This is a genomic window from Jeotgalibaca sp. A122, from assembly GCF_052266715.1.
GTDB lineage: Bacteria > Bacillota > Bacilli > Lactobacillales > Aerococcaceae > Jeotgalibaca.
On the sequence record NZ_JBQPRB010000003.1, the window covers coordinates 115,343 to 173,013 of the forward strand.

47 protein-coding genes (2 of these 47 running past the window's edge) are annotated in these 57,671 nt (G+C 42.7%); 44 read left to right on the forward strand and 3 right to left on the reverse strand.

The genetic code is table 11. The features are described 5' to 3' along the window. The 21 genes from ACTU7M_RS04780 to rluF form a co-directional block, all read left to right on the forward strand. Positions 1-1,045, forward strand: the 3' portion of a protein-coding gene (locus tag ACTU7M_RS04780; protein ID WP_443473237.1) for a sensor histidine kinase. 1,616 nt of this gene lie to the left of the window's left edge; the window shows 1,045 of its 2,661 coding nt (coding positions 1,617-2,661); the start codon falls outside the window, past its left edge; its stop codon occupies positions 1,043-1,045. Positions 1,046-1,528: 483 nt separating this feature from the next. Then, on the forward strand, positions 1,529-3,187 hold the full coding sequence (locus ACTU7M_RS04785; protein ID WP_443473238.1) for a glycoside hydrolase domain-containing protein: 1,659 nt from the start codon (positions 1,529-1,531) through the stop codon (positions 3,185-3,187). Then, the gene (locus ACTU7M_RS04790) at positions 3,187-4,308 is read left to right on the forward strand and encodes a sialidase family protein (protein WP_443473239.1); all 1,122 of its coding nucleotides are present in this window, start codon (positions 3,187-3,189) and stop codon (positions 4,306-4,308) included. The genes ACTU7M_RS04785 and ACTU7M_RS04790 overlap by 1 nt, the downstream gene beginning before the upstream one ends. Continuing rightward, positions 4,301-6,046: a beta-galactosidase gene (locus ACTU7M_RS04795; protein WP_443473240.1), complete on the forward strand. Its 1,746-nt coding sequence runs from the start codon at positions 4,301-4,303 to the stop codon at positions 6,044-6,046. The genes ACTU7M_RS04790 and ACTU7M_RS04795 overlap by 8 nt, the downstream gene beginning before the upstream one ends. A 15-nt stretch (positions 6,047-6,061) precedes the next feature. Then, positions 6,062-7,168: a Gfo/Idh/MocA family protein gene (locus tag ACTU7M_RS04800; protein ID WP_443473241.1), complete on the forward strand. Its 1,107-nt coding sequence runs from the start codon at positions 6,062-6,064 to the stop codon at positions 7,166-7,168. Between the two features lie 154 nt (positions 7,169-7,322). Then, positions 7,323-8,054, forward strand: a complete 732-nt coding sequence (locus ACTU7M_RS04805; RefSeq protein ID WP_443473242.1) for a GntR family transcriptional regulator — start codon at positions 7,323-7,325, stop codon at positions 8,052-8,054. Between the two features lie 20 nt (positions 8,055-8,074). Next, positions 8,075-9,247: an SIS domain-containing protein gene (locus ACTU7M_RS04810; RefSeq protein WP_443473243.1), complete on the forward strand. Its 1,173-nt coding sequence runs from the start codon at positions 8,075-8,077 to the stop codon at positions 9,245-9,247. Between the two features lie 12 nt (positions 9,248-9,259). After that, positions 9,260-10,159: an ROK family protein gene (locus ACTU7M_RS04815; protein ID WP_443473244.1), complete on the forward strand. Its 900-nt coding sequence runs from the start codon at positions 9,260-9,262 to the stop codon at positions 10,157-10,159. 18 nt (positions 10,160-10,177) lie between these two features. After that, the gene (locus tag ACTU7M_RS04820; protein WP_443473245.1) at positions 10,178-11,107 is read left to right on the forward strand and encodes a hexose kinase; all 930 of its coding nucleotides are present in this window, start codon (positions 10,178-10,180) and stop codon (positions 11,105-11,107) included. 8 nt (positions 11,108-11,115) lie between these two features. After that, complete coding sequence (lacD, locus tag ACTU7M_RS04825) at positions 11,116-12,117, forward strand: tagatose-bisphosphate aldolase (RefSeq protein ID WP_443473246.1); 1,002 nt, start codon at positions 11,116-11,118, stop codon at positions 12,115-12,117. A 281-nt stretch (positions 12,118-12,398) separates the two neighbouring features. Continuing rightward, on the forward strand, positions 12,399-13,715 hold the full coding sequence (locus ACTU7M_RS04830) for an ABC transporter substrate-binding protein (RefSeq protein WP_443473247.1): 1,317 nt from the start codon (positions 12,399-12,401) through the stop codon (positions 13,713-13,715). A 71-nt stretch (positions 13,716-13,786) separates the two neighbouring features. Beyond that, the gene (locus ACTU7M_RS04835; RefSeq protein ID WP_443473248.1) at positions 13,787-14,698 is read left to right on the forward strand and encodes a carbohydrate ABC transporter permease; all 912 of its coding nucleotides are present in this window, start codon (positions 13,787-13,789) and stop codon (positions 14,696-14,698) included. Positions 14,699-14,703: 5 nt separating this feature from the next. After that, entirely contained in the window at positions 14,704-15,558 is an 855-nt protein-coding gene (locus ACTU7M_RS04840; RefSeq protein WP_443473249.1) for a carbohydrate ABC transporter permease, read from the forward strand. A gap of 7 nt (positions 15,559-15,565) precedes the next feature. After that, positions 15,566-17,728 (forward strand): alpha-L-rhamnosidase-related protein, encoded by a 2,163-nt coding sequence (locus tag ACTU7M_RS04845; protein WP_443473250.1) that lies wholly within the window; start codon positions 15,566-15,568, stop codon positions 17,726-17,728. Between the two features lie 3 nt (positions 17,729-17,731). Then, entirely contained in the window at positions 17,732-18,307 is a 576-nt protein-coding gene (locus ACTU7M_RS04850; RefSeq protein WP_443473251.1) for a DUF624 domain-containing protein, read from the forward strand. 33 nt (positions 18,308-18,340) lie between these two features. After that, on the forward strand, positions 18,341-20,665 hold the full coding sequence (locus ACTU7M_RS04855; RefSeq protein ID WP_443473252.1) for a glycoside hydrolase family 65 protein: 2,325 nt from the start codon (positions 18,341-18,343) through the stop codon (positions 20,663-20,665). Between the two features lie 120 nt (positions 20,666-20,785). Continuing rightward, the gene (gene agaB, locus ACTU7M_RS04860) at positions 20,786-21,250 is read left to right on the forward strand and encodes a PTS galactosamine transporter subunit IIB (RefSeq protein WP_443473253.1); all 465 of its coding nucleotides are present in this window, start codon (positions 20,786-20,788) and stop codon (positions 21,248-21,250) included. A gap of 15 nt (positions 21,251-21,265) precedes the next feature. Further along, positions 21,266-22,069: a PTS galactosamine transporter subunit IIC gene (gene agaC, locus ACTU7M_RS04865; RefSeq protein WP_443473254.1), complete on the forward strand. Its 804-nt coding sequence runs from the start codon at positions 21,266-21,268 to the stop codon at positions 22,067-22,069. Then, the gene (gene agaD / locus ACTU7M_RS04870) at positions 22,059-22,877 is read left to right on the forward strand and encodes a PTS galactosamine transporter subunit IID (RefSeq protein WP_443473255.1); all 819 of its coding nucleotides are present in this window, start codon (positions 22,059-22,061) and stop codon (positions 22,875-22,877) included. Before agaC ends, agaD begins: the two co-directional genes overlap by 11 nt. A 2-nt stretch (positions 22,878-22,879) precedes the next feature. Further along, positions 22,880-23,305, forward strand: a complete 426-nt coding sequence (locus ACTU7M_RS04875; RefSeq protein ID WP_443473256.1) for a PTS sugar transporter — start codon at positions 22,880-22,882, stop codon at positions 23,303-23,305. Positions 23,306-23,503: 198 nt separating this feature from the next. Further along, positions 23,504-24,232 (forward strand): 23S rRNA pseudouridine(2604) synthase RluF, encoded by a 729-nt coding sequence (gene rluF / locus ACTU7M_RS04880; protein WP_443473257.1) that lies wholly within the window; start codon positions 23,504-23,506, stop codon positions 24,230-24,232. Positions 24,233-24,596: 364 nt separating this feature from the next. On the opposite strand, the gene ACTU7M_RS04885 is transcribed toward rluF, so the two are convergent. Both ACTU7M_RS04885 and ACTU7M_RS04890 read right to left on the reverse strand, forming a co-directional pair. Next, entirely contained in the window at positions 24,597-24,977 is a 381-nt protein-coding gene (locus ACTU7M_RS04885) for a hypothetical protein (protein WP_443473258.1), read from the reverse strand. 41 nt (positions 24,978-25,018) lie between these two features. Further along, entirely contained in the window at positions 25,019-25,777 is a 759-nt protein-coding gene (locus ACTU7M_RS04890; RefSeq protein ID WP_443473259.1) for a DeoR/GlpR family DNA-binding transcription regulator, read from the reverse strand. Positions 25,778-26,053: 276 nt separating this feature from the next. Here ACTU7M_RS04890 and ACTU7M_RS04895 point away from each other — a divergent pair, with 276 nt between their 5' ends. From ACTU7M_RS04895 to ACTU7M_RS05000, 22 genes are all read left to right on the forward strand, one after another. Next, positions 26,054-27,538 (forward strand): rhamnulokinase, encoded by a 1,485-nt coding sequence (locus ACTU7M_RS04895; RefSeq protein ID WP_443473260.1) that lies wholly within the window; start codon positions 26,054-26,056, stop codon positions 27,536-27,538. Further along, entirely contained in the window at positions 27,528-28,679 is a 1,152-nt protein-coding gene (fucO, locus tag ACTU7M_RS04900; RefSeq protein WP_443473261.1) for a lactaldehyde reductase, read from the forward strand. The genes ACTU7M_RS04895 and fucO overlap by 11 nt, the downstream gene beginning before the upstream one ends. 20 nt (positions 28,680-28,699) lie before the next feature. Continuing rightward, entirely contained in the window at positions 28,700-30,481 is a 1,782-nt protein-coding gene (locus ACTU7M_RS04905) for an L-fucose isomerase (protein WP_443473262.1), read from the forward strand. A 19-nt stretch (positions 30,482-30,500) separates the two neighbouring features. After that, positions 30,501-30,926: an L-fucose mutarotase gene (fucU, locus tag ACTU7M_RS04910; protein ID WP_443473263.1), complete on the forward strand. Its 426-nt coding sequence runs from the start codon at positions 30,501-30,503 to the stop codon at positions 30,924-30,926. A gap of 13 nt (positions 30,927-30,939) precedes the next feature. Continuing rightward, on the forward strand, positions 30,940-32,469 hold the full coding sequence (locus tag ACTU7M_RS04915; protein WP_443473264.1) for a sugar ABC transporter ATP-binding protein: 1,530 nt from the start codon (positions 30,940-30,942) through the stop codon (positions 32,467-32,469). Next, on the forward strand, positions 32,447-33,442 hold the full coding sequence (locus ACTU7M_RS04920; protein WP_443473265.1) for an ABC transporter permease: 996 nt from the start codon (positions 32,447-32,449) through the stop codon (positions 33,440-33,442). Before ACTU7M_RS04915 ends, ACTU7M_RS04920 begins: the two co-directional genes overlap by 23 nt. Before the next feature lie 13 nt (positions 33,443-33,455). Beyond that, the gene (locus ACTU7M_RS04925) at positions 33,456-34,571 is read left to right on the forward strand and encodes an ABC transporter substrate-binding protein (RefSeq protein WP_443473266.1); all 1,116 of its coding nucleotides are present in this window, start codon (positions 33,456-33,458) and stop codon (positions 34,569-34,571) included. A gap of 24 nt (positions 34,572-34,595) precedes the next feature. Further along, a complete protein-coding gene (locus ACTU7M_RS04930; RefSeq protein WP_443473390.1) occupies positions 34,596-35,249 on the forward strand; it encodes an L-fuculose-phosphate aldolase in 654 nt (217 codons plus the stop codon). A gap of 68 nt (positions 35,250-35,317) precedes the next feature. Next, complete coding sequence (locus ACTU7M_RS04935; protein ID WP_443473267.1) at positions 35,318-36,985, forward strand: ribulokinase; 1,668 nt, start codon at positions 35,318-35,320, stop codon at positions 36,983-36,985. Beyond that, a complete protein-coding gene (dhaL, locus tag ACTU7M_RS04940; RefSeq protein WP_443473268.1) occupies positions 36,972-37,646 on the forward strand; it encodes a dihydroxyacetone kinase subunit DhaL in 675 nt (224 codons plus the stop codon). The genes ACTU7M_RS04935 and dhaL overlap by 14 nt, the downstream gene beginning before the upstream one ends. 525 nt (positions 37,647-38,171) lie before the next feature. Beyond that, on the forward strand, positions 38,172-40,472 hold the full coding sequence (locus ACTU7M_RS04945) for a helix-turn-helix domain-containing protein (RefSeq protein WP_443473269.1): 2,301 nt from the start codon (positions 38,172-38,174) through the stop codon (positions 40,470-40,472). A gap of 193 nt (positions 40,473-40,665) precedes the next feature. Next, positions 40,666-41,655, forward strand: coding sequence for an ABC transporter permease (locus ACTU7M_RS04950; RefSeq protein ID WP_443473270.1), 990 nt, complete (start codon positions 40,666-40,668; stop codon positions 41,653-41,655). A gap of 15 nt (positions 41,656-41,670) precedes the next feature. Beyond that, a complete protein-coding gene (locus ACTU7M_RS04955; protein ID WP_443473271.1) occupies positions 41,671-42,570 on the forward strand; it encodes a carbohydrate ABC transporter permease in 900 nt (299 codons plus the stop codon). Positions 42,571-42,620: 50 nt separating this feature from the next. Then, positions 42,621-44,270: a hypothetical protein gene (locus tag ACTU7M_RS04960; protein WP_443473272.1), complete on the forward strand. Its 1,650-nt coding sequence runs from the start codon at positions 42,621-42,623 to the stop codon at positions 44,268-44,270. A gap of 90 nt (positions 44,271-44,360) precedes the next feature. Next, the gene (locus tag ACTU7M_RS04965) at positions 44,361-45,482 is read left to right on the forward strand and encodes a Gfo/Idh/MocA family protein (protein ID WP_443473391.1); all 1,122 of its coding nucleotides are present in this window, start codon (positions 44,361-44,363) and stop codon (positions 45,480-45,482) included. 21 nt (positions 45,483-45,503) lie between these two features. Then, positions 45,504-46,112, forward strand: a complete 609-nt coding sequence (locus ACTU7M_RS04970; RefSeq protein ID WP_443473273.1) for a YesL family protein — start codon at positions 45,504-45,506, stop codon at positions 46,110-46,112. A gap of 23 nt (positions 46,113-46,135) precedes the next feature. Beyond that, positions 46,136-47,776, forward strand: a complete 1,641-nt coding sequence (locus ACTU7M_RS04975; RefSeq protein WP_443473274.1) for an alpha-L-fucosidase — start codon at positions 46,136-46,138, stop codon at positions 47,774-47,776. A 149-nt stretch (positions 47,777-47,925) separates the two neighbouring features. Further along, complete coding sequence (locus ACTU7M_RS04980) at positions 47,926-50,310, forward strand: glycoside hydrolase family 95 protein (RefSeq protein WP_443473275.1); 2,385 nt, start codon at positions 47,926-47,928, stop codon at positions 50,308-50,310. Then, entirely contained in the window at positions 50,307-52,181 is a 1,875-nt protein-coding gene (locus ACTU7M_RS04985; protein WP_443473276.1) for a right-handed parallel beta-helix repeat-containing protein, read from the forward strand. The genes ACTU7M_RS04980 and ACTU7M_RS04985 overlap by 4 nt, the downstream gene beginning before the upstream one ends. Positions 52,182-52,248: 67 nt before the next feature. After that, complete coding sequence (locus ACTU7M_RS04990) at positions 52,249-52,572, forward strand: hypothetical protein (RefSeq protein ID WP_443473277.1); 324 nt, start codon at positions 52,249-52,251, stop codon at positions 52,570-52,572. Between the two features lie 462 nt (positions 52,573-53,034). Next, complete coding sequence (locus ACTU7M_RS04995; protein WP_443473278.1) at positions 53,035-53,715, forward strand: nuclease-related domain-containing protein; 681 nt, start codon at positions 53,035-53,037, stop codon at positions 53,713-53,715. Positions 53,716-53,740: 25 nt separating this feature from the next. Further along, positions 53,741-54,460, forward strand: coding sequence for a plasmid pRiA4b ORF-3 family protein (locus ACTU7M_RS05000; protein WP_443473279.1), 720 nt, complete (start codon positions 53,741-53,743; stop codon positions 54,458-54,460). A gap of 644 nt (positions 54,461-55,104) precedes the next feature. On the opposite strand, the gene ACTU7M_RS05005 is transcribed toward ACTU7M_RS05000, so the two are convergent. Further along, positions 55,105-56,514 (reverse strand): YfcC family protein, encoded by a 1,410-nt coding sequence (locus ACTU7M_RS05005; RefSeq protein ID WP_443473280.1) that lies wholly within the window; start codon positions 56,512-56,514, stop codon positions 55,105-55,107. A gap of 299 nt (positions 56,515-56,813) precedes the next feature. Here ACTU7M_RS05005 and ACTU7M_RS05010 point away from each other — a divergent pair, with 299 nt between their 5' ends. Beyond that, on the forward strand, positions 56,814-57,671 hold the 5' portion of the coding sequence (locus ACTU7M_RS05010) for a hypothetical protein (protein ID WP_443473281.1). It continues 1,575 nt past the right edge of the window; 858 of the gene's 2,433 nt are visible here — the first part of the coding sequence; the start codon lies at positions 56,814-56,816; the stop codon falls past the right edge of the window.

Consider the following 57,671-nt stretch of genomic DNA (forward strand, 5'->3'; position numbering starts at 1 on the left):
ACAAACGATTCAGCTGTTGAATGACGATACACGCGAAAGCCTGTTGGATATGACCGGACCAAGCTCAAAGATTTCATTTGGAGACTGGCAATACGGATCGCAATTGAACCAACAGAGTCTTCGGGAAGATATCCAAAATATATTTATCCGTAATTCCTACCTTTATTTTATTTTAATCCTGATATTACTTGCCATAACCAATCTTTTGACAAGAAGGGTCATCAAGCCCTTTAATGCTTTGTTGATCAACTTCCAACAGGATCCGGAGAATTGGGAACAGGCACAGTTGGCTGAAAAAGTGATCGGGATTGATGAAGTAGAAAAACTACGTCAAAATTTCACCCGCGGGCTTGAACGCTTGAATGCCCTGGTCGATGAGAAACAGGAGCTTCAGGAACATTATCTCAACGAGCGCTACAAAAAACGGGAGATTCAATTATTCGCCCTACAGGATCAAGTCAATCCACATTTTCTCTACAACGCTTTGGAGAACTTGTTGTACTTGGTGGAAGCAGAGGAAACCGACCGTGCATTGGCGATGGTCAGTTCGTTAAGCCGCTTTTTCCAATTTGTCACTAATCGCAAGGAATTGATGATTCCTGTATCCAAAGAAATTGCATTTACCAAGAACTATCTGGAAATCATGCAGGAACGGTTCAATAATTTTAGCGTAAGCTGGGACATCGAGGATACGGTTGTGGATGAGAAAGTTATGAAACTCATCTTGCAGCCACTGGTAGAAAATGTCATCCATCATAACGTCAGCCTGACCGATAGCTTGGTCCAAATCACGATTTCCATCAAAAAACAGGATGGAATGATTTGTTTTACCGTTATGGATGATGGCATTGGCATTGAAGAAAGCAAATTGCAGGAAATCAAGGCTGAGCTATTGGCTTCATCCTACAACAAATCTGGTCTTTATAATGTCCACGATCGTATCAACTTGTATTACGGATCGCAAAGTAACTTTTCCATTGACAGTAAGGTCCACGAAGGAACGACCGTCACAATCTGTATCCCTGCGAAAAATAAACAGCCGTAGTTTTTGCACAATCGAATCGCAATGATGAATGACCGGCCTAACTAGTCGGGAAGGCAACCAAGACATTCGTCACCAGTGGACGGATGTCTTTTTTTAGGGTAAATAAAACGCTGTTTCGTGAAGGAAAACAGGGTTAGGAGAAAAAAGTGGCGATTAGCTCGGGAGATATTCTGGAACGCCGCACTTGCGCGGAAAAAGCGGCGATTAGCTCAGGAAATATTCCGTAACGCCGCACTTGCGCGGAAAAAGCGGCGATTAGCTCAGGAAATATTCGGGAACGCCGCACTTACGCAGAAAAAGCGGCGATTAGCCCGGGAAATACTCCGGAACGCCGCACTTACGTAGAAAAAGCGGCGATTAGCTCAGGAAATATTCCGTAACGCCGCACTTACGCGAAAAAAACGACGATTAGCTCAAGGTAAAAGCCTTGACCGTCGCCCTCAACTTCACGTCAAGAGCTCAAATAAAACCAGGCGGTGACTAATGAACAAGAAAGCGAATGTCCATGTGACCTTCATGGATACCAATTATCAATATCCTCAAGCCAAATATGAATCTATATTGAGACAAAACGAGCGACACCTGATTCTGCAAGGCTGGAAAAACGATGTCGTCCAGTGCCAGCTTTCGGTAGCCGCAGGGACGCAGTCAATTGAGAAGCTCGAAGTGAATCCAAGTGATTTGACAGGACCAAACGGAACCATCTTCAAGGACCAAATCCGGGTTTACCCCATTCAATCTGTCAATGCGGACGGCCAGGAAGCCAACGAAGTCCTGACCCATGAACCTGTTACCGTTGTGGCACCCAACACGCTCCAAAATTTCTGGATCCAAATCACGATTCCCAAAACAACCGTAGCTGGCAGTTACACCGGACAAGTAACCGTTGAAGGACAAACATTGGACCTGACCCTTGAAGTGGCCAATCAGACCTTGCCTGCCAAAACCGCATTCGATGTCGAGTTTTGGCAAAATCCCTTTGCTGTAGCCGAATACTATCAGGTGCCAATCTTTTCCGAAAAGCATTTTGAAATTCTCACCCCCCATATGGAAAAATACCGCGCAATCGGCGGTAATACAATTACGGCATCCATCGTGGAGGAACCTTGGGACGGTCAAACCTACAGCAAAAATGAAACCAAATTCCCGTCCATGGTGAACTGGACCAAAATGCCCAATGGCAAATTTGTATTCGATTACAAGTGGTTCGATCAATGGGTAGCTTTCAATAAACAATTGCACCTGGGCGATAAAATCGTTTGTTACAGCATTGTCCCTTGGAATAATAAACTTACTTATTTCGACCAAGCTAAAGCAGAACAAGCCTTTATTCCAGTAGAAGCAGAAACCGAATACCTGAAAGCCTGGGAAGCATTTTTGACAGACTTCATGCAACATCTCGAAGAAAAAGGCTGGAGCGATAACGTTTATATCGGTATCGATGAACGGGGAGTGGACCGGGTTCCATTTGATTTACTCGCTAAAATTACCGATTCTAAAGGCAATCGTTTCAAGACATCGGCGGCGATTGACGCAATCGACGAAAAGAAAGCAATCGCTTTACAGGTTGATGCGCTCTCTGTCGGCATTGTCGCTGTCCGCAAAAAAGTCAAAGAATTTGCGGAAATTCGCTCAGAAAGAAAAGCAAAAGGCTTACCAACCACTGTCTATTCCTGCATGGGACATGCTCCGGGTAACTTTTCCTTGAGTGCTCCGGCTGAAAGTTACTGGACCATTTTGTATGGGTACGCCCAAAACAGTGACGGATTCCTGCGTTGGGCCTATGATTCTTGGGTGGAAAATCCTTTGGAAGATAGCTCGCACCGCTTATTCGAGGCAGGCGACTGTTTCTTGGTTTTCCCTGATCGAAAAGACAGTGCGCACCCGAAACCACAGTCAAGTGTGCGTCTCGAAAGATTGGCGGAAGGCATCCGTGACGTCAACAAACTAATGATTCTGAAAAAAGACCCAGCGCTAGCCACAGAAATAAATGAAATGCTGGCAACCATCCCAGCTTACTATGAAGCAACGGAATTCTATTTGATGGACGCCGGGAAAGCGGCCGTTGCCAAAGATACGACCACGATCAAACAAAAAATCGCTGAATTGACAGCTGCATTCGCTGAGGAGGCCGTCCATTAATGAAAGAAATTGCATTGCCCAAACAATATCTGAGTGTCATTGAAAAAGCTCCTGGTACCGAACGCCAGTATCTGGGACAACCCGATATGGTGCTCTTGGATGATGACCAGACGTTACTTACCGTCTATCCGGCCGGACATGGCGCGGGACCAGTCATTTTAAAGGTCAGCCCAGATGCTGGGGAGACGTGGGAAGAAAGAACCGATACCCCCGCCTCTTGGCAAGGTTCCTTGGAAACACCGACGCTTTTTAAACTGAACGAAAACAAACTGATCTTGATTTGTGGTCGACCAAATTGGAAGGGGAACCAAAGCGGTGGCTGGCAAACCTCTCTTTCCCTTGATAATGGGGAAACCTGGAGCGAATTCAAAACGCACCACATTAATTTTTCGGACGGAAGCAAAAACTATACGAGTGTCGCGATGGCCAGCCTCATTGCCTTAAAGGATGGCAGGTGGTTGGGTGTTTACCATGACGAGCATTTCGTGAACTATAAAACCTATTTGAGCTTTGACGAAAACGAGAACGAACAGTGGAGCGAACCAGAACCTTATCTACAAACTTACCGTAATATTGAGGAAGCCTATCAAATCTGTGAAGTGGGCTTGTTCCGTTCGCCCGACAACAAAAGCATCGTGGCGTTGGGCCGTTCCCAATCACACCGGCATCCATCCGTCCTGTTCTTTTCCCATGATGAAGGAAAGAGTTGGACGGAACCGACTGATGTCCATCCTGGTTTACAAGGGGAGCGGCATAAAGCGATTTATGATCCGGTCACTAAGCGTCTGGTCGTGACCTTCCGGGAAATCACGCTCAACAGCGACTCACCTGAAGATTGGCTGGCAGGTGACTGGCTGGCCTGGGTAGGAACGTATGAGGACCTCGTCCAAAAACAACCCGGTGCTTTCCGCATCCGTCTGGCGGAAGACTGGACCAATACGCCGAAGTCAGGGGATACCGGTTATGCCGGCATCGTCGTCCAAAAAGATGGCACTTTTATTATGAACACCTATGGCCATTGGGATAAAGAGTTTTCCGAAAGTTGGCAAGGCGGCGTTTTGACAGACCTTTGCTACATTATCCAAGCCAAATTCAAGTTGGAGGAAATCGAAAATGTTTGAAATCAAAGATGACTTTTACCTCAATGATAAGCCCATCAAAATCATTTCCGGCGCGATTCATTATTTCCGCGTCGTACCGGAATATTGGGAGGACCGCCTTTTGAAATTGAAGGCGATGGGGTGTAACACGGTTGAGACCTATGTCCCCTGGAATGCGCACGAACCAGAAGAAGGTCAGTTTAACTTCGAGTGGATATTGGATATCCGAAGCTTTATCCAAACTGCCCAAAAAGTAGGGCTGATGGTCATTGTGCGGCCATCCCCGTACATCTGCGCCGAATGGGAATTCGGTGGTTTGCCGGCTTGGCTCCTGCAATATGAGGATATGAAGTTACGGGTTAACCATCCTATTTTCCTGGAAAAAGTCGACAACTACTTCCAGCGCTTGTTCCAGGAATTCGCCGACCTTCAAATCGAACAGGGCGGCCCGATTATCATGATGCAGGTCGAAAACGAGTACGGTAGCTTCGGCAGCGACAAAACTTATTTGAAGAAAGTCGCGCAAATGATGCGAAAATACGGCGCTACCGTACCCTTCGTGACCAGTGATGGCGCATGGAGTGACATGTTGAAAAATGGGACGGTTCTGGATGATGCCTACCCGACCGTTAATTGCGGCTCCAAACTAGTGGAAAGCATGCAGGAAGTCCGGAATTTCACCAAGAGTGAAGGCCCTCTGATGGTCATGGAATATTGGATTGGCTGGTTCGATGCCTGGGGGCGGGATCACCATACCCGCGATTTTGAAAGTGCCGCTCAGGAATTGGATGAAGCCCTTGAAATCGGCCACGTGAACTTTTACATGTTCCATGGTGGCACCAACTTTGGTTTCTGGAATGGATCCAACTATTACGAAACCCATTCGCCGGACACGACCTCTTACGATTATGACGCACCTTTGACCGAATGGGGCGACGTCAGTGAGAAATACAAAGCCTTACAGACTGTTATCAAAAAACATGCAACGGTGGAAGAAGTAGCTCTGCCTGAACCAATCAAGAAAATACATTACGGAACTTACCAAGTGACAAACAGCACCTCACTTTTTGCCAACCTGGAAAACTTGGCTGTGAAATCTGAGCACAGCTACACCTTGCCGATGGAAAAATTGGGCCAAAATTTTGGTTACGTCTTGTACGAAACGGATTTAGGTGAAGCCCGTGAAATCCATGATTTCAAGTTACTTGGGGCCAATGATCGCGCTCAAGTATTCGTGAACGATAAACACGTCTTGACCCAGTACGACCAAGAGCTGGGGACAGAAGCAACCTTCCCTTTGGCCGACGAAGAAAATCGTTTGTCGATTTTGGTGGAAAATCTGGGGCGGGTGAATTATTCTTCGGTCCTGAACCATCAACACAAAGGCATTAACGAAGGCGTCATCATGAACCGTGCTTTTTTGAGCGATTGGAATCATTATTCCTTGCCGCTGGATAATATTGACCAAGTCGATTTCACCAAAGCATACCAAGCCGGTTTGCCGAGCTTCCATCAATTCAAGGTTGAAATCGATGAAATAGGTGATACCTTCATCGATATGACTGGTTGGGGCAAAGGCGTTGTCTTCGTCAACGGCTTCAACCTCGGCCGCTTCTGGGAAATCGGGCCGCAATTCCGCCTCTATTTACCAGGGCCACTGTTGAAACAAGGCGAGAACACAATCGTAATTTTTGAAACAGAAGGGGTCGTAAAAGACACGATTACACTGACGGATGTACCGCCATTCGAGAGACAATAAGGAGGAAATGACGAAATGGAACAATTACGCTTAGGTATTATTGGTGCTGGCTTTAGATGGAACATCACCGATTTTTGGCATCAACCAGAAGGACGGTCCATCATCACCGCACTGGCAGAAATCGATGAGACTGCCATGAACAAATTTAAAGCCAAATATCCGGATGAAGCTATTTTTTATACAGACGATTACCATGAACTATTGAAGCGCGACGATGTGGATGCGGTCGTCGTCTTGACCGAAGATTACAAGCACAAACAACAAGCCATCGATGTTTTACGAGCGGGCAAGGACCTGTATTTGGAAAAACCGATGGCCATTACAATTGAGGATTGTGATGAAATCATTTCGGTCTGGAAGGAATCCGGCCGTAAACTGATGATCGGCTTCAACATGCGTTACATGCCAATGTACGAAACGATGAAACAAGTGATAGACGACGGGACCATCGGGGAAGTGAAAGCCGTTTGGGTGCGCCATTTCGTTGGACGGGGCGGCATTTATTACTACCAGGATTGGCATCGCAACTCTAAATATACGAATTCCTTGTTGTTGCAAAAAGCTTCCCATGACATTGATGTGATTCATATGTTGACGGGCAGCTATGTGAAAAAGGTTTCCGCTTTCGGGAGTCTCGATTTTTACGACAAACCGGAGAATTTTGAAGCGGATGGTTTGACCCACCAAACCGCTGCGGAAATCGATGTCGAGGACAACAACGTTCTTATCATGGAATTGGAAAACGGCGTGAAGGCTTCCTATCTGCAATGCCATTTCACACCTGACTATTCCCGCAACTATGTGGTGATCGGCACAAAAGGCCGTCTCGAAAACGACGACGTCAATGATACCATCACCATCAAAACCCGTAATACCGATAGTCTGCACGACAAGAGCGACATCGTCATCCAGATGAAACCGACGCTCGGTGACCATGCCGGTGCCGACCCGCAAATTGCCAATGCTTTTGTGGAATACATTTTGGACGGTGTCGAACCAAAAGCTTCACCCCTTGATGGTCGCATGAGCGTGGCTGTTGGTGTCAAGGCGACCGAATCGGTCCGAAGCGGCGGCATCATGCAGGAAGTTCCGCAGTACTTGAGTCAGTTCGTTCCTCAATAAAGCCAAAAGACGATGCGAACCGGCATGCTGGTTGTGCATCGTCTTTTTTTGTTGACTTTCACAAGAGAGTATTTTAAACTGGTAATGACCAGTAGATACCAGACGATACCAGTCGGGTAATTAAAATCACACAAAACAAGAAAAGAGGGAATAGATGTTAGATAAAAATAGCCCCCACCCCTTATATTCCCAATTGATTGATGGCTTGATGGCGGAAATCGAAAAAAACTATCAACCAGATGAAAAAATCATGTCCGAACGGGAAATCTGCCAGACCTTTGATGTCAGCCGTACGACCGTCAGGCAAGCATTGGCCGAGATGGAAAATCTGGGCTACATTTATAAAAAACATGGCAAAGGGACATTCGTCTCGAAACGGTCGCAGGATCAGAAAAATTTGGCCGAAGCGTATAGCTTCACGGAGAGCATGAAGGCGATCAATAAAACGCCGCGCACCATCATCGCTTCCTTTGAAGAAATATCCGCCAACAAGCATATCCAGGACACCATGCAAACGACCAATGAAACCGTCTTTCGCCTGATTCGCATTCGCTTGGCGGATGATGAACCGATGATGTATGAAGTCAGTTACTTGCCGGTGGACATCTTTGCCGGCTTGACCTTGGAGAAAATACAAGGGAAACCTTTGTATGATGTTTTCAAGGAAGATTACCGCGTAACGATTCGTTACGCAGAAGAAGAATTTTCCGCTGGTATCGTGCGTGAAGTCGAAGCCGAGAATTTAGGCGTATCGGAAGATTCCCCATGTTTACGTATTAAGCGTCTTACTTACAACGACCAGGGCGAAATTATCGAGTACACACTCAGTGCCGCCCGGGCCGATCAATTCATTTACAAAATCAGCCACAAGCATGACCGAAACTAAAAAATGGAGGTTAGACAACCATGTTTGAAAAGAGCAAAGAAGCATTAGCGCATCTCGGTGCCGAAATCACCGTCCGTGAAATCAAGCAACAACCCGAACTCTGGCAGGAAGCTTTCGACTATTACCAAGCCAATGAAAGCCACATCCAGAATTTTTTAGAGAAAATAACCAAACACCATGAACGGGTTCGCGTCATCATGACGGGAGCCGGCAGTTCCGCTTATGTCGGCGATACCGTCCTGCCTTATTTAAAGAAAGTCGGAAATGAAGAAGCTTTCGACTTCCAGGCCGTGCCGACGACCAGTATCGTCAGCAACCCAAAGAGCTATTTCAAGAAAGACATCCCCACCATCCTGGTTTCTTTCGCCCGCAGCGGCAACAGCCCAGAGAGTGTGGCGAGTGTTTCCCTGGGCAAGCAAATTGTAGACGCTTTCTATCAAATCACGATTACCTGTGCTCCCGAAGGTAAACTGGCCCAGCAGGCAGCCGGAGACGAGGACAACCTGTTATTGTTGATGCCCGCTCTATCAAACGACCAAGGCTTCGCCATGACGGGCAGCTTCACTTGCATGACCTTGACCGCTAGCTTGGTATTCGACCCAGCAGACACCCGCACAAAAGAAAATCATGTGAAAACAATGATTGCCATGGGTGAGGAAGTCTTGAGTCGCGAAGAAGAAATTCAAGCCATCATCAATACTGATTTCAACCGCGTCGTTTACTTGGGTTCAGGAGAATTGGCGGGCATTGCGCGTGAAGTCCAACTGAAAATACTCGAACTGACTGCCGGAAAAGTGGCAACGGCCTTTGATAGTTCCTTGGGCTTCCGTCATGGACCGAAATCATTTGTGGATGAGAAGACGCTTCTATTCTTGTTTGTGTCCAACGATGCTTATACACGCCAATATGATGTAGATATGTTGGCAGAAATGAAAGCGGATCAAATTGCGCAAATGGTGTGTGGCGTGACGACCGGACCGACCAATACGACTGGAGTGAGCTTCACATTTTCAGACACCGGAACAACTTTACCGGATGCCTACCTGGCACTGCCTTATACGATATTTGGGCAAATCGTTTCATTATTGACCGCTTTGAAGGTTGATAACAAACCGGATACACCAAGTCCAACCGGAACGGTCAATCGCGTCGTTAAAGGCGTAACCATCCACGACAATCTGGACAGTAAGTGAGTGTGACCAACCATGAGATACGCACTAGCAATCGACATCGGTGGCACAAAAGTGGCAACCGGAATTATTTCCCAAGACGGTCACATCCTGAAACAGGCAACCGTCAAGAGTGATACCAGTAACCGGGAAAATATGTACCAATCCGTCAAACAAGCGATAGCAGACGTGATGACAGACGCGCCTGTCAGTTGGGACGAAATCGCAGGCATCGGGGCAGGAGTACCCGGGAAAGTAGACCCTGTAAAGGGGATTGCTGTTTACCAAAACAACATTCCTTGGCACAACTTCCCGATCCGGGAACGGCTGCAAAACGATTATCCCGTCCAAAACATTCAACTGGACAACGATGTTCACATGGCCGCTTACGCGGAGTGGAAACAGGCAGGTTTGGCACCGGATGCTTTGTTCGCTTATATCACCATCAGTACCGGCATCGCCTGCGCCATGCTGCAACAGGGGCGGTTCCTGAGGGGCGCCGGGTTTGCCGGGGAATTGGGCTTGCTTCCATCCCGTTGCCTCAACAAACGCGTAACCTTGGAACAAGCGACGGGTGGGCCGGCCATTCAACGCGTCGGCCAAGACCGCTACCAAGACCCAAGTATCACGACGAAAGAGGTCTTTGACAGATTCCAGCAAAATGAACCCATTGCGACGGAAATTGTGGCTCAAACCGCAGAAGCCCTGGCAGAGGGGGTTTACAGTCTGGTTTCGATCCTTGATCCCCATCACATCACCTTTGGCGGGAGTGTTGCGACACACAACCCCCAATTTATCGAATTGGTGAAGGAGAATCTGAGTGCTTGGGCCTTGCCGGACCAAAGACATATCCTGGAAAACATAAATATCAGCCAATACGCCAACTTATCCGGACTCGTTGGGGCAGGTCTGCGCGTGTTTGACACAATCAAATGAGAACGGGAGGATGAAATTATGCTTGTAACGGTCACGATGAACCCTTCAGTTGACATCTCCTATCCGCTCGCTACGTTACGTATCGATGAAGTCAACCGGGTTCAAAAGGTCACCAAGACAGCGGGGGGAAAAGGGCTGAACGTGGCACGGGTTGCCGCTGCTATGGACTTTCCGGTGTCAACCACCGGTATCATCGGTGGCACAATCGGGGACTACATCATGCACCAACTGGACAACCAGGAAATTGCGCACGATTTTCACCAGATTGACCAAGAGTCCCGCAATTGTATCGCCATTCTCCATGAAGGCAAGCAGACGGAAATACTCGAAGCGGGCCCAACGATTTCAGAATTGGAAGCGGATTCCTTTTTGACCCATTTCCAATCCCTACTCGCTGAACAGCCGGTTTCGGTATTGACCATTTCCGGCAGTTTGCCACAAGGGCTGACCGCGGAAACGTATAAAGAAATCATCCGCCTTGCCAACCAGGGAAACATCCCGGTTGTTCTTGATACATCAGGACCTACCTTGGTAGAAATTCTGGAAGACCACACCTTGAAGATAGCCGCCATCAAGCCGAATAAAGATGAACTGGCTGCCATCGAAGGAGGAGCAGGAGATGACCTGGTTTCACTTCTTGCGAAAGAGCGCTACGCCAATGTCGAGTGGGTCATCGTGACCTTGGGCAGCGCGGGGGCTTTTGCGAAACATCACGACCGCTATTACCAGGTACGTATCCCCAAAATAACGGTCGTCAATCCGGTCGGGTCCGGGGACGCCACCGTTGCCGGCATTGCCATGGCAATTTCCAAAGGCTTGAGTGACGAAGATTTATTGAAGACAGCCATGACCACGGGAATGCTGAATACAATGGAAGCAACCACCGGACACGTAAATAAAGATAATTTCGAGACATATTTCAGCCAAGTGACAGTTTCAGACAATTGAAAAGGGGTTTGACTATGCTAACTTTGACAAAAAACAAATTCGCACATCTCCAAAAATTATCCGACAACACCAATTTAATCAATGCACTTGCCATCGACCAACGGGGTTCCTTGAAAAAAATGATCGCCGAAAATAGTTCTGAAGATGTCGGTGATGAAGGCATCATCAATTTCAAGAGTGAAATTTCGCGGGAACTGACAAAATATTCCACCTCCATCTTATTGGATCCCGAATACGGCTTACCGGCTGCAGGTGTAAGGGATGAGCATGCCGGGTTGTTGATTTCCTACGAAAAAACGGGTTATGATGCCACCGAACCAGGCCGCCTGCCAGATTTACTGCCAAACTGGTCCGCCAAACGAATCAAGGAACTGGGCGCAAATGCTGTCAAGATTCTTCTCTATTACGATGTGGATGAAGGGGAAGAAATCAACGACATCAAGCACGCCTTCGTGGAGCGGGTCGGATCGGAATGTGTCGCGGAAGACATCCCTTATTTCCTGGAAATCGTGACCTACGATGCCAGCGATATGGATGTTAAATCGGCAGAATACGCCAAGGTCAAACCGCATAAAGTAAATGAGTCCATGAAAGTTTTTTCAGATCCCGCCTACGCGGTGGATGTCCTGAAAATGGAAGTCCCGGTCAACATGAATTTTGTGGAAGGATATGCCAAAGACGGCGAAGCAATTTACACGCGTGAAGAGGCACTGCAGTACTTCAAGGAACAATCCGATGCAACCCACTTGCCATTTATTTTCTTGAGTGCCGGTGTTTCTGCCGGTTTATTCCAGGAAACACTCCGTTTCGCCAAAGAAGCCGGCTCACAGTTCAATGGCGTTCTCTGTGGCCGTGCGACCTGGAAAGATGCGGTCGCTATCTATGCCCGCGACGGCAAGGAAGTTGCCCAAGAATGGATGCGTACAGAAGGCAGAAAAAATATGGAAGACTTGAACCTGGCTGTTGCAGAATCCGCAACACCTTGGACTGAGAAAGTCACCGTCATATAATAGCGAGCATCCAAACTCAAGTTTGGATGCTTTTTTAGATGGACAAGAGAGCCTCCCGTTACGATTGACAACATATGTCTTTCAAGTTAGACTTTAAATATAAAGAATGCGCTTACATTTATTGTTTTTAAGGCTTTTGTCAAAAATATAGTTGCTGCGTTTCGGATTGTTTCCGAAAAAATCCGAAACGTTTTCACTTGCTAATTTCTGCTGCCATGTGTCCGGAAGAAGCGGTATATTTTTCATCTGCTTAGACAAAAATCATAAAGGAGCGGTTACTGATGGGAGACAAAATTAAGAAAGCTTTGGCATTAGGTTTGGTGAGCGTATTTACGTTGGGAGCCTGTAATCAAACTTCGGAAACGGAATCTAGTGGAGAGGTTGGGACAACCTCTACGGATGAGAAAGTGACCATTCGAATTGGAACGTGGGAGGGTGGCGATGGTCAGAAAATGCAGGAAGAAATCGCTGCCGCTTATATGGCTGACAACTCAAACGTCGAAATCATTGTTGAAAGTGTCCCGGATAATTATGGTACGAAATTATTAACGCAAATCGCAGGTGGCGATGCCCCAGATATTTTCCAAATAGGTGATGGTGATGTCAGTATGTTCCAATCCCGTGGCGCCTTGGAAAATCTCACCCCTTACATGGAGGGTGACAATGGCCTCAACATGGATGACTTCTTTGGTGAAGTATTGGAAGTCGGAAATATTGATGGCAATTACTACACCATGCCGAAAGATTATTCCACCTTTGCGATTTATTATAATAAAGATTTATTTGATTCAGCGGGAGTTGATTACCCGACTAGCGACTGGACTTGGGAAGAATTCTATGACATCGCACAACAACTGACTATCACCGAAGACGGTGAAACAACCCAATGGGGAACACGTTTACCTGGTGCCAGCAACCGTGATATCCTACCATTGATTTATGCATACGGTGGCGACATCATCGCTCCAGAAGGGGACACGGTCTTGGGTTATATGGATAGCGATGAAACGACCCAAGCACTGACATTCTTCGATGAAATGATTCGTTCCGGTGTGGCCCCTACTTCAACCCAAACCGAAGCCTTACAAGGGTCAGACCTTTTCCTTTCTGAAAAAGTGGCGATGAGCCCGACCGGTATTTGGCCAACGCAAAGTTATATTGATGAAGGTATGAACTTCGGTGTTGTGGAAGTGCCGGGTGGCGATTCCGGCCAGTTCTCGACTATCTATTATGCTGGCTACGGTATCTATTCCAACTCCGACATCAAGGATGAAGCGTGGGACTATTTGAAATACTTGTCAACTGAAGGCCAAAAGACGTTTGCAGAACACGCGCTTTCCGCTTATGTTCCGGCAGCTGAAGAAGCTGGACAAACGGAAGATCCATACCGTGGTGTTTTTGTTAAAAGTGTGGACATGATCAAGATGTTCCCTGAACGTCTTAACCCTGCCTTCAACAGCACAGCCGGTGCCCGCTTTAATGAAGTTTTGAGCGAAATTGTGGGAACAGGTAATAAGGGCAACCTTGATATCGCCGAACTTCTGGATAATGCCGCCGAAAATGGCCAATCCGAAATGGAAACCGAAATGGAACAATAACCACTGATACTAGAGGAGCATTGTCGCTTCTCTAGTATTTCGAATGTCCAAAATAGAAGGAAGGGATCAAGATGCAGCACGAACGGAAAAAAAGAAAAGTAACAAATAATCAGCGGAAATACATTGCTTTTTATGTGTTGATATCACCCTGGATCATCGGCTTTTTAGCATTCGTATTGATCCCCATGGTTATTTCTTTCCTCATGAGTTTTACGAGATGGGATTTGTTGACTGAGCCGAAGTGGATTGGTTTTGATAATTACATCAATTTATTCAAGGATCGCCTTTTCTATCAGTCGCTGAAAATAACCTTTGTTTATTCCATATTCGCCGTTCCCCTGCAACTCATCTTGTCTTTGGCCGTAGCATTGTTACTGAACCAAATTACATTAGGAGCCGGGGTTTTTCGTACCATTTATTACATTCCCGTCGTCGTCTCAGGGGTTGCGGTCATGGTTCTGTGGGTCTATATTTTTAATCCGGAAATTGGATTCATCAATCAAGTATTGAGCCTTATCGGCATCAAGGGACCGGGCTGGATTTATGATGAGGATTGGGCGATGACATCCCTGATAATCATGAGCTTATGGAATATCGGTGGGACGGTTATTATTTGGTTGGCCGGCCTTTCAGGTGTTTCCAAAGATCAATACGAATCTGCGGAACTTGATGGGGCAACCAAAGGACAACTTTTTTGGTATGTGACCTTGCCGGCTTTGACGCCAACATTGTTCTACAATTTAATCATGGGAATCATTGGCGCCTTGCAGACATTCAGCCAAGCCTACATCATGACAGATGGCGGTCCGAACTATAGTACCTTGTTCTACAATTATTATTTATGGGTGAACGCCTTCGAAAATTTCAAGATGGGCTATGCTTCGGCGATGGCGTGGATCCTCTTTATCATCATCATCCTGTTGACCTTGATTGTATTCAAATCTTCCGACACCTGGGTTTATTATGAAAATGAAGGGAAGTGAGCACGATGCCATACAAAATCACCTATAAGATGTCGCGAGTGGTATGGAAAACATTTGTGTGGATTGTGCTTTTGCTCGGGGCTGTCATTACCCTGATTCCCTTTTTCTGGATGATTTCTACCGCCTTAAAGACGAATACGGAAGTCATGCGTTTTGACATGGTATGGTGGCCGGAGGAACCGAAATGGTCGAACTTCATCGAATCTTTCACCACCTTGCCATTCGGGAAATGGACTATGAATACGATTTTTATCACCGCACTGACGATTATCGGGACACTGATTTCCAACACGTTGGTTGCTTACGGTTTTGCCCGTTTTCGCGTGAAAGGGAGCCGCTTTTTGTTTTTCGTGGTTTTATCCACAATGATGCTGCCGGGAACGGTTACCATGATTCCCATGTTCGTTATTTTCCGGGAACTTGGCTGGATCAATACGTTTTATCCCTTGATTGTGCCCTCCTTCTTCGGGAATGCAACGTTCATTTTCCTGTTGCGCCAATTCTTTATGACCATTCCGGAAGAACTGGAAGAATCCGCCATGATTGACGGTTTGGGAACCCTGGGGATTTTAGTCCGCATTATTCTGCCCCTCACCTTGCCGGCTTTGACTACTGTCGCCATTTTCCAATTTAATGGTGCCTGGAATGATTTTATGGGGCCATTGATTTACTTGAGTAATCCAGACGACTTTACCCTCGCCCTCGGGATAAATTTCTTTAAAGGGGAAAACAATCAAGTGCAATGGAACTATTTGATGGCTGCTTCGGTCATATCCATGTTGCCATCCCTCATCATTTTCTTCTTTGGGCAAAAGTACTTCATTAAAGGTATTAACTTGTCCTCTGGTATAAAAGGGTAGGTGTATCATGGTTAAATTAGACGATTTGCGCGAACAGAGAATGAACCCCGATAAACGGCAATTCGTGACACCTGGTAACAAATTGTATATGGTCGGAGCCCAAGACGGCAGTTTCCAGGCTTTCGGACACCATATCCCCAATGAAATGGGTGGGATTTGGATGCATCCGATTAAGCTTTTGGATGGCTTTTGGCTTGGATTCAAGGAGGAGCAAATCGAATGGTTGTCTGAGGCAACGACTTTTGTGAACTACCCTTATTACAACGAGCACATTTATGAAAAACAAAACCTCACCATCATCCGTCGCCAATTTGCTCCGGATGCCATTCCCGGATTGATCGTGAAGTATGAAATTAAAAACAAAACCAACCTACCTCAAGAGCTGGTGATCAATTGGCTCACCCGTACCGATTTGAGCCCGGTTTGGTTTGCGGATGCGAAAGGCATCACACCGAACGAAGACCTTATCCATATCAAGCACAACCAAGTTTTCGTGAAGGACAGCGGGCATGATTGGTATGTGGGGATTCAGGTCGATGTTCCACATCCGGCCATTACCTGTGGTTTCGAGTTGCAGGCAACGGACCTGGTATATGGGGCCGGTTCGGGTATCAATTGGGAATTTCCTTTCCAGATTGCTCCTGGGGAAACGAAAACATTGGTGATCCGAATTGCGGGTTCGCTCGTTTCCGAAAATGCTGTTGCTGAAACATTGGCAGAGTTGGGGGATACGGAAGGTCTTTTTAGACGCAAGAAGAAATATTACGAACAAATCATTGAAACAAGCAATTTACATATCCCGGATAAAAACCTGGAGAAAATATATGCCTGGGCCAAATGCCATCTCGCCTGGTTGACGCTTAACAATAGTTTTATGGCAGGTTTACCAGAGTATGCCTGGTGGTTCGGGACGGATAGTGCCTATACCGTCCTGGGGGCATTACCGGCTGGTTTCCATGAAAGTTCCAAAAGTACTTTGGATTTAATCGGAGAAATTTCCCGTAATTACAATAAAAATGGCAGAATCATCCACGAAGCAAATACGTTCGGAGTAGTAGGTAATGCAGGAAACACCCAGGAAACCGCCCAATTCATCGTCGCTGTATATGAAGTTTTCCGTTGGACCGGCGATCAGTCGTGGCTCGAATCCCATTATTCCGCCATTAAAGAAGGAATCAAATGGTTGATGATTGAAATGGATCCGGATCAAGATTGTTTTCCTGACGGGTACGGCATTATCGAAATTCTAGGTTTGAACGCGGAACTCATCGATACCGCCACTTATGCCTGTTTAGCCCTGAAAGCAGCCGCAAAAACGGCACGATTATTCAACGACCATCTTGATGCCAAGCGCTACCGCCAATTGTCCGACGAATTACAGCATAAAATCCGTACGGAATTTTGGATGGCAGAACAAGGCCTGTTTGGAGATTTCCGTATTTCCGGTGATAAGTTGCACCGAACCATCGATAATTTCATCACCCAAGAAAAATCAAAAACAGAATCATCACGTATCCGTTACTACAAAGAAGTGCAACAGCTACTGGTACAAACGGGAATGGATCAAGAAATACGTGAACGCACCTGGAATTTCAAAAACTGGATTATCAATACGCCGTTTGCGACCCGGATAGCAACTGTAAAACAAGCAGAGGAGGCCTTGCCACAACTTAATTCCGACACCTATATTGGGGAATATGGCATGTATTTATCCGGCCTTGGAGCAAGCGTTGAGAAATCCATCATGACGATTTCGACCGGTGTCCAGATCCAGGCGAACATGCAGTACGGGAAGACGGCCGAGGCGTTTCAATTAGTAAAGAAAATGGCCGCGACATTCAACCAGTATCTGCCCGGTTCCATCACGGAAATGTCACCTGATTACGGTTGTTTTGTTCAGGCTTGGACCGCCTATGGGATGCTGAAGCCTTTCATTTCCGGCTTTGCCGGTATCCATCCGGAAGCGTATTTAAAGAGCATTTATCTGAATCCACAGCTGCCGGCAGAATGGGACAAGTTGGTATTGGAAAAAGTCAAAATCGGCTCAAACAGTTTGGATTTTGACATCGAACGCGATGCAAAAGGTTATACCGTTACTATTAAATCACTAGAACGCGAGTGGAAATATAGAGGTCCGGATACGGTCACGATCAAGATGAGGGAGGAGTAAAACATGTTAATCAGGCGCATCATGCCCATTTTTCAATGGTTTTCGAAATATGTCTTATTGAGCCTGTTGATCGTTTTGGGCATTGTTTTGGGACTTGGTGTATTGGGATTATTTCCTTCCCTGTATGCGGCCAGTTCCGTCTGCCAAGAATGGCGCACCCGTTCCGATCTCCCTGTTATCCGGTACTACTGGCAAGCTTATAAAACAAAGTTCTGGTCCAGCCAGAAATACGGTTATTTCGCATTGTTCATTACCCTTGTTGTGGCCAGCAACGTGCTTTACTGGAATCAACTGGCGGTACCATTTGCCGCGGTTGGAAAGTATACCTGGTTCTTCCTACTACTGCTTGTTTCAATCAGCAATGCCATGATTTTACCGACAGCTATTACCAACCAGTTCGATGTAAGAGAAACACTGCAGCTGTTTGCGCTCAGTTTAAAAAATCCCATCCGGCACATTGTAATCCTATTCGGATTGGTCCTCTTGTATATAGCCTTGGTTTTCTTACCCGGAATTATGCTGTTTTTGATATGGGGTCTCATGGTCCATTGGATAAATTACCACAGTGAGTTTTCCTGAGTGATAATAAGGAAGATTGGAAAGGAAGATTCGATGACTAAAAAAATGCAGCCCGTTCTGGCTTACAATACCGGTGAAAAAGATGATAAGAGCTGGATCATTACCGAAACACGTTTTTCGAATACATCGCTCGGCAAGACCGAAGCCATTTTTGCCCTAGGAAACGGCTACATGGGGCTTCGATCCGCCTCCGAAGAAAAGTATCCGTTTGAAAAAAGGGGCTTTTTTGTAGCCGGTACCTTTAATAAATTCCCCGGTCCCCAGGAAGTCAGTGAACTACCAAATGCAGCCGATTTTCTCAACATGGAAATGTATCTGAACGGACAACGCTTCGACCTGTCCATGGGAAAAATTTATGCCTATGAAAAAAGCCTGCATCTTAAAAAGGCTGAACTAACCAGGACCATCCTTTGGGAAACACCGCAAGGGGAGCTTTTTTCATTGGAGTTCAGACGCTTCGTGTCGTTGGCGGACAAACATGTGGTGGGACAAAAAGTGACCATCATTCCTTTGAGCAATGCCGCAAAAATAACGGTAGAATCCGGCATCGATGGCCAAGTCACCAACAGCGGGACCCAGCATTTCAAAGAAGGAAGCAAAAGACTATTGAAGAATCGGATATTGAAGTTGGAACAGGAAACGACCGCTTCCGGAATCCGTTTCGTCCACTTCAGCAAACATCAATTCAGGAAAACAACCCCAATCCTGGATCCTAATCATCAGGTGGTCATGAAACGGCGTGCGGTCCATCAACACTTCAAAGCGATTACGGTTGAACAAAACGAATCACTGACTATTGAAAAAATATCGGCAGTTTATACCAGCCTCGATAAGGACAACGCCACTGAGTGGGTAGAACAAGCCCAAACAGGGTTTGAAAGAATCGACACTTATGATGCATTATTTGAAGAGCATGCCCAACAGTGGCAGAAAATCTGGCAAATGTATCCAATCGAAATTCAAGGGAAGGACTTTGATCAATTGGCGGTCCGCTTTGCCATCTACCATCTTGTTTGCATGACCCCATCCCATGATCGTCGCATGAGTATAGGGGCAAAAGGACTGACTGGGGAGCGCTACAAAGGGCACGTTTTTTGGGACACAGAAATTTTCATCTTGCCATTTTATATCCTGACTTATCCGGATATGGCGCGGCAGCTACTGGAATATCGCTGGTTGTCATTAGACGGTGCTCGAAAAAAGGCACGTGACAATAATTATGAAGGAGCCATGTTCCCATGGGAATCGGCTTGGGTAGGTGAAGGTGAAGTCACACCCCTTTTCGGTGATGCGGACGTGGTGACGGGGGAAGCAACGCCGGTATGGTCAGGATTTGAAGAACAGCATATCAGTGCCGATATCGCCTTTGCGGTCTGGCAATATTATGAATATACACATGATGATGCATTTATGGATGCATATGGTTACGAACTTATCTTGGCCACCGCCATTTTTTGGCAATCACGGCTAGAATGGAACGACCAAAAATCCCGTTATGAAATCAACCGTGTCATCGGACCAGATGAGTACAAGGAACATATTAACAACAATGCCTTCACTAATTATATGGCGCATTGGAATATGCAAAAAGCGACGGAAATCTACCACCATCATTTGAAACCGGAAGTGAAGTTGCGCCTTGAAGAAAATTGGCAACTGAGCCATTACATGGCAAAAATCGAGAATAAGCACCATAAATTGTATTTACCCCAACCGAATACTGTGGGCATCATTCCGCAAGATGATACTTATTTATCAAAAGAAATCATTGATTTGGGTCCTTACAGGAAGGTCATTGCTAGCTTACTCAACACCTACAACATGGAGCAGGTCAATGCGATGCAAATTTCGAAACAGGCCGATGTCCTGATGTTGTTATACCTATTGGGGGATCAATTCTCTGATGAAATAAAACTGGCCAATTGGACCTACTATGAACCAAAAACTTTGCACGACTCATCCTTGAGCAAATCCGCCCATAGTCTTTTTGCGGCTACTCTTTGTGAAACGGAAATAGCCTATGCCATTTTCAGTGATGCGGCCCGCATTGATTTGGGCCAGGACCTGGCGTCCAGTGATACCGGTGTCCATGCTGCTTCGCTGGGAGGTATTTTGGAAGCAGTACTCTTTGGGTTCGGTGGTATCCAGATTAAGCAGGGAGAGTTGCATATCGAACCACAACTCCCAGCGGCTTGGCAAAAATTATCCTTCCGATTTTATTGGCGTGATTGCCCACTGCAACTGACTATTGAATCTAATCGCACCTTGGTTCGTAACGATTCTGCAGATATTGTTCAGTTCAAAAACGGCGGCCGCCTGATAGAATTGGCACCAGAAAAAACGGTCTTTATTCATTAGAAGAACAGCCTCTAACTTTACTTGCATTCACTATCAAAAAGGCATAAGGTAAACATATGATTGCAAGCGCTCTCTTGTGGCGGGTGCAAGAGTAAATTAAAGAAGAAAGGAGGAATAATAATGCCGAATATCTTATTGACAAGAATAGACAACCGGCTGGTGCACGGGCAAGTAGGTGTGACTTGGACAACTTCAATCGGGGCCAATTTAATTGTCGTGGTCGATGATGAAGCAGCGGCTGATCCGCTGCAACAACAATTGATGAAAATCACGGCTGATTCTTATGGAGTGGGAATTCGTTTCTACACGGTGCAAAAATGTATTGAAGTAATTGGTAAAGCGATTGACCGCCAAAAAATCTTTATCATTTGCAAAACGCCATTGACAGTGAAACAGCTTATCGATGGCGGAGTACCGATTAAATCTGTGAACGTCGGAAATATGCATTATTCTGAAGGCAAAGATAAACTCAGCAATAAGGTGTATGTTGACGATAAAGATTTGGAAAATTTAAGATATATCCAGTCGAAAAATGTCGATGTCTTCATTCAAGATGTACCTGGAACACCGAAGATGGATATCTAATAAGGGAGTGAGGAAATGGAAATTACTTTACTTGGTGGCATATTGGTTGCATTGATTGCGCTTATCGGTGGTTTGGACTTTTGGCTGGAATCTTTCTTTATTTTTAGACCCATCATTATGAGTACACTGACGGGGTTGGCCTTGGGTGATTTGCAGACGGGCTTGATCGTTGGTGGGATATGTGAATTGACCTTTGCTGGACTTACTCCTGCGGGCGGTACGCAACCGCCGAACCCGATTCTTTCAGGGGTCATGGCAGTGGTAATCGCCCATACAACCGGACAATCACCGACAGCCGCGGTTGCCTTATCCTTGCCGTTCAGTTTCTTGATGCAATACATCGTCTTATTCTTCTATTCAACTTTCTCCTTGTTCATGCCACGTGCCGACAAAGCAGCCGCTGAGGCAGACACCGACTCTTACTACAGAATTAATATCTTACCAATGATTATCGTCAGTATAACCTACGCTGTTATTGTATTTCTTTCCGCTTACGTGGCCCAGGAGCCGATGAAAGCCTTGGTATCATCAATGCCAGAATGGCTGACCCATGCTTTTGAAATCACGGGAGGCGTGTTGCCGGCGATCGGGTTTGCCATGCTTCTGAAAGTCATGTTGAAGGGGAAATATGTCCCTTATTTACTGATCGGATTCTTGATTGCTACCTTCCTCGATTTCGGTAATATTTTACCGGTAGCAATTGTCGGATTAGCCTTTGCTCTCATTGCATTTTACCAAGGAAAAGAGAACCTGGAAATGAAACCTCATTACAGCGCGACTCAATCCACGAATGGAGATGAATTTGAAGATGGCATCTAATTTGACTAAACCAGAAAATAAAAAAGTATTAACCAGAAGTGATATTACGAAACTCGGTTACATGTCCAACTTTCTGCAAATCAGTTTCAACTATGAAAGAATGCAAGCCGGTGGTTGGCTGTTCTCGATGTTGCCGTTCTTGAAAAAGATTTACAAAGATGACAAGGAAGGTTTATCACTCGCGATGCGGGATAACTTGACCTTCATCAACACCAGTCCGCCACTCGTATCCTTCCTGATGGGCTTGCTTTTGTCCCTGGAAGAAAGTAAACAGGATCGTTCTATTATTAACGGGTTAAAGAACGCACTTTTTGGTCCGTTGGCCGGGATTGGTGACGCCATTTTTTGGTTTACGGTGCTACCGATAGTAGCTGGGATTTCCTCCTCCTTTGCGATGCAGGGCAGTGTACTTGGTCCAATCCTGTTTCTTGTGGTTTATCTCATTATCTTTTTTGCAAAAATTCCTTTAGCACATCTCGGCTACGGTTTGGGAACCAAAGCGCTTGACTGGATCCAACAATACTCGTCCATCATCTCCAACGCCGCAACCATCCTTGGGGTGACCGTAGTAGGTGGCTTGATTGCAAGAACCGTGCATATCAATATCCTTTCGACTTTCGAGTTTATTGAAGGACAAACATTCTCCCTTCAGGAAAATTTCCTGGATTCCATTTTACCGAATCTCCTGCCCATCGCTTATACCTTGCTTTTGTATTGGGCTCTGAAGAAGAAAAATGTTAACCCGGTTTGGTTGATACTGGGTACCTTTGTCCTGGCGCTACTATTTTCATATCTAGGAGTATTGTAGCCATGAAAAAAATCATTGTGACAGGTCATGGTAACTATGCCACCGGAATAAAGAGCGCGATGGAGATGCTATCGGGTCCCAACGCAGATTTCTTTTACCTCGACTTTCTTGATGGCGATTCCGAGGAAACCTTGTCGGCAGGTATGAAAGAAATCCTCGAAGCAAATAGCGGAGAAGATAGCTTGATTTTTTGTGATTTGGCAGGTGGGACCCCGTTCAAAGTCGCAGCGACGCTAGCCCGTGAGAACGAACAGATTGAAGTGGTTGCCGGAGCCAATCTAGGATCTTTGTTGGAAATACTGTTTTCCAAAGACAATTTTGAATTGAAAGAATTAGCTGGAAATATCGTCGCATCCAGCCGCAGATCGACCATGCGGTTTGAAAAAAATCCTCCGCCAGTCGATGGCGAAGAAGGGGAAGGTATTTAAGCAGAAAAAGAAGTTCCCTCATTTTTGAGCGAACTTCTTTTAATTTCGGAACTAAAAACTGATATTAAGCCGTCTAGTTCCGACTTTTTTTTAAAATCGGAACTAAAACAATAAATCTCCCATCTTACTTCCGACATTTATCATCAGAATAGCTTGTTTAAAAAAACGTTTGAAGTATAGTGGTAGGGATGGAAGTATTTGAATGAAGGAAGTGGAAACTTGCGTATCAATAAGTATATCAGTGAGGCGGGCAAGGCTTCGCGGCGCGGCGCTGATAAGTTGGTTACTGAAGGGCGCGTAACGATTAATGGAAAACGAGCGGTTATCGGCAGTCAAGTCGAACCTGGCGACGAAGTAAAGGTAGACGGCAACCATATTTTTGTAGCGCAAAATTATGTCTATATCGCTTTGAATAAACCCGTTGGTATTACAAGTACAACGGAAAAAGGAGTCAAAGGAAATATTGTTGATTTGGTCAACCATTCCTTCCGCGTTTTTCATATCGGACGCTTGGACAAAGATTCAGAAGGGCTGATTCTTCTCACCAATGATGGTGATATCGTAAATGAGATTCTGCGTTCAGAGAATCGTCACGAGAAAGAGTACATCGTTTCGGTGGATCGTCCGATAAATGCTGAATTTTTGAAGAATATGTCCGAAGGTGTGCATATCCTGGGTACAAAAACTTTACCCTGTAAGGTTACGCAGCTATCCAAATATGAATTCCAAATCGTATTGACACAAGGATTGAATCGCCAAATCCGTCGTATGTGCGAAGCTTTGGGATACAATGTGTACCAATTAAAGCGACTACGCATCATGAATATTCACCTCGATAAATTGCCAGTCGGACAATGGCGTTACTTATCAAAAAAAGAAAAAAATAAATTATTCCAAGAATTGGATTACGAAGCAAAAGAGTGGTAAAACGACACAAGAAGGCTGGTTATATTGTTGATAAATCGACAATATAGCTAGCCTTTTTATTTTATCCCGTAATGCTTTTTCGCATAAATCACCAAAAACCCAAAAATTATTTGCCAGCTAATAACTCCCATCAGAAAAGGATGAGTTTAACTTGAGTATTGAAAACGTTGATTTTTCCAATTAACCGTTACATTGTATCTAACGATATCAAGGATGTTTTCAGTATTCCTTTTATATGACTGAATTTAGAAAAGTAGGGAGCAAGATGTTGTTTAATTTTAGACAATAATTAAAAAAACACAAAAGTAAGAATCAGATTTTAATTTCTTATAGTAAATTATAAAGTGAATAATTCGAGTTACATTTATTTATTAACTTTAAATTTTTCCAGTTCAAGTACCAGAGTATCTAAATCCACATTGTTTTCCAATGAAAAAGCCGAAAAAAAGCAACCCTCAACCATTGCGACATCAAATACCATGATTTCTTTATTTAATTTTTTCATTTCTTCTTTTAGCAACTTTAACCCTATTTTTGAACTACCTAAATCATAAAAACTTAGAAAATTTGAATGTTCAAGACGGCTTACATTATTTTTAATATCTTCGTAATTCGTTCCTAAGCGACCATCTTCCGTTCCACCGAATGCATAAACAGGGACATTAGGTGCAAAACCCGATAATAATTCTTTTATACCGGAAGCTATCTTTTCAGTATGTGAAATAACTAGAATAGCATTAACCATGGATTGTTTCACTCCAAACACAGTATTATTACTTAAAAATTCTACGCCTCAATAAGCTTGACTCCATTATCTTTGATGATTTGTTGCATAAAATTATTCGGTATTTTATCTGTAATTATATAGTTAAAGGTATCTAAATCGGTTAATTTATAAAAAAAGCTTTTGTTTAACTTATTAGAATCACATAATAATAGTTTGGAGCGGGAATTTTTAATCATTTTTTGTTTAATCATCGCTTGAGGTTCGTTGGCCTCATAGACACCATCGCCATCCAACCCTCTACAAGAAATGATGCTCAAATCAACCTTGTAAGTAGATAACGACTCATTTGCTTTAGCGCCTACAGTGGATGATGACCCAGGGAATAAACTTCCGCCGATTAAGATAGTTTTTAGGTTTTTATTTTTTGATAAATCTAATGCAGTTTGGATACCATTTGTGACAATCGTTAAATCTTTAAATTGGTTCAGATAGGGAACTACAAATTTGACGGTGGTGCTTGAATCTAAAAATAAAGAGAAGCCATCTTCAATAAACGTTGATGCCATATCGGCAATTCTTCTTTTTTCTATCTGGTTTTGGTGATCGCGGTGTGTATATGTTGGTTCACTAGTGGATTCTTGAGGTAACATCGCTCCGCCATGGGATCTCATTATAAGATTCTCTCTTTCCATCTCAACGAGATCTCTTCTAATAGTCGCTTGGCTGACAAATAGACTGTCACAAAGCTCTTGGGTAGAAATGAACTTTTTGTTGTTTAATAAATCTAAAATTGTGTTTTTTCTTTCAATTGGTAGCATATGAATCTCCTAATAATTTTTTTATTTGCTCCGAAACGAACAATGAAAGCGCTCTTCCGATAATATACTACTAATATAAAAAATGTACAATGACATAAACGTAAGTGAAATTGGCATATTGTTATAAAATACAGAAATTATCATTTGAGCGAATTTGAACAAAAATGAACAAGTAATCCATCGAAAACGATTACATTTCAACAGTACGATCAAGTATAGAAATGTAATCGCTTAAATGGTAAATTTTCTACAGAGCAAATATTCGGAGGTGAAGAAATGAAAGGGGTATTAGCATTCGATTTAGGAGCTTCCTCAGGAAGAGCGGTCTTAACCACCCTAGAGAATCAAAAAATGGTGATAAAAGAGGTTAACCGATTTTCAAATTATGCTATTGATAGCAACGGAAGTTTAAGATGGGATTTTGAATTTATAATGGATGAAATATATAAATCAATCAAAAAAGCTGAGCAATTAGGTGATTTTGATAGTTTGGCAATTGATACCTGGGGGGTAGATTTTGGATTACTTGATAAAAACGGAGAATTGATTGAAAATCCCTACCATTATAGAGACAAGAGAACTAATGGTTCTTTTTCCAAGATTAAAGAAATTATTGATCCATTATCTTTGTACCAAAAAACAGGCATTCAAAATATGGAAATCAACACTTTATTCCAACTTTACACACTAAAAAATCAAAAACCAAAAATTTACGACAGAGCGGAACATCTTTTGATGATGCCAGATTTAATCAATTACTACTTAACGGGATCGATTAAAACAGAGAGAACAATTGCCTCTACAACTCAATTATATAACCCCACAAAACAAAATTGGGATTATGGATTAATTGAAAAACTAGGTTTTAAAACAAGCATGTTTCCTGAAATTATCGATCCAGGCAATGTAGTCGGACGATTGAAAGATTCTATAGTTGAAAAATTGGGTGTATCTAATAAAAAGGTTATTGCGATAGGATCTCATGATACAGCAAGTGCGATTGTCTGTACACCTTTTAACAACAAAGAAACTCTATTCTTGTCGTCGGGCACATGGTCACTAATTGGGACACAGCTTAATGAACCAAATATTTCTGAAAATACTTATTATAATAATTTGTCAAATGAAACTGGTGTGGATAATAAGATAACGTTGTTGAAAAACATTACTGGTCTTTGGTTAATTCAGGAAGCCAAAAAACAGTTTGAAAGAGAAGGTAAAAATTACACCTTTGACGATATTTCCCAAATGGCAAAAAATGCGAAATCTGTTGAATGCTATTTTGATACTGATTTAGCAGAGCTGACAGTTCCAGGAGACATACCAAAAAGAATCAGGCTACTCGCCAAAAAAACAAATCAGGATATTCCTTTAAGTGATGGAGAAATAGTAAGGGTAATTTACGAAAATCTTGCTTTAAAATATCGTACAGCTTATGAAGAGTTATGCGACAGCGTCGGTAAATATTTTAAAGATATATACATAGTCGGTGGCGGAGCAAATGCAGATTTTCTTTCCCAATGTACAGCTAATTCATTAAATTTAAATGTAATTTCCGGGTTTACTGAGGCAACAGCTTTAGGTAATAGCCTAGTGCAGATGTTAGCTATGAATGTTATTGAAAGCTTGGATAATGGTAAAGCTATCCTAGCAAATTCATTTGAAACAAAAACATTCTCACCAGAAGACAATGAAAATTGGGAAACAAAGTACTACAACTATAAACAAACTTTAAGTGGAGGCGTGAAAATTGGTAAATAAATTAGTTCTAAATGAAGCCGCATATTTCGGTTCAAATGCTAGAAATGAAATTCCTAGAATAATTAAGGAACATAAATTTAAAAATGTTTTAGTAGTAACACAAAAAGAATTAATTGACTTGGGTGTTGCGACTAAAGTTACTGAATTATTGAGTCAGCAAGGAATTAATTATTCAATTTTTGATGAAGTACAAGAGAATCCAACAGTATCGAATGTTAAGGCAGGAATTATAAAAGCTAAAGAAATTTTAGCTGATGTGATTGTCGCTGTTGGTGGTGGGTCTGCTATTGATACTGCTAAAGCCATTGGTGTGGTTTTAACCAATCCTGAGTTTGAAGATATAACAAGTTTGGAAGGAGCGGTTACCAATAATCGCTGTATTCCAATCATCGCAGTATCCACAACATCTGGGACTGCTGCAGAAGTAACGATTAACTATGTAATTACAGATGAAGAAAAACAAAGAAAATTTGTTGTTGTAGATCCAAACGACCTTCCTATTGTCGCAATTATTGATACCGACTTAGTAACAAGTATGCCGAAATCATTAGCGGCCTTTACAGGAATGGACGCCTTGACCCACGCCGTGGAAGGATACATTACAAGAGGTGCTTGGGAAATTACAGATGCATTGCACTTACATGCTATTAAATTAATTGGAGAAAATCTAAGAGATTCAGCGCTTAAAGGATCAAAAGAAGCGAGAGAAAAAATGGCTATTGCTCAGTATGTTGCAGGGATGGGATTCAGTAATGCTGGATTGGGAATCGTACACTCAATGGCTCACCCGCTAGGAGCTGTATATGGCATTGCTCATGGTGCAGCTAACGCAGTACTTTTACCATATGTCTTAGAATTTAATGCGGATGCAACGGGCACCCGATTCAAAGATATTGCTGAAGCTTTGGGAGTCAAAAATACAGAGGCAATGAGTCAAAGTGAATATAGAAGAGCTGCTATCGATGCAGTAAAAGAGTTATCTACAGATTTAGGAATACCAGAAAAAATTTCTGAATTAGGAGTAAAAGAAGACGATTTAGAGTTATTAGCGGATTACGCGCTTAATGATGCTTGTACTCCAGGAAATCCAAAAGAAGTTACTAAAGAAGATTTGTTCGAACTTTATAAGAAAGCATTTTAATAATTGAGGAGGAAAATTTAATGCAATATCCAAAACTAGGAATTAGACCAGTAATCGATGGACGACAAGGTGGAGTCCGTGAATCATTAGAAAATAAAACGATGCAAATGGCTTTGGAAGCTAAAAAATTGATTGAGGAAAGTTTACGATATGCAGACGGAACACCCGCCCAATGTGTGATAGCTGATCGTACAATTGGCGGTAGAGGCGATGCTGGTAAAGTTACCGATCAGTTTTCTACCGAGAATATTGTTGCAACATTAACTGTAACGCCAGCCTGGTGCTATGGAACGGAAGTATTGGATTTAGATCCTACAAATATCAAGGCTGTTTGGGGATTCAATGGTACCGAAAGACCAGGTGCTGTATTTTTAGCAGCCTCAACTGCTGCTTATGCACAAAAAGGGCAACCCGTATTTAAAATTTATGGAGAAGAAGTACAAGATTTGGATGACAATTCTATTCCAACAGATGTACGGAAAAAATTACTTTCTTTTGCCAAAGGAGTATTTGCAGTTGGGCAAATGAAAGGTAAATCATATGTGAATATCGGATCTTCATGTATGGGAATTGCTGGCTCACAGGTAGATAGTGAATTGTTCAATAAATACTTAGGCATGGCTGTAGAATATGTGGATATGACAGAAATTTTAAGACGAATTACTTTAGAAATTTATGATAAAGATGAATATGAAAAAGCTTTGGCCTGGATTAAGGAGAATTGTAAAGAAGGCCATGATTTAAATGAAGGGAAAGACTTCCCAGAAATTATTACCAAGTCTAAAGTTGTCGCTGCAGACAAAGATTGGGAATTTATTGCTAAGCATGCCATCATTACACGAGATATTATGTTTGGTAATGAAAAATTGGCAGACATTGGTTGGAAAGAAGAAGCTCGTGGAAGAAATGCTATTTCCGGTGGATTCCAAGGGCAACGCCAATGGACCGATTGGTTACCAAATGGAGATTTCACGGAAGCGATCATGAATTCTACTTTTGATTGGAATGGACCTCGTCCTATCACACCTTTTGCAACTGAAAATGATACTCTAAATGGAGCTTCGTTGATGTTGGGGACACTTGTTACTAATAAGGCACCAATGTTTGCGGACGTTAGAACGTACTGGAGTCCGGAGTCTGTTGAACGTGTGACTGGCCATAAGCTTGAAGGAAAAGCAAAAGATGGAATTATTCTTTTGAAAAATTCAGGAGCTGCTGCTTTGGATATGAGCGGAGCCGTTAAAGACGAAGAAGGAAAAGCTGTCACTAAAGAATTCTGGAATATGACAGAATCAGATGTTCAAGCATGTGTAGATGCAACTGTTTGGTGTAGAGCAAACTATGAATATTTCCGAGGTGGTGGTTACTCTTCACGGTTCGTAACGAATGAAGAAATGCCAATTACGATGTATCGCGTGAATGTGGCAGATGGTGTCGGACCAACATTGCAAATTGCAGAAGGATATACATGCAAAATCGATTCCGAAGCTTCACAAATTATCGATGATCGTACTGATAATGCTTGGCCTACTACATGGTTTGCGCCTAACTTAGGAGAACCAGGATTTGAAACGGTTTACAATGTCATGAATAATTGGGAGTCCAATCATAGTTCCAGCGTCTATGGACACGTTGGCGATGAATTGATTACATTAGCAAGTATGTTACGTATTCCAGTCGTATTCCATAATGTACCGAGGGAACGCATCTTCCGCCCTCATACTTTTGGAACTTTTGGTACCAAGGACTTAGAAAGTGCTGATTTTGAAGCATGTAAAAACTATGGACCATTGTACGGATAATAATCGGAGGTAAAGGAAAATGTTAAAAAAAATACCTAAAATCATTTCACCAGAATTACTAAAAATATTGTCTGAAATGGGTCATGGCGACGAGTTAGTGATTGCAGATGGAAATTTTCCATCTGCAGCACTTAACGATCGAGTTGTACGCTACGATGGTAATAATGTTCCAGAATTAATGACTGCTATTCTTGAGCTATATCCTTTAGATTCATACGCGGAGCATCAAGTTTTTCTGATGGGTATAAGCGAAGGAGATTCATACGAACCTACCATATGGAATGAATATACGGAAATATTAAAAAAATCCGGCGAGCCCTACAGTGTGAAATATTTAGAACGTTTTGAATTCTATGAACAAGCAAAAAATGCATATGCTGTGGTTGCGACCGGTGAAGAAGCGCTCTACGCAAATATAATCATAAAAAAAGGCGTAATTAAGTAAGGAGAGATTCCATATGAGCGAAAAATTATTAGAGATGAAAAACATTTCGAAATCTTTTTCAGGGGTCAAAGCCCTTGATAATGTTCAGTTTGATCTTTTTTCAGGTGAAGTACATGCATTAATGGGTGAGAATGGAGCGGGGAAGTCCACACTCATGAAAATTTTGACGGGTGTATATACCAGAGATAGTGGAACTGTAGTAATTAATGGGCAAGAAAAAGTATATTCGAGTCCTAAAGAAGCTCAGGATGATGGTGTTGTAATTGTCCATCAAGAGCTAAACATGATGAAAGATTTAACAGTTGCTGAAAATATATTTATTGGTCGAGAAACTAAAACTAAAGGGTTGTTTATTGATGATAAAGATTTAGTGAACAAATCTAAAAATCTTTTCGAAAAATTAGGCGTTGCTATCGATCCGAATCAACGGGTCGGAGAGTTAACAGTGGGAAATCAACAAATGGTTGAAATCGCAAAAGCGATAAGTATGAATGCCAAAATAATTGTTTTTGATGAACCAACCGCAGCTTTATCAAACAAAGAAATTGAAGATTTATTTATAATAATCAGAGATCTAAGAAAGCAAGGAATTGGTATCGTTTACATATCTCATCGGATGGATGAAATTGGAATTATCACCGATCGAATTACCATAATGAGAGATGGAACTTATGTAAACACCGTACATACTGAGAGTACATCAAAAGAGGATATCATCCGGATGATGGTAGGAAGAACTTTAACTGAAGAGCCGAAAAAAAAATCAAATGTTGATTCAAATGCCCCTGTAGTTCTCGAAGTGAAAAATCTAAATGCAGGGTCAATGGTAAAGGATATTAGCTTCACATTAAGAAAAGGCGAAATCCTTGGCTTTTCAGGCTTAATGGGAGCAGGGAGAACTGAAACAGCCAGAGCTATTTTTGGCGCAGATAGGCTTGATTCTGGAGAAATTTACATCAATGGTGAAAAAGTTACTATCAACAATACAACAGATGCTGTTAATTTGGGTATCGGATATATATCGGAAGACAGAAGACGATACGGGATTTTAACAGAAAAATCCATTGCTCACAATATAGCATTACCTACATTAGAAAATTTTCAAAAGAATAAGTTAATTGATGAGAAGAAGATTTTGACGGAAACCGATATCTATCGAGAAAAATTAAAAATTAAGTCTAGCTCACCTACTCAACTCGTTAAGAATTTGTCTGGTGGTAACCAGCAAAAGGTTGTAATTGCAAAATGGCTAGTCAGAGACAGTGATATTATCATTTTGGATGAACCTACCAGAGGGATTGATATTGGAGCAAAAAGTGAAATATATGATTTGATCAATGAACTTGTGGAAATGGGTAAATCTATTATCATGATATCTTCAGAAATGACTGAGATTTTAAGAATGAGTGATAGAGTTATCGTTTTATGTGAAGGCAGAATGACAGGAGAAGTATCAATTGAAGAAGCGACGCAAGAAAAAATATTGACTTTAGCAACTACAAGAAATGGAGATGAGAATAATGAGCAACGTAGAATTAGCTAATCCGAAAAAAAATAGTACCTTTAAGAATTTAGCGAGCTCTCAGCAATTTGTAGCAGGGTTAGCTTTAGTAATTGTGTATCTAATTTTCTATTTTATGAGTGATTCCTTCCAATCGGTTAATACTTTAACCAGTATTTTTGATTCAGCTTACTATATTGGCTTCCTTGCAATTGGGGTTACATTCGTAATCGCTACTGGTGGGATCGACCTATCATTAGGGACAGGGATGATTGCAGCTGCACTAACTGGAGGTATGCTCTACCAAACACTAGGGTTACCAGTTTGGGTTGCTCTATTGGGAACTTTAATCTTCGGTATCTTATTAGGGGTGTTGAATGGATTTTTGATCGCTAAGCTCAATTTACCACCTTTTATTGCTACATTAGGTACACAGATGGTTACAAGAGGACTTGGATCCATCATAACTAATGTGCAAACAATCAACTATCCACTTAGAAATAGCCCAGAGGGATATTACAAAAGTTTATTCAAAACTGCAAATAATTTTCCGACGGGAATTATACTTTTAATTATCTTTGCAGTTCTCATGTCAATTGTACTGAACCATACTTCTAATGGCCGTTATATTTTATCAATTGGTAGTAATGAGGAAGCTGCTCGCTTGTCAGGTATTAATACAGTGAAGTGGAAATGGAGTGCCTATATTATTAGTGGATTCTTCATTGGATTAGCTGGTATTGCTTACGCTGCAACATACACATCTATTCTTCCTGGCGAAGGAATGGGAATGGAAACTGATGCAATTGCGGGTGTAATTATTGGTGGAACGTCCATGTCAGGTGGGATTGCAAGTATCACTGGAACTATGATTGGTGTTTTCATTATGGCAGTCTTGAAGACTGGACTACCATTTATTGGACTTCAACCTCATTATCAAACATTTATCACTGGTATCGTTATAATTGTTGCTGTTTTAGTCGATGTTATTAAACAAAAGAAAAAGAGAGTATAGGGGGATATCAAAAATGAAATTTAACAACAAGGTTAAATCGTTTGTATTGGGAGTTTCATCTTTAGTTTTATTAGCAGCGTGTGGATCTACAAGTGCAGGAGATACTACAAGTAATTCTACCGATTCAGAGGCTTCTAATGGCGACAGCATCACAATTGAAGTTGTAGCTAAGGGATTCCAACATCAATTTTGGAAATCTGTAAATGATGGCGCTGACAAAGCAGCTGAAGAATTTGGAGCAACAATTAATTTTGTGGGACCTGCAAACGAAACTGCTATTCAAGAACAAGTACAAATGTTGAGTAATGCTATAAATAAGAATCCAAGTGCAATCGTATTGGCTTCTTTAGATACAGAATCTCAAATTGATTTACTAAATCAAGCTTCGGATTCAAATATTCCTATTATCGGATTTGACTCAGGTGTTCCAAATGCACCAGAGGGAAGCATTGCTGCCAATGCTTCAACTGATAATTATGTAGCAGCAACTATTGGTGCTGAAAAGATTTTCGAAGCTTTAGAAGCTGAAATCAGTGGTGCAACAAAAGAAAAACCTGTACGAATCGGTGTCCTTTCACAGGAGGTCAACTCACAATCAATCACAGATCGTACGAATGGTTTTATTGACAAAATGGTTGAATTAGCATCTTCTGTCGATGGATTAAAAGATTCTGTAGCTGTCGTTGGACATAGTAAATTTGCTAATGGCGTTTCTGAAGGTGACGCGGCTGTAATTATTGATCTTCAAGTTCCGGCTCAAATGACAGATGCTGCTGGTCAAACTACAGGACAAACGCTTTTAAATAAAAATGATACAATTGCAGTCTTTGGCTCAAATGAATTTGCTGCAAAAGGATTAATTAATGCTAATAACTCTGTTGGTGGTATTCTCGGAGACAAAGTATTAGCAGTAGGATTCGATTCAGGTAAGATTCAGCAAGATGCTATTAGAAATGAAGTTTTCTATGGCTCGATTACTCAAGATCCCGTATCTATTGGATACAAAGCTGTAGAGTTAGCAATAAAAGCATTAAATGGGGAAACAGTAGACGACGTTGATACTGGTGCAGTTTGGTATGACTCATCAAATATTGATTCTGATGAAGTTTCACCACTACTTTACGAGTAATAATCCATAGAAAAGAGGAATCATATCGTGTTAGAAAAAGAGAGAAAACAATTAGTTAAGTTTGGGAAAAAACTGTTAGATGAAAAATACACACTTGGAACAGGTGGTAATTTAAGTATTTATAACAGAGAACTAGAATTAATGGCCATTACCCCTTCTGGAATTCCTTTTCATGAAATTGAAGAAGAAGATATAGTGATTATGCAACTTGATGGGACTATCGTAGAGGGAAAAAGGAGCCAATCCAGTGAATGGGTAATGCATAAATTGTTTTATGAGCGAAGAACAGATATTAATGCTGTCATTCATGGCCATACTATTCACTCAACTGTTTTAGCAGAGCTAAGATGGCCATTGCCAGCAACACATTATATGCTGGCTGTAGCTGGAAAAGATGTGAAATGTGCAGAATACGCTTCATACGGAACTCCAGAATTGGCTGAAAATGCGTTTGAAGCTATGACAGATAGAAAGGCAGTATTATTAGCAAATCATGGAATTCTTACAGGAGCAGTGGATTTACCAAATGCTTACAATGTCCTTGAAGAAGTCGAATATTGCTCTGAAATATATATTAAAGCCAAAAGTATTGGCGAACCAATAGTGATTGACGATGAAGAAATGGAAAGAATGGCAGAAAAATTCAAGACATATGGACAAATTAAAGAAAAAGTTTAAATAATAGACAAGAACATGCGAAGGCTGGGCTGATAAGCCCAGCCTTCGTTTTCAAAAGGAGAATGAAAATGGGGAAATATGCATTAGGAATTGATTTTGGTACTCTTTCTGCTAGAGCAGTTTTATTGGATGTAGACTCTGGAACAGAACTAGCAGAGGCTGTTTCAGAATATGCAGATGGCGTAATAGAGCGTAATTTACCAAATTATAATATCAAACTAGAGAATAAATGGGCATTACAAAATCCAAATGATTACATTACCTCCTTTGTGAGTGTTTGTAGAGAAATTTCTGCAACAGGATATAATTTAAAAAATCTGATTGGAATCGGAATTGACTTTACCTCTTGCACAGTTCTACCGGTAAATTCAAGTGGGACACCACTGTGTAATATTGAAAAATGGAAAGATAACCCTCATTCATGGGTTAAATTATGGAAGCATCATGCGGCACAACCCCAAGCTGATAAAATCAATGAAGTAGCACACAGTACAAATAATGAATGGATTCATTACTACGGTGGGAAAATATCCTCGGAATGGTTATTCCCAAAGCTTCTTCAAATTCTTGAAGAAGATCAAGAACTATATGAGGAAATGGATTCTTTTATTGAAGCTGGAGATTGGTTAGTTTGGCAACTCACCGGCAACGAGAAGAGAAGCTTGGCAATGGCAGGCTACAAAGCAATGTACGATCCGGAAAAAGGTTTCCCAGGTAAAGACTATTTTAAAGCAATAAATCCCTTGTTTGAAAATGTAGTTACTGAAAAACTGAATGATAAATATTTCCCTGTCACTGCTGTTGCAGGTGGGCTAAAAGAAGAATTTTCAAGATTAACAGGGCTTCCGGTTAATACACCGGTTTCGGTTGCAAACATTGATGCACATGTAGCTGTTTCCTCAACAGGTATCACTCAGAAAGGACAGTTTCTCAGTGTGATTGGAACTTCTTCCTGCGATATAGTTCTATCAGATAAAAAAACAGATGTTAAAGGTATATCTGGCGTTGTATTAGGGGGTGGTGGAAATGAACTGTATGCATATGAGTCAGGCCAAAATGCTGTAGGTGATATTTTTGGATGGTTTATTGAAGAATTGGTTCCTGAAAAAAAATATATAAAAGCCAAAGAAAATAATATTTCGATTTTTGAACTGTTAGAAAACGAGGCAGAAAAAATGAAACCCGGAAGCAATGGTTTATTGGCTTTAGATTGGCATAATGGAAGTAGATCTGTATTAATGGATACTGATTTAACGGGTACAATTTTGGGATTAACCTTAAATACTAAATCTGAAGAAATATTTAGAGCTTTAATAGAAGCAACAGCTTATGGAAAAAGACAAATCATTGAAACATATGAGGCCGCAGGAATAAAAATAAATGAGATTAAATTTACTGGTGGTATCTCTTATAAAAATAAGTTGCTGAATCAAATTTATGCGGATGTATTGGGAAGACAAATCATAGTATCCCCATACCTCCAAACACCTGCAATCGGAGCTGCAATTTTTGCTGCAGTAGCCGCAGAGAAGGATTTAACGATTGAAGAAATTCAATCGAAACTAGATAAGAATCCTGCGATTTATTATCCAAATGAAGAGAATGCTAAAACTTATAATGAATTGTACAAAGAGTATATTTCAATCCATGATTATTTCGGAAAAAACAGTGACACAATGAAAAAACTCTTAAAAATATCAAAAGAAAACGGAGACGTTGACTATGGTAAAAATTAATCGTATGTTTGTAATTCAACTAATTCGCAGGCTTGAAGAAAAATTTAGAATTGAAAAAGACTTTTTAGATAAGTTGGACACAGAAATAGGGGATGGCGATCATGGTACTAACATGGAACTTTCCTTCGTGGAAATGAGACAAGTGTTGACTCAAACAAATAAAGAAGATTTTGGTTCTATTTTAAAAAATATGGGTGATACCTTTCTAAGGGTAGGAGGAGGAATCGGTACATTTCTTTATGGTAGTTCTCTTAATGAAGCCTCCAAAAAACTATCGGGTAAAGCAAAACTCGATATGAAGGATTTTAAACAAATTTTGAAAGATATGGGAGAAGAGATTAAAGAACTTGGGGAGGTAGAAACTGGACAAAAAACGATGTACGATGTGCTAGATGCAGCAGTACAAAACCTTTTTAGCCATCAAGAAAATAATAAAATTTCACATCTAGAGGTTTTAGAAAATATGATTTCAGCGGCTGATTATGCAATGCTTGAAACAAAAAATATGATAGCCAAAAAAGGACGTGCAAGTTATTTTGGTGAAAAAACGCTAGGTCATATTGATCCAGGTGCCTATTCTATGTACCTTATTTTATTAACAATATATGAATTTTATAAAGATGAAATGATATCTGATTTGTTGAAAACATCAAATTATTAGTTTGATATTTAATATAGCAACAATATCTCTTAAGGTGTATTGATTTGAAACCGTTGATAAATTGCACAGTTATGACTTCTGTCATATTCGAATAGTTTTAAAGCTCTTACCATTATCAGAGTTTCTTCTTCGGAAATGATGATAACAAAAATGCTATTTACTATAAAAAATACTTGGAATGAAAAAGAAAAAGTCAGTCGTGATTGAAAATGTAGAAACGAATCCGCATGGCAAAAAAACTCAAGACCTATTGATAAATTTAACCTAAAGAGATCTCCGTCTCAAAATAAAAGAAATCAACACTTCCGATTAAATAGGAAGTGTTGATTTTATCATGACCTTGCTAAAATTATCATTTCGTTTTAATATAGAAACAGTGTTATTAAAATTTCCAGACAAATGAAAAGGGTTACATATTTGTTGGAGATTTTTTTGAGCGCCTGTATCTAACCAACAGGGCTTTCAGAAAAAAATTCAAAAAACGGCGTTAAAGCTATATGTTCTTATTTTTATAGGAGGTCCGAAATGTTCAGAAAGCCTGAAAATCCCAGTATAATCAAGCGTTTTTTGCCGTCTTATCTATTGGTGCTAGCCATTCCGTTATTGGCGAGCTTTTTTATATACCAGATCAATATTAATCAACTAAAGAAGAATGCCAACGAAAACAGTATGATTTTACTTAATCAAACCCGCGATATGTTTGAACAAAAGAATGCTGAAATCGAAAGCTTTGTCCAACAACTCTTTTATAACCCTGAGATACAGCAACTTTCCAAGCGACTTCCGACTGATCAGACCCAAATTCCAACCGACATCAATCGGGTTGTTGATCGTATCGCTCCTTACTGGTATGCAAACCAATTATTCAGCAATTTTTACATATATTTCAATAATCTCAATGTGATTGTCAGTCCAGACGGGGCGTATATACGGCCCAATGATTTTTTTGAGAGTCATTCATACGAGGGATTGGATTATGCGACTTGGCAACGGGCCATCAACCAAGAAGATGCCAACCGCAAATATTTACCTTTTAAAAATGTCACCATCCACGGGAAGAAAGAAGGTTTCATCCCCTATGTTCATACTCTTCATTCACTGAATGAAGGGGTTCACACAAATTTGGTGGTCATGATAAATGTCAAAGAAACACTCTCCCATCTGAACCATGTATCAGCCAATTATGATGGAACAATTTTTATTTTTGATAATCAGAAGCAGTTGCTCCTGAAGGATGGAGAAACGGATGCCATTCCCTTTTACGATGAAGAAAAGGATAAGTTTGTCTTAAAGGAAGATTCTGATGATTTTTTGATTATCAAAACTGAATCACAAAATAATGGTTGGCAGTACGTTGCTGTTTTACCTCAGGAAGCAGTGTTGCAGGATGCTAACGCTATCCGAAATGTCAGTTTACTGATCGCAGGAATTACAGTCGCACTGGGTCTTCTTTTTGTGTATGTCTTTGCCTACCAAAGCAGTCTACCGTTAAGTAAAGTATTGGCGGCCTTACAAGCTTCCAAAATAGAAGCGGAAGAAAGTCCCTATGATTTCATACACAAGAATGTAGTTGATGTTGTTAACAGCAATAAACGTCTGAAAGCACAAATCGATGACCAACTGCCCTTATTACGTGACTCATTAATCCGTAAGTTGGTCACTGGGGAGCTTGCTTTCACAAAATCGACCCAAGAATTACTGGAGCAAGCAGAAATCCAACTGGCTGGTCCCTACGGTTATGTTGGCATTGTGTCCATTGTCCATCTGTTGGACGAATTAGATAAAGAAATGTTAGCGGAAATAAACATGGCGCAACTGTTCATCCAGAACCAATTACAAGAAAAGCTGGGACAATGCATTCTGCTTTCAAACATTGAAAAAGATCAAGTACTCTTCATCGTAACCAGGGAAACATCCTTGAGCTCAGTAGATAAGAAAGAAATGCAAGCCCAATTGCAGACGCTATTAGTGTGTTTCGCAAACGAATATAAGTTGAAAGTAAACATTGCACTTGGGCGTCCGTTTGACGAGTTGAAACAAATACCGATTGCTTACGAAGAGGCAAAACAGGTTCTGCCGGTTATTCAAACGGAACAGAAGGTGGGCAAGATTTATACATGGAATGAAAGTAATGAATATCGAAAAATGGATTATTACTATCCAATCGAATTGGAAGCAAGGATGATTACCTGTGTTAACAATGGTGAGACCGCAGAAGTAAATGCGATTCTAGAAACAATCTTAACTGAAAACACCGAGAGTAGAAAGTTGGATAGTCACGGATTTTTCCAATTGCTCACCTCTATGAAAAATACGGTAAATCGGATTCTGTCAAAAAATATTCATTTGAATGTTGCTAAAAAAGATCAAATACAAGACCGTCTGGATAAGATGGTTCTTTCAGAAGCAACTTTGAAGCAAAATTTCACTGATATTTCGGATATCCTTTGGGAAATAGCACAAGTTATTCTAGAAGAAAAAATGACGAATCGCCAACAGCTGATTTCCAAAATAAAGAAATGTATCCAGCAACATTTCCACGATCCCAATTTATCGGTGTACAAGATTTCCGAACTTACTGGCATTTCCGAGAAAATCATCCCATTGACGTTCAAGGAGCAGGTGGGAATTAACCTGTCTGACTATATCGAGGAAGTACGCATTGGCCATTCCAAGTCGCGCCTGCTGGAGTTCAATCAGACGGTCGAGGAAGTTGCCGAGGAGTCCGGGTACAACAGTGCCCACTCATTCCGACGTGCCTTCAAACGTAATGCCGGGTTGACGCCAAGTGACTTCCGAAAAGCCATTAAACAAGCAAAAAATTGAACCACCAAGAAATTGTACCCCTGGAATTTTGTGTACCTTTTCGCAGCGAACCGCCCAAGAAAACCCTTACATATAAGGTTTCTTGGGCGGTTCGCTCTTAAAAAAATGTCACTTTTGAAAAAATGAATTAGCGCTTATGATAGCGGTAACAAATCGAAAGGAGCAACATTCTATTTTAGGAGGAGACAATATTATGGAGTCTGAAGAATTGACGCAAGACATTTCTGCTTCTTCTTATCCCGATCAGAACACGGGAACAAAGGTTACTTTCCTGAAGAGTAGCACCTGGAAAAAAATTAAGAAGCATTGGCAACTTTACTTGCTGGTCATCCTGCCGGTGACCTTCTTGTTCCTGTTTAAGATTTATCCGATGGCAGGGGTAACGATTGCCTTCAAGGATTACAGCGTGACCAAAGGGATATTCGGGAGTGATTGGGCGGGACTGAAACATTTCCGGGCCTTCTTGGACAGCCCGAACTTCTCTACCTTATTGAAGAACACGCTATCAATCAGTCTATACCAACTTGTGTTGGGAACGGCCATCCCGATTATCCTGGCCTTGGCATTGAATGAGGCCAAGAATGAACGCTTCAAAAAAGTCGTCCAGACCATCACGTTCGCGCCTTACTTCATCTCGACGGTGGTCCTGGTTTCCATCATTATTTTGTTACTTTCGCCAAATGGGGGACTTGTCAACAACATCCTGGGCTTGTTTGGGATAGATCCCATCAACTTCATGGGGAATGCGTCTGCCTTCAAACATATCTATGTTTGGTCGGGTGTCTGGCAGACAACCGGGTATTCAGCGGTCATCTATATCGCTGCCTTGTCCGGAATCGACCCGCAACTATATGAAGCCGCAAAAGTGGATGGGGCAAACCGGTTACAAAAAATCCTGAACGTCGATTTACCGGGTATCATGCCAATCATCATCGTCTTACTGGTATTGAACGTGGGCAGCATCATGTCGCTGGGCTATGAGAAAATCTACCTCTTGCAAAACCCGCTCAACGTCAGCAGTTCCGAGGTCATCTCGACCTTCGTTTACAAAATCGGAGTGCTGGGAGCGAATTACAGCTTCGCCACGGCAGTCGGCCTGTTCAATTCGGTCGTCAACTTCATCTTGATTTTCACTGCGAACAAGATTGTTGGGAAGTTTTCCAGCACAGGCAAAATATGGTAAAGGAGGAAGGGTAACATGCAGTTAGCGAAGAAAAAATCCCAGATTCAAGAATCGAATTATGACCGTATCTTCATGTTTGTCGTGTATGTCTTTTTGACAATTGTGCTGCTTTTGGTCCTGTATCCTCTCATCTATATTGTGAGCGCTTCATTCAGTGGGGCACAGGCGGTTACATCCGGTCAGGTTTGGCTGTTGCCGGTCGATCCGGGCTTGGAAGGGTACCGCACCGTTTTCCAGAATGATGACATTTTCCGCGGCTTTTCCAATTCGTTGTTTTACACCGTCTTCGGGACTTTGATCAGTGTGGTCTTGACCATCATGCTGGCGTATCCCTTGTCACGCAATACCTTCGTGGGCCGGAATTTCTTGATGAAGGTCTTGGTCTTTACGATGCTGTTTGATGCCGGGTTGATTCCCGTGTACTTGGTCGTCCGCAACTTGAATTTATTGGACTCCATCTGGGCATTGTTATTGCCGTCCGCATTGGCAGCATTTCAGGTGATAATCGCCCGGACCTTTTTCCAGCAGACCATCCCGAATGAATTGGTGGAATCGAGTGAAATCGATGGCTGTTCTGATTTCCAGTTCATCTTCAAGGTCGTCTTGCCACTTTCGAAACCGATAATCGCGGTCCTCGTTTTGATGTATGCCATCATGCGCTGGAACATGTATTTTGAAGCTTTAATTTACTTGAAATCGGAAGCGCTTTACCCTTTGCAATTGATCCTGAGGGACATCCTTGTTTTGGATACCGATCCGTCGATGAGCGTGGAAGAAATGCTGAAAATGCAAGGCATGAAAGATTTAATGAAGTATTCCTTGATCGTAGTTTCCAGTGTGCCGGTATTGATGCTTTATCCGTTTGCACAGAAGCATTTTGTCAAAGGGATGTTGATTGGTTCGGTAAAAGGTTAGTCAATCAAAGTGCTTGCACTTTGAATTAAAAATATAAGGATGGATGAATGATGAAAAACCATAAAAAATACTTAGCACGTTCGGTCATGCTTGGTGCGACCGCCTTTACTTTAGTGGCATGTGTGCCTAAAGCAGAAGGAAACCAAACAAGCGAAGTGGGATCAGATTCTGAGGGGAAAACTGATGTGACCATCTTTATGCCGGTCATGTCATATGAATCCGATCCAAATAGTGAAACGAATGAACTCACCCAGTATGTAGAAGAAGAATTCGGCCTCAACATCAATTTTGAGACTGTTAATCAGGCAGCGGCCAAGGAAAAACGGCAGTTGTCATTGGCGAGTGGGGATTTCCCAGATGCCTACTGGGTGATTAACTGGCTCGATCCAATCACAAAAGTGGAAGCACAAAAATACGGTCAAGAAGGTGTTTTTATTCGCCTAAACGACTTGATTGATGAACATATGCCCAATCTAAAGAAATTGATGGAAGAACTTCCATATCTGGAAAAAGGCATTACTTCACCAGACGGGAATATCTATGCTTTACCACCTATTAACGAAGCTTATCACAGCTCCCGTTATGGTAAAGTCTGGATTAATACTGAGTGGTTGGATAACCTAGGTTTGGAAATGCCAGCCACTACAGAGGAATTCCGCACGGTATTGCAAGCGTTCAAGAACGATGATCCAAATGGTAACGGGATCCAGGATGAAATTCCTTTGAGTGGTGAGCCAGGGCAGTTAGGAAATGACCCGTCGATTTTCTTGATGAATGCGTTCCTGCCAAATAACGGCAAAGATTTCATCAACGTCAAGAATGGCACTCTGGAATTGGCACCAATGCAAGAGGAATGGAAAGAAGGCTTGAAGTATATCAATTCCTTGTATCAGGAAGGTTTGATTGATCCAGCTGCGTACACTCAAAATTCTGATGCTTATAAACAGCTCGGTACGCCGGGAGATGGTACGGTTGTTCTGGGTGCTGGGGCAGGTTCGCATCTGGCCATCCTAACTGACCTTGCACACGAAGCATCCAGGTCTTACGATGTGGTGACTCCTTTGAAGGGACCAGGTGGGGCACAATTTACTCCATCTGATTATGGAGACATTAAGTTTTTCACTTTTGCCATAACGAATGAAGCGAGTGAAGAACAAGCAATCGCACTATTGAAATTGGCTGATTTTGCTTATTCCGAAGAGGGAACAATGATGTTCACAAAAGGAAAAGAAGGACTGGATTGGCAAGCAGGGGGACCAGAAGATATTGATTTACTTGGGGAACAAGCAAAGTATGCCACATTAGAAGTTCCTTCAGAAGAAAAAATTGATTTTGCTTGGGGAGAAAAAGGTCCTTTCGCCTTAACACGTGAATTACGAGATTCCATCGCAGCCGACACGGACGAATTCTCCATATTAGGTTATGAACGTCGCCTATACAATGCGACCTTGAAGTATGACGGCTTCGAACCTGAAGAGAACTTCAATTCCGAAGCAGCATGGCTTGCACCGGAATATGCGGATGAATTGAATTTGCTACAAGTTAACTTGAAGAAATACATCGATGAAAATACGGTTCAATTCATTACAGGAGCGAAAGATATTGATAAAGATTGGGACAACTACATAAAAGGCTTTGACCAATTACAAGCAAATCGTTATCTAGAAATCTATCAAGAATCTTATGACGCACAACAGTAGTATTTAGTAGCGGTTCTCCTAGTTTAATCTTAGCTATTAAACGGGAGAGCCTTTTTTTAAAACCTTTTAAATGGGAGGTCACGATACGTGATGAAATTAGGTGTAATTGGTTACGGGGCCCGCACGCAGACAATGGTGGAAGACGTCTTGCGGTGGGAGCCAGATACCCAGATATTAATCAGCGATCCAAGGGAAGAAGAAATAAAAAAAGCAGGGCGAGATTTCCGTTACCATCCAACGCCAGAAGCCTTGATTGAAACGGAAAAACCGGATGGGATCCTCATCGGGACCCGCTGCTCGTTACATACAGAAATGGCTTCACGCGTGTTGCCATACAAGGTGCCTTTTATCCTGGAAAAACCAGTTGCGACAACCATGACGGATTTGTTGAAGCTGAAGGAAAGTTATGAAAAATCCCCATCTCCGGTGTTAGTCTCGTTCCCCTTGCGTTTCGCAGAAATCACCCAGAAGGTGAAAGAAATCGTTGATTCAGGCTTACTGGGAACCATCGAACACGTCCAGGCCGTCAACAATGTACCTTATGGCGGGGTTTACTACCAAAGCTGGTACCGTGATGAGAAAGAAACTGGTGGATTGTTTTTGCAAAAGGCGACCCATGATCTGGATTATATCAACTTTCTTCTTGGCATCAAGCCGCAAGTAATCTCTGCGATGGAATCCAAGCAAATCTATAATGGTGACAAACCAGCTGGTCTTTTATGGGAGAACAGCGATGAAAAGTGGACGTCTCCAGAAAGCCCCTTTGTCAGAAGTATTTATGGAGAGGCACCTGAAGGGGAGTATGATCCGTTTTCCAAGGATACGGGCAACCATGATTCTGCCAGTGTCCTGATTCAATACGAATCGGGTATGCATGTCGTCTATTCGCAAAATTTCTATTCCCGAAAAAAAGCTGCCCGACGTGGAGCGAGATTAATCGGCTATAAAGGCACACTTGAATTTGATTTTTATACGCAGGAGATTAAGATCGCTATGCACCATCAAAATCGAGTGGAAACCTATGCATTCGACACACCGGAATGGTTGGCGCACTATGGCGGCGATGATGGTATTGCGCGGAATTTCATTGGTATGATGAAGAAGGAAGAAGCACCCAAGGCAACGATGGAAGATGGCCTTTTGAGTGCCTTAATGTGTCTGAAGGCGAAAGAATCAGCAGAAAAAAGACGTTTTGAACTCGTTACATTTTAGTTCTTGAAAGAGGTGGATAAATTGGAAAGATTGAATACGGATGGCCAGTTGTATCAGATTGGCTTAAAAATGTACAACTTGATGTATTTGAATATCTTGTTTTTATTAAGTTGTTTGCCAATCGTTACAATTTTACCGGCGACTGCTGCTTTGTTCGGGGTTGTTCGCAAATGGCATGGGACAGGGGAAATATCAGTGTGGCGGGACTATAGGGAAGCATTTTTTGGCAATTGGCGATTGAGTCTCAGCGCTGGGAGTATTTACACAATTGTAGGTTTCCTTTTGTTCTCAAATTTCTATCTCTTGTCATACACATCAGTGCCCTACAAAACAATTATCTACAGTGCAACTGTTTTTCTCGGTATGCTCTATCTGCTGGGTCTCTTGCATCTGTTTCCGGTCATCACCCATATTTCTTCCTCTTTAAAGGAAGCATTATTGAACAGTTTGAAATTGGGAATCTATCAGCTCCACCTATCGCTGGCTTGTCTTATTATTTTGGCTGCCTGGATAATGCTGGCCTATCATTATCTGTTTATTTTCTTGTTATTTTTCTTTAGCGGAGGTGCCTACGGGATTTATTGGTTCGCCGATCGAAAATTCCAGCAACTCCAAATTATGCCATCATAATTTTTGAAGGGATAGAATTACACATGAATCAGAATTATAATGTTCCATTGCCAAGTTCGGCTCAGTTGGCATATCATGAGGAAGAATTAGCCGCTTTTATCCATTTTGGGATGAATACGTTCTATGAAAGAGAATGGGGAGATGGTATGGAAGATCCTGCCATTTTTAACCCTAAAGCGCTGGATGCAGACCAGTGGATCAAGATATTAAAAGAAACGGGCTTTAAAAGGGTCATTCTGGTCGTCAAGCACCATGATGGTTTTGTCCTATATCCTTCAAAATATACAGATTACACTGTTGCCCTGAGCCCGTGGCGGGATGGCGAGGGTGATTTGTTACTTGAGGTTTCCAAAGCCGTCACGAAATACGATATGGGCTTGGGTATATATTTATCACCTTGGGACGTCCATGATGAGCGCTACACGGTTGTGCACCAGGATGCCTACAATGCTTATTATCTAGACCAACTAAAAGAAATTTTAGAGAACCCCGCTTACGGAAACAATGGCCGATTTGTCGAGATTTGGATGGACGGCGCGCGCGGTGAAGGTGCCCAAAAAGTCACCTATGATTTTGAAGGGTGGTTTGAATATATTCGTTCCCGGTTGGGAGATGACGTGTGTATCTTCAGTGAGGATCCAACTTCTGTACGCTGGATTGGTAACGAGTCGGGACGTGCCGGTGACCCACTATGGCAGCGTGTCTCCCGAGCGAAAATGGCCGAAAAGAAGAACAGTGATCCTGACTATTTGAACCACGGAGACCCTGCAGGGGATATGTATTCGGTTGGAGAGGCCGACGTATCCATCCGTAGCGGTTGGTTTTATGCGGAAAATCAACATCTGAAAAGCGTTCCCGAATTACTGAGCATCTATTTTGATTCAGTTGGTCGAGGCGCACCATTATTGTTGAATATCCCACCGAACAAGGAGGGGCAGTTTGCGGAAGAGGATGTGGCAGTTCTGCGTGGATTCCGTAAAGAGTTGGACCGCATCCAGGCAACGGAGGTCTTGGACCAGTGGACGAGGACAGAACACCTTGACGGCTGGGAATATGAATTCCAATTTGACGAGGTCATTAATGCTGATTTGATTGAACTGAAGGAAGCAATCGCCAACGGTCAACGGATTGGACAGTTCATAGTTTCTGCTTGGTTGGCGGATGGTTGGCAGGTAGTGGTAGAAGGCACGACGCTAGGGGCGAAACGGTGGCTGTTAACAGATCGTTTTGAAACCAATCGCTTAAAAGTAACAATACTGGATGCCATTGGAAAGCCGGCTTTAAGTTCAATGAAGCTGTATGACAGTGGGCTAAGCCAAAAAGAAACGATTTCCAACGAGAAAAATATCGGTGCGCATGTATCCGTCGCAGACGAAAAAATATCGGTCAAACGCGGTGAACCCGTGACTATTCATTTGATGAAAACAGGAGAAAAAAATGCATGTGTGGCGCTTTCCACACATCCAGATACCGCTGTTCATGGCCGACACTACCGTGATAATATCCAAAACTTAAACCTGGAGGAAGGGAGACATTCGGTCCAGATTGCTACTGTTCCCTTTACCATCCCCGAAACTCCGGTGCGTTTCCATGTCCGGATTGTTTCGGACGACGCTGAAACAGCCGTTATCGGGACAGGAGAAATTGAAGTCACCATCCTTTAATTTTCAATTGCTCGAAAAGAACCCCTCAAAGAAAATGTATGCAGGTTACATTTCCCATTGAGGGGTTTTTAATAGTAAAAAAATATCATGGTTTTTTCAAACGGGTTAGCCTGTTTAGCTATTTATGAAAAGAAGAAGAGGTGTTTAGATTGAATCAATTGAAATACAGCCAAGCTGCCAACACATGGACAGAAGCATTGCCCCTTGGAAATGGCCGGATTGGTGCCATGCATTTTGGTGGAATCGAAATCGATCAGTTTCAACTAAATGAAGATACGCTATGGTCTGGCCCCCCGGAACCAGTAGTGAAAAAAGATAATCAACCGGTTTTGGAACGAATCCGTGCACTGATTGATGCCAAAGAATATGAAACAGCGAATGAAGAGACAAAAAAATTGTTTGGTCCATATACAGAGAGTTATCTACCATTGGGGAATCTTTATATCCAGTCATTGCATGGCGATATTGCGGAAGGGTACAAGCGAATTCTGGATATCGAAAGAGCCCTATCCCTAGTTGAATACCAAATAGGAGCAGTGACATATAAACGGGAAGCATTCATTTCGCATCCGCACCAGGTTATGGTTGTTCATTTAACAAGTTCAGCCGCAAAACATTTGAATATCGGCGTGACCTTGGATAGCACGTTGATGGCTGATAGCCTATATGCGGATGAAAGTTTGGTTTTACGAGGTATATGTCCGGAATCCTGTGATCCGGTTTATGTCCATGAGAGTTCTACCCCCATCCGTTACGGGGAGCCGAGACAGAGTAAAGCCATTCACTTTGAGGGCAGGTTGGGTATTGCAACAGATGACGGTCACATCAGCGCAACAGGCGGGAAAGTCTGGATTAGGGAAGCCACATCTATCACTCTCTATTTTGCTGTTGCTACTTCCTTTAATGGATTTGACCGCATGCCCGGTCGGGATTACCAACCGATAACGCAAAAAAACCAAGAAACCCTCACTAAGGCAATGGCTCTTTCTTATGAAGACTTAAAGCAGATCCACGAAGCGGATCACCAACAGCTATTCAATCGGGTGGCCTTGGATTTGGGCGGTTTAGAGGACGCGGCGGACGATACCGATTTACGCGTTCTGGAAAAAGGAGCGGCCGATTTGGGCTTAGTAGAATTATTGTTCCATTATGGTCGATATCTGTTGATCGCCTCATCACGGGAAGGCTCGCAACCCGCCAACTTGCAAGGCATTTGGAATCCTTTGACGCGCGCACCGTGGTCTTCCAACTATACGCTGAATATTAATACGCCGATGAATTATTGGCCAGCCGAAGTCACCAATTTATCTGAATGCCATAAACCATTATTAAAAATGCTCCAGGAAATGGCTGTGACCGGCGAAAAGATGGTGACGGATTGGTATGGTATCCGCGGATGGACGGCTCACCATAATACCGATTTGTGGCGACATACCTATCCGGTAGGGAGCGAAGGACATGGGGATGCAACTTGGGCTTATTGGCCTATGTCGGGTCCATGGCTTTGCCGTCATTTATGGGAACATTATTTGTATTCCCAGGATGAAGACTACTTACGCACAGAAGCTTTCCCAATCTTGAAGGGCTCCGCCTTCTTTTGCTTGGATTGGCTGATTGAGGATGACAGTGGCTACTTGATAACCTCGCCATCCACTTCCCCGGAAAATCAATTCCTGTACGAGGGACAGATAGGAGCAGTGACGAAAGGGACAACTATGGACCTGGAAATTATCGGTGATCTCTTTGCCATCGTTTTGGAAGCTGCTGAAGTTCTCGGTATCGAGGAGAGTTGGCTCCAGGACGTCAAACAAGCAAAAGCACGTCTCCACCCGCTACAAGTCGGGAAACGGGGACAGCTGCAGGAATGGTTGGATGATTTTGATGATTCCGAACCGCAGCATCGTCATGTTTCGCACTTATATGCTGTCTACCCCGGCCAGGAAATAACGCCTGGGAATCCGTTGGTGGCGGCGGTAGAAAACACCTTGAATGAGCGCGGAGATGTGGGGACCGGCTGGAGCCTGGGCTGGAAAATTTGTCTCTGGGCTCGTTTGAATAACGGCGAACGGATTCTATCCCTGTTTGACCAATTGTTCAACTTGGTGGCTGTTTCAACAGAAAGCATGTCCGGTGGCGGCTTGTACCCGAACCTGTTGGGGGCCCATCCTCCGTTCCAAATCGACGGGAACTTCAGCTTCACCGCCGGGGTTTCGGAAATGTTGCTCCAGTCGCACCAGGGTTATCTAGATTTGTTGCCGGCACTCCCAGATGCATGGGCGAACGGTGCCGTTTCAGGCTTGCGTGCCCAGGGCGGCTTCGAGGTGAGTCTGCAGTGGGAAGAAGGGACGATTACCCAAGTTGAAGTGACCAGCTTATGCGGCCGACCTTTAGTTATGCGGACTGAGGAACCCCTGTATTTTAACGGGGATGCCGAGTTGCAACCACAAGAAGGCTTCATCACGCTTCCCACGACGAAAAATCAAAAAATCAGTTTGAAGAAAACGAGCCAGTTGGTACGAGGAGTTTTACCATGAAAACAATTGAAATTGAAAAGACACTTGCAGCCTGCTCACAGGTTATTAATGTAGTGGATTTTGGTGCTGATCCTACTGGGGCGACAGACAGTACCGAAGCAATCTGGCAGGCTCTCAATTTTTCCAAAAATATCGAAGGCCCAAAAGTGATTGATTTTCCGGAAGGGACGTATCAATTACGCAAGGAGTCTGCCCAAAAAAGGACCGTGCATACATCCAACACCGACAGTGTCGATTATCCGGAAAAGACAATTGCACTTTTGGTGGAGGAGCAACAAGACTTGATTCTAAACGGTAATGGTTCGTTGTTCCAGATTCACGGTGACAGCATGGCGTTGGCAGTAATCCGGTCGCAAAATATCCACCTTTATAATTTTTCTTGGGACTTGGTAGTGCCGACGGTCATCGAAATGCGGATTGACGGTACGGGAGAAGAGAATGGGGAGATGTATACCGATTTTTCGATTCCCTCTTGTTTCACCTATGAAGTCGAGAACAACGGCAAAAAAATCCATTGGCACGGTGGCAATAACCAAGCAACCAACACCCCCTATTGGCAGACGTACAACGATAATAATTTGGTCACAATCGTTGCCTATCATCCGGATCAAGACGTCAAAAAGAGGTACCCACTCGCGGAGGGACCCTTCGCCGCCTCCTATACCCGCATTGTACCTATTCGGCAAGAATGTGTGCGAATTTATTATGGCAATGAAAGGCCCACACTTCACCAAAAAGATGTACAATTCGAATTCACGGCCAGACCCGATCGACACACGGCTGGGGCCTTCATTTGGGAGAGCAGTGATGTCGTCGTAGAAAAAGTCACGGTGCATTACCTGGATGGGTTCGGCTGGTTGACCCAGATGGCGTACAATGTTTCATTCTTGCACTGCACCTTTGAGCCGCGGGCAGGCACCGGCCGTTATGCGACTGGCTTTGCCGATTTGATCCATGTTTCCGGGGCGAGTGGCTTGATTCGAATCGAGGGCTGCTATTTCAGTCATGCCCACGATGATGCTATCAATATTCACGGGACGTTTACGCGCGTGGAGGAACAACTGGACGATAGGACCCTGAAACTCAGCTATGTCCATCGCCAACAGGGCGGATTCCCACAGTATTATCCTGGCAATGAGGTGGCTTTTTATCGCCGCGACACGTTGAACAATACGTTTAATCCGGAAGTGTACACGGTAATAGATGTGGTGCATCCCGGTCAAAGTGGTAATGACGGAAAAACGATGATAGTCACGTTCCACCAACCCTTGCCCGAGGGAATCGCATCTAAAGTGAATGGAGAGGGTTTGTATGTCGCCGAAAACGTCACATATACACCGACTGTTATCATTCGTGATAACCTGTTTGAAGCCATTCCGACCCGAGGCATCTTGTGCACGACGCAGAAGAAAGTTCTAATTGAAGGAAATACCTTCCGGCATATGGCGATGGACACCATTTTCATCTCCAACGATTCACAAGATTGGTACGAATCAGGACCTGTCCGCGATGTGATGATCCGTGACAATCATTTTTACCTAATGAAAATCGGTTACCCAAATCTTCCTAATGCGTTAATCAGGGTGAAACCAATCACGCTGGGCGGAAAGCTACCGGGTCCCAAACAGGCTATCCACAAAAATATCCGTATCATCGACAATACAATATATACGCAAGGGAACCCCATTTTGTCAGCCGAAAGTGTCAGTGGTCTGACCTTCACCGGGAATACAATTAGCAACTATCAACCTGTGCAAAATCCCGAGTTTTCCAAAACAAAGTTGTATGATATCGATGGGATGTCAGGGGACGCAGTGCAGTTTGAACACAAAGCCTGTGAAAAGGTTTTGGTTGAGCACAATCAATTCTAGTTTATAGAAGGAATGCCTATATAGTTTTTATTGGTATTTCTCTCAACGGAACAGAATCAACTGGACCGTGACAAAAGATGATGCGGAAGAATCAGCCGTTTCTGATGTTTTCGGTGTGAAGACACCTACGGCAACGGAGCAAGCAGACTTGATGTTCGCACATAATGATTTACCGGACAACTTGTTTTCCAGCTGGACGTTGTCAGGTACTGATTTTGTGCAACACGGTTCCAACGGACAGCTGATTCCATTGGAGGGTTTGGTGGACGAGCACGCGCCCAACATCAATAATTACTTAGACCCCAGACCTGAAATCAGAAGCATAATGACCGCTACGGATGATACTATGTTCATCAGAAATTATGACAATTATTTGGCAGGATTGGAATAAGATTCTAACTAAAATAAAACCATCTATACCTGCTCACTAGAGCTGTATAGATGGTTTTATTTTTGGATGCACATCTGCATAAATTTAACTTCCGGAACTAAAACCCAAAAAACTGAATCCTAGTTCCGACTTCTAGCAAAAAGTCGGAACTAGAAAGTAGTATTAGGTCGTTTTATGTCAGACATTGAGGCCAAAGTGCGACATAAAAAACCGCAAATTTAATTCTATGTCATATCAGTGAAGATTTTTGACTAGCTAATGGTTACATCATTCGAACAAGTTTCAAGTAAAGCAATCAATCCGGCATTCTACTTGAGACTTTTCCCAAAAACTCTCAAGTAAAATTCAAGTTTCACCATTCTATTTCCGACTTAGATACGCTATAACAAAACTCATTGCAATATTTACCAATTTAAAGTAATGTTACGGTGTGAATGAGAACGATTACGGAGGGTTGGGATAATGGAGCTATTAACATTAATATTTTACATTTACCTTTTCATCTATTTCACCAGCAAACGCCCTTATCAGAAATCCGGCTACCAAGAAGCAAGCGGCCACAGTTTCTGGGAAACGATGATGAATGCCGGGCTAAAAGGGGAATACCTGACTTATCGCCATCTGACAAATCTTGGTGAAGAGAACAAAATACTGACCAACGTATATCTGCCGAAACAAGACGGAACCACCACCGAAATCGACCTGATTATGCTGGCACCAACCGGCATCTATGTCTTCGAATCGAAAAATTACAGTGGTTGGATTTTCGGTGACGAAAATAGTCGGTACTGGACCCAGATGTTCCAGAACAGGAAGAAATTTCGCTTCTACAACCCCATTTGGCAAAATAAGCAGCACATCAACATTATCAGGCAACACCTGGACGCAGAGGAAAAAGTCTTCAAGTCGTACATCGTCTTCAGCCAACGGTGCGAACTGAAGAAAATGCACATCCACTCAAACAACGTAAAGGTGATGAAACGAAATGTGATGGTGAAAGCCATCAAACACGACATGGCAGAATCGGCTAATTTTCTGACTAGCTGGGAAATTACCAAATACTACAACCAGCTGGCCCGCTATGCCTGGGCAGATGATACGACAAAGCAGGCGCACATTGATGCAATGACCTGGCGAAACTAACACCCAAACAGAAAGGAAACTAACCATGAAAGCCTACATCGTAAAAATAGAACTCCAACACACCGAACCGCTGATTTGGCGACGAATCATCATGCCGGCCGGCGCGACTTACAATCGCCTACATGAAGTGATTCAGGCGGTGACAAATTTCCAACCTGATTACCATCTCTACCGCTTCGATTTGCCCGAAACAAACCAAGTCGTCACCAACAACGAAGAAGCCTATCACGAACACCAACACTACAAGAAAAATAAAGCGAAATACGACAAACATCTAGAAGAAATGCCACCCAAGTTCCGAGAATTTGAAAAACGTCATCAAGAAAGACTCAAAACCGAAGTGCGCAAACCAACCGGGCTTAAAATCGACAATTATCTCGAAAAATACAAACAAATCGACTACCTCTATGACTTCGGTGACGACTGGCTGTTCACCATCAAGTTGGAAGAGGTAGTCGACGACTATTATTTTGGTTACCCTACACTATTGGCCGGTGCCGAAACAGCTCCACCCGAAGACGTCGGTGGCATACCAGGTTTTTACGAATTCCTGAAAGCCTACCAAAATCCCAAGCATCCCGAACACGAATCAATGAAACAATGGGCTAAGTCCCAATATTTCCGCGAATACGACCCAACCAGGATAAACCAGTGGCTCAAAACAGTCAGCTACAAAAAGACCGAGTGGGGTAAAATCAAGCATGAGAACTATTTGGTGCTGGAGGATAAATATCGGAAAAACTAAGCTTTTGAAAACCCAATAATTTTGACACTATAATTTATTTACCATACAAACCCATACCAAATGTATAAAAATACTCGGAATTAAAGACCCAAACGTACATTTAAATAAAGAAATTTTTGGTGTTTGAGACGGCCAAGCAGTACAAACGGGCGCAACCCCGGAAAATCGGCAGTAAACCGGCCAGATGCACATTTTTCTTCCGAGTTTCAAAAAAAGTCGGAAGAATGATTCTGGAAACCAATTTTTACTTCCGACTTTTGCCAATCCATCATACCGGAGCTCTTTTTGAAATGAACCCCTCGCCAGAAAAATATTTCCGAGCAATCCGATTTATCGCAAAAAAATCCTTTATAATGGCTGGTAAGCTGACTTAACCAAGACCACTATAAAGGACCTTCATTATTGATAAACACAAATGAATGCTTATGTAAAAAACGATTCCGGTTCTATCTGCATAAAATGCGTTATTCATCTAATCTGTGGCTCTCCCTTTTTTTTCAATGGACGGCCGGACGAAAATAACATTGGTAGCGATCGGCGGCCACACAGGGTGGGGGAGACTTATTGGGAGGCGGATCTGTTCTCTCCAGCATTCTAATAATAGACAGGATTCATTTTTGACTCGAAACTAAATTTGAACTTTATTAAAATGGACCGTATTGGAGGTAACTTGCTACAACTACAATGATGCTAGCTGTGACCAGACCGATTGATATGAGCGGCAATGCCCATTTTACCCATTTCTTATAACTCACTCCACCTATAGCTAAGGCAGCCATGAAATAACCAGATGCTGGCCATAGGACGTTGGTTATCCCATCACCTAATTGGTAGGCCAAAATAGTTGTCTGCCGCGTTACATCTGTAATGTCTGCCAAGGGAAGGATAATCGGCAAGGCAATAACCGCTTTACCACTCCCAGATGCAATGACACCGTTAAATAAGGTGGTTACCGCTAAAATACCTATAGAAGCTAACTGACTTGGTAGGACAACCACAAATTTAGCGAGATACATGATGATGGTATCCATCACCATTGCATCTGTCAACACAACTGCTATACTTCTTGCAATCCCGATAACGAATGCGCCGACGAGCATCTCATTCAACCCGCTTACAAAACTATCCAGTAGATCATTTAATCTCATTCCCGCCACAATCCCCGGAATGACACCTAGGAGAATGAAATAGCCGGCCATTTCACTGAAGCTCCAACTCAGCGTAACGACACCGATAACCAAACCGATAAACAGGAGAATAGCCACTACCCCTGCCAAACGAACTCGGGGATAGGTTTCTTCAGCAGCTGCCATTTTTTCCGCAAATTCTTTTTTGGTCTCCAAGTCTTCCTCGTAAACGAGACTGGCTTGAGGATCTTTCAAGATTTTTTTTGCATAGATAGCGATATAGATGCATGAAATCAGCATCAATATGCCAGCGGTAATGACCCGGAAGCCCATTCCCGAATAAAGTGGTAAGTCTGCGAGTAGATGACCAAGCCCCACTGTAGCAGGTGCCGACCAGGCTGCGCTAAATCCAGCGGCAGTAGCTGTGAGTGAAATGGCTACGGTTACCATCGAGTCAAATCCCAGAGCAAGCAACAAAGGCATGAGAACAGGAATATAGATAAGCGCTAACTCCGGTACACCGATAAAACCCGTTATAACAACGAAGACAGCTGATAACACAAAAATAATGCCCAGTTTGTTGTTCTTGAACATTTTAACCAAACTAGTCACGCCCAGATTCAACATTCCGGTCTTTTTGATAATCCCAAATGCACCCCCGATCATGAAGGTGATGATGATAACATCAATAGATTCGCGTATTCCTCTTGGTATAGCAGTCATGATATTGGTCAGAGTTAAATTGTTTTCGGTTACGAATCGGAAAGTGTTTGGATCCACTGCAGTTCTTCCGTCAGCCAGAACAACCCTATCGTAAATGCCTGATGGTATGAGGTAACCTGCGATAATCGCCAGAACCAACATGATTAGCAAAATGATCCATGGATGCATTCCTTTGTCTTTCTTATTTACTTTTTCTTCTGCCATCTTGAATAACCTCCTCAAATAATTTTTAAACAACAATAATAGACACAAAATCAAATACTTTCAAAAATCCACCTCCCTAAAAAAAGAAACCGCTACCATTTATTAATCCTATCATAATATTGTTTTAATTCATTGGGCGCTTTGGGCAAAGGGACGCGCTTGAATCGTCTGTATGCCCAAAGCTTTTTGTTTTTAATTATGATAGGGGTTGAGGTGATTTAAAATCTAGGCACAGGAAAATATGTCAATTATCCATTACAATAGAGCCAACAACACAAAGCTGTAAGGAGGGAATCCATATGAAGTCAACAACCCTAATCATTCATAACGACACACCAGCTTCACTCACTATCCCCCAAATATTCGACAGCACGCGTTATGACACATTCATAGGTGTCACATACTCCGTTTCACCCAGTTTCCTCAACCGCTACTTGGCAGATTTCCATCACCTCCATCTAACCGTGGGCATCCAGGAAGACCACATCCAATACGCCACCAACGAAGCCGCCAGGGTATTGAAAAATAATATCCATAGTCTCTTGAATAACGAACCCGCTAAGTTTTTCCAAGAACTCACCAACCACGTAAAAGAGAAAATCAACGATCGCGATATCCAGGTGTTAGTACCGTTAGCCCACACCATCCACTCCAAATTTTACCTTCTCAGTCACTCACAAACCAAAGAAACGCGTCTCATCACCGGTTCCGCTAACCTCTCTGACCAAGCCTTTAGCCCAACAAGTAGCCAGTTCGAGGCAATCATGATTTATGATAACCATATCCTGTACGACCACATCCTAGACCACTACAAAAAGGACATGAAACCTATACTCACCAACTACTTCCCACAAGAACTCCTCAAGACTGCCGCCAATAAAACCAGAAACTTTGAAAATATAGAAGAGATTATTTGGCTTGATAATCAGGACCTCGAAAAAATACAGGAGAAGGGCATCACCGAGAAAATTGAACAAGTTGAAAATAAAATATCGCTGGGTATTATCCAACCCCAAATACAAGAAGAGATGCGAAATATCCTGGATGACTACAAAGATGAAAAAGATGAAAAGCGGAAACAACAAAAAATCGAGGAGACCGCATATATCCTGGTCAAAAATTCCGTTTCCCCGAATGCCAAAGAAGCCAAAATCAAG

What these genes read in the sequence shown, in the direction of transcription:
- ACTU7M_RS04785 (WP_443473238.1), top strand. Translation starts at nt 1,529, where the DNA reads ATGAACAAGAAAGCGAATGTCCATGTGACCTTCATGGATACCAATTAT.
- ACTU7M_RS04790 (WP_443473239.1), top strand. Translation starts at nt 3,187, where the DNA reads ATGAAAGAAATTGCATTGCCCAAACAATATCTGAGTGTCATTGAAAAA.
- ACTU7M_RS04795 (WP_443473240.1), top strand. Translation starts at nt 4,301, where the DNA reads ATGTTTGAAATCAAAGATGACTTTTACCTCAATGATAAGCCCATCAAA.
- ACTU7M_RS04800 (WP_443473241.1), top strand. Translation starts at nt 6,062, where the DNA reads ATGGAACAATTACGCTTAGGTATTATTGGTGCTGGCTTTAGATGGAAC.
- ACTU7M_RS04805 (WP_443473242.1), top strand. Translation starts at nt 7,323, where the DNA reads ATGTTAGATAAAAATAGCCCCCACCCCTTATATTCCCAATTGATTGAT.
- ACTU7M_RS04810 (WP_443473243.1), top strand. Translation starts at nt 8,075, where the DNA reads ATGTTTGAAAAGAGCAAAGAAGCATTAGCGCATCTCGGTGCCGAAATC.
- ACTU7M_RS04815 (WP_443473244.1), top strand. Translation starts at nt 9,260, where the DNA reads ATGAGATACGCACTAGCAATCGACATCGGTGGCACAAAAGTGGCAACC.
- ACTU7M_RS04820 (WP_443473245.1), top strand. Translation starts at nt 10,178, where the DNA reads ATGCTTGTAACGGTCACGATGAACCCTTCAGTTGACATCTCCTATCCG.
- ACTU7M_RS04830 (WP_443473247.1), top strand. Translation starts at nt 12,399, where the DNA reads ATGGGAGACAAAATTAAGAAAGCTTTGGCATTAGGTTTGGTGAGCGTA.
- ACTU7M_RS04835 (WP_443473248.1), top strand. Translation starts at nt 13,787, where the DNA reads ATGCAGCACGAACGGAAAAAAAGAAAAGTAACAAATAATCAGCGGAAA.
- ACTU7M_RS04840 (WP_443473249.1), top strand. Translation starts at nt 14,704, where the DNA reads ATGCCATACAAAATCACCTATAAGATGTCGCGAGTGGTATGGAAAACA.
- ACTU7M_RS04845 (WP_443473250.1), top strand. Translation starts at nt 15,566, where the DNA reads ATGGTTAAATTAGACGATTTGCGCGAACAGAGAATGAACCCCGATAAA.
- ACTU7M_RS04850 (WP_443473251.1), top strand. Translation starts at nt 17,732, where the DNA reads ATGTTAATCAGGCGCATCATGCCCATTTTTCAATGGTTTTCGAAATAT.
- ACTU7M_RS04855 (WP_443473252.1), top strand. Translation starts at nt 18,341, where the DNA reads ATGACTAAAAAAATGCAGCCCGTTCTGGCTTACAATACCGGTGAAAAA.
- agaB (WP_443473253.1), top strand. Translation starts at nt 20,786, where the DNA reads ATGCCGAATATCTTATTGACAAGAATAGACAACCGGCTGGTGCACGGG.
- agaC (WP_443473254.1), top strand. Translation starts at nt 21,266, where the DNA reads ATGGAAATTACTTTACTTGGTGGCATATTGGTTGCATTGATTGCGCTT.
- agaD (WP_443473255.1), top strand. Translation starts at nt 22,059, where the DNA reads ATGGCATCTAATTTGACTAAACCAGAAAATAAAAAAGTATTAACCAGA.
- ACTU7M_RS04875 (WP_443473256.1), top strand. Translation starts at nt 22,880, where the DNA reads ATGAAAAAAATCATTGTGACAGGTCATGGTAACTATGCCACCGGAATA.
- ACTU7M_RS04885 (WP_443473258.1), bottom strand. Translation starts at nt 24,977, where the DNA reads ATGGTTAATGCTATTCTAGTTATTTCACATACTGAAAAGATAGCTTCC.
- ACTU7M_RS04890 (WP_443473259.1), bottom strand. Translation starts at nt 25,777, where the DNA reads ATGCTACCAATTGAAAGAAAAAACACAATTTTAGATTTATTAAACAAC.
- ACTU7M_RS04895 (WP_443473260.1), top strand. Translation starts at nt 26,054, where the DNA reads ATGAAAGGGGTATTAGCATTCGATTTAGGAGCTTCCTCAGGAAGAGCG.
- ACTU7M_RS04905 (WP_443473262.1), top strand. Translation starts at nt 28,700, where the DNA reads ATGCAATATCCAAAACTAGGAATTAGACCAGTAATCGATGGACGACAA.
- fucU (WP_443473263.1), top strand. Translation starts at nt 30,501, where the DNA reads ATGTTAAAAAAAATACCTAAAATCATTTCACCAGAATTACTAAAAATA.
- ACTU7M_RS04915 (WP_443473264.1), top strand. Translation starts at nt 30,940, where the DNA reads ATGAGCGAAAAATTATTAGAGATGAAAAACATTTCGAAATCTTTTTCA.
- ACTU7M_RS04920 (WP_443473265.1), top strand. Translation starts at nt 32,447, where the DNA reads ATGAGCAACGTAGAATTAGCTAATCCGAAAAAAAATAGTACCTTTAAG.
- ACTU7M_RS04925 (WP_443473266.1), top strand. Translation starts at nt 33,456, where the DNA reads ATGAAATTTAACAACAAGGTTAAATCGTTTGTATTGGGAGTTTCATCT.
- ACTU7M_RS04935 (WP_443473267.1), top strand. Translation starts at nt 35,318, where the DNA reads ATGGGGAAATATGCATTAGGAATTGATTTTGGTACTCTTTCTGCTAGA.
- dhaL (WP_443473268.1), top strand. Translation starts at nt 36,972, where the DNA reads ATGGTAAAAATTAATCGTATGTTTGTAATTCAACTAATTCGCAGGCTT.
- ACTU7M_RS04945 (WP_443473269.1), top strand. Translation starts at nt 38,172, where the DNA reads ATGTTCAGAAAGCCTGAAAATCCCAGTATAATCAAGCGTTTTTTGCCG.
- ACTU7M_RS04950 (WP_443473270.1), top strand. Translation starts at nt 40,666, where the DNA reads ATGGAGTCTGAAGAATTGACGCAAGACATTTCTGCTTCTTCTTATCCC.
- ACTU7M_RS04955 (WP_443473271.1), top strand. Translation starts at nt 41,671, where the DNA reads ATGCAGTTAGCGAAGAAAAAATCCCAGATTCAAGAATCGAATTATGAC.
- ACTU7M_RS04960 (WP_443473272.1), top strand. Translation starts at nt 42,621, where the DNA reads ATGAAAAACCATAAAAAATACTTAGCACGTTCGGTCATGCTTGGTGCG.
- ACTU7M_RS04965 (WP_443473391.1), top strand. Translation starts at nt 44,361, where the DNA reads ATGAAATTAGGTGTAATTGGTTACGGGGCCCGCACGCAGACAATGGTG.
- ACTU7M_RS04975 (WP_443473274.1), top strand. Translation starts at nt 46,136, where the DNA reads ATGAATCAGAATTATAATGTTCCATTGCCAAGTTCGGCTCAGTTGGCA.
- ACTU7M_RS04985 (WP_443473276.1), top strand. Translation starts at nt 50,307, where the DNA reads ATGAAAACAATTGAAATTGAAAAGACACTTGCAGCCTGCTCACAGGTT.
- ACTU7M_RS04995 (WP_443473278.1), top strand. Translation starts at nt 53,035, where the DNA reads ATGGAGCTATTAACATTAATATTTTACATTTACCTTTTCATCTATTTC.
- ACTU7M_RS05000 (WP_443473279.1), top strand. Translation starts at nt 53,741, where the DNA reads ATGAAAGCCTACATCGTAAAAATAGAACTCCAACACACCGAACCGCTG.
- ACTU7M_RS05005 (WP_443473280.1), bottom strand. Translation starts at nt 56,514, where the DNA reads ATGGCAGAAGAAAAAGTAAATAAGAAAGACAAAGGAATGCATCCATGG.